Origin of the sequence: Paraburkholderia sp. SECH4 (assembly GCF_030511745.1) — a bacterium.
Lineage (GTDB): Bacteria > Pseudomonadota > Gammaproteobacteria > Burkholderiales > Burkholderiaceae > Paraburkholderia > Paraburkholderia madseniana.
The window spans coordinates 1-56,043 of sequence record NZ_JALOCP010000034.1 but is presented as its reverse complement, the minus strand read 5'-3'; the positions used below and the strand labels follow the sequence as shown (position 1 = coordinate 56,043).

At 61.7% G+C, this 56,043-nt stretch carries 53 protein-coding genes and 1 pseudogene (1 of these 54 only partly in view); 28 read left to right on the top strand and 26 right to left on the bottom strand.

Features of this window, described 5'->3' with window-relative positions:
- From alr to M0D67_RS32695, 4 genes are all read left to right on the top strand, one after another.
- A protein-coding gene (gene alr, locus M0D67_RS32710) for an alanine racemase (protein ID WP_171928684.1) crosses the window boundary here: on the top strand, positions 1-810 show its 3' portion. Its footprint begins 258 nt before the window's first position; the window shows 810 of its 1,068 coding nt (coding positions 259-1,068); the start codon falls outside the window, past its left edge; it ends in the stop codon at positions 808-810.
- A 232-nt stretch (positions 811-1,042) separates the two neighbouring features.
- Entirely contained in the window at positions 1,043-2,977 is a 1,935-nt protein-coding gene (locus M0D67_RS32705) for a bifunctional diguanylate cyclase/phosphodiesterase (protein WP_266241063.1), read from the top strand.
- A gap of 70 nt (positions 2,978-3,047) precedes the next feature.
- Positions 3,048-3,269, top strand: a complete 222-nt coding sequence (locus M0D67_RS32700) for a hypothetical protein (protein WP_154565753.1) — start codon at positions 3,048-3,050, stop codon at positions 3,267-3,269.
- 283 nt (positions 3,270-3,552) lie between these two features.
- Positions 3,553-4,593 carry a sigma-54-dependent Fis family transcriptional regulator gene (locus tag M0D67_RS32695; RefSeq protein ID WP_266241074.1) on the top strand — a complete coding sequence of 347 codons (1,041 nt, stop codon included), beginning with the start codon at positions 3,553-3,555 and terminating at the stop codon, positions 4,591-4,593.
- A gap of 139 nt (positions 4,594-4,732) precedes the next feature.
- On the opposite strand, the gene M0D67_RS32690 is transcribed toward M0D67_RS32695, so the two are convergent.
- The 3 genes from M0D67_RS32690 to M0D67_RS32680 form a co-directional block, all read right to left on the bottom strand.
- Positions 4,733-5,977, bottom strand: a complete 1,245-nt coding sequence (locus M0D67_RS32690; RefSeq protein WP_154565755.1) for an acyl-CoA dehydrogenase family protein — start codon at positions 5,975-5,977, stop codon at positions 4,733-4,735.
- Between the two features lie 239 nt (positions 5,978-6,216).
- Complete coding sequence (locus M0D67_RS32685; protein ID WP_171928682.1) at positions 6,217-6,837, bottom strand: hypothetical protein; 621 nt, start codon at positions 6,835-6,837, stop codon at positions 6,217-6,219.
- Between the two features lie 30 nt (positions 6,838-6,867).
- Positions 6,868-7,425: a hypothetical protein gene (locus tag M0D67_RS32680; RefSeq protein ID WP_154565757.1), complete on the bottom strand. Its 558-nt coding sequence runs from the start codon at positions 7,423-7,425 to the stop codon at positions 6,868-6,870.
- Positions 7,426-7,702: 277 nt separating this feature from the next.
- On the opposite strand from M0D67_RS32680, the gene M0D67_RS32675 reads away from it, so the two are divergent.
- The 4 genes from M0D67_RS32675 (at position 7,703) to M0D67_RS32660 (ending at position 10,938) form a co-directional block, all read left to right on the top strand.
- Positions 7,703-8,122: a hypothetical protein gene (locus M0D67_RS32675; protein ID WP_154565758.1), complete on the top strand. Its 420-nt coding sequence runs from the start codon at positions 7,703-7,705 to the stop codon at positions 8,120-8,122.
- Between the two features lie 141 nt (positions 8,123-8,263).
- Positions 8,264-8,440 (top strand): hypothetical protein, encoded by a 177-nt coding sequence (locus tag M0D67_RS32670; RefSeq protein WP_166618301.1) that lies wholly within the window; start codon positions 8,264-8,266, stop codon positions 8,438-8,440.
- A 27-nt stretch (positions 8,441-8,467) separates the two neighbouring features.
- Complete coding sequence (locus M0D67_RS32665; protein WP_171928681.1) at positions 8,468-10,582, top strand: phosphocholine-specific phospholipase C; 2,115 nt, start codon at positions 8,468-8,470, stop codon at positions 10,580-10,582.
- A gap of 131 nt (positions 10,583-10,713) precedes the next feature.
- Positions 10,714-10,938 (top strand): hypothetical protein, encoded by a 225-nt coding sequence (locus M0D67_RS32660; protein WP_154565760.1) that lies wholly within the window; start codon positions 10,714-10,716, stop codon positions 10,936-10,938.
- A 273-nt stretch (positions 10,939-11,211) separates the two neighbouring features.
- On the opposite strand, the gene M0D67_RS32655 is transcribed toward M0D67_RS32660, so the two are convergent.
- From M0D67_RS32655 to M0D67_RS32635, 5 genes are all read right to left on the bottom strand, one after another.
- Positions 11,212-11,505, bottom strand: coding sequence for a transposase (locus M0D67_RS32655; protein WP_154565761.1), 294 nt, complete (start codon positions 11,503-11,505; stop codon positions 11,212-11,214).
- Positions 11,506-11,655: 150 nt separating this feature from the next.
- Positions 11,656-12,357 (bottom strand): DUF2894 domain-containing protein, encoded by a 702-nt coding sequence (locus M0D67_RS32650; RefSeq protein ID WP_233465056.1) that lies wholly within the window; start codon positions 12,355-12,357, stop codon positions 11,656-11,658.
- Positions 12,350-12,997: an OmpA family protein gene (locus M0D67_RS32645; protein WP_266241062.1), complete on the bottom strand. Its 648-nt coding sequence runs from the start codon at positions 12,995-12,997 to the stop codon at positions 12,350-12,352. The genes M0D67_RS32650 and M0D67_RS32645 overlap by 8 nt, the downstream gene beginning before the upstream one ends.
- Entirely contained in the window at positions 12,994-15,609 is a 2,616-nt protein-coding gene (locus M0D67_RS32640; protein WP_154565763.1) for a DUF802 domain-containing protein, read from the bottom strand. Before M0D67_RS32640 ends, M0D67_RS32645 begins: the two co-directional genes overlap by 4 nt.
- Before the next feature lie 10 nt (positions 15,610-15,619).
- The gene (locus M0D67_RS32635; RefSeq protein WP_266241061.1) at positions 15,620-16,384 is read right to left on the bottom strand and encodes a DUF3348 domain-containing protein; all 765 of its coding nucleotides are present in this window, start codon (positions 16,382-16,384) and stop codon (positions 15,620-15,622) included.
- Positions 16,385-16,810: 426 nt separating this feature from the next.
- Between M0D67_RS32635 and M0D67_RS32630 the strand changes: the two genes are divergently transcribed.
- Positions 16,811-18,502: a metallophosphoesterase family protein gene (locus M0D67_RS32630; protein WP_266241060.1), complete on the top strand. Its 1,692-nt coding sequence runs from the start codon at positions 16,811-16,813 to the stop codon at positions 18,500-18,502.
- A gap of 83 nt (positions 18,503-18,585) precedes the next feature.
- On the opposite strand, the gene M0D67_RS32625 is transcribed toward M0D67_RS32630, so the two are convergent.
- Positions 18,586-19,191 carry a ParB-like protein gene (locus M0D67_RS32625; RefSeq protein WP_154567002.1) on the bottom strand — a complete coding sequence of 202 codons (606 nt, stop codon included), beginning with the start codon at positions 19,189-19,191 and terminating at the stop codon, positions 18,586-18,588.
- 134 nt (positions 19,192-19,325) lie between these two features.
- On the opposite strand from M0D67_RS32625, the gene M0D67_RS32620 reads away from it, so the two are divergent.
- Positions 19,326-19,637: a hypothetical protein gene (locus tag M0D67_RS32620; protein WP_154567003.1), complete on the top strand. Its 312-nt coding sequence runs from the start codon at positions 19,326-19,328 to the stop codon at positions 19,635-19,637.
- 65 nt (positions 19,638-19,702) lie between these two features.
- On the opposite strand, the gene gcvA is transcribed toward M0D67_RS32620, so the two are convergent.
- Positions 19,703-20,593, bottom strand: a complete 891-nt coding sequence (gene gcvA / locus M0D67_RS32615; RefSeq protein WP_154567014.1) for a transcriptional regulator GcvA — start codon at positions 20,591-20,593, stop codon at positions 19,703-19,705.
- A gap of 138 nt (positions 20,594-20,731) precedes the next feature.
- On the opposite strand from gcvA, the gene M0D67_RS32610 reads away from it, so the two are divergent.
- The 8 genes from M0D67_RS32610 (at position 20,732) to M0D67_RS32575 (ending at position 30,739) form a co-directional block, all read left to right on the top strand.
- Positions 20,732-21,577: a transketolase gene (locus tag M0D67_RS32610; RefSeq protein ID WP_266241059.1), complete on the top strand. Its 846-nt coding sequence runs from the start codon at positions 20,732-20,734 to the stop codon at positions 21,575-21,577.
- Positions 21,574-22,572: a transketolase family protein gene (locus tag M0D67_RS32605; RefSeq protein WP_266241058.1), complete on the top strand. Its 999-nt coding sequence runs from the start codon at positions 21,574-21,576 to the stop codon at positions 22,570-22,572. Before M0D67_RS32610 ends, M0D67_RS32605 begins: the two co-directional genes overlap by 4 nt.
- Positions 22,573-22,668: 96 nt before the next feature.
- Positions 22,669-23,433, top strand: a complete 765-nt coding sequence (locus tag M0D67_RS32600; protein WP_266241057.1) for an SDR family NAD(P)-dependent oxidoreductase — start codon at positions 22,669-22,671, stop codon at positions 23,431-23,433.
- A gap of 158 nt (positions 23,434-23,591) precedes the next feature.
- Positions 23,592-24,635, top strand: a complete 1,044-nt coding sequence (locus tag M0D67_RS32595; RefSeq protein WP_266241056.1) for a TRAP transporter substrate-binding protein — start codon at positions 23,592-23,594, stop codon at positions 24,633-24,635.
- Between the two features lie 4 nt (positions 24,636-24,639).
- On the top strand, positions 24,640-26,499 hold the full coding sequence (locus M0D67_RS32590) for a TRAP transporter large permease subunit (protein WP_266241055.1): 1,860 nt from the start codon (positions 24,640-24,642) through the stop codon (positions 26,497-26,499).
- 121 nt (positions 26,500-26,620) lie between these two features.
- A complete protein-coding gene (gene tkt, locus M0D67_RS32585; RefSeq protein WP_266241054.1) occupies positions 26,621-28,690 on the top strand; it encodes a transketolase in 2,070 nt (689 codons plus the stop codon).
- Between the two features lie 18 nt (positions 28,691-28,708).
- Positions 28,709-29,674, top strand: coding sequence for a D-2-hydroxyacid dehydrogenase (locus tag M0D67_RS32580; protein WP_266241053.1), 966 nt, complete (start codon positions 28,709-28,711; stop codon positions 29,672-29,674).
- A 435-nt stretch (positions 29,675-30,109) separates the two neighbouring features.
- Positions 30,110-30,739: a hypothetical protein gene (locus M0D67_RS32575; RefSeq protein ID WP_266241052.1), complete on the top strand. Its 630-nt coding sequence runs from the start codon at positions 30,110-30,112 to the stop codon at positions 30,737-30,739.
- A 24-nt stretch (positions 30,740-30,763) separates the two neighbouring features.
- Here the strand turns inward: M0D67_RS32575 and M0D67_RS32570 are convergent, their stop codons facing one another.
- Complete coding sequence (locus M0D67_RS32570; protein ID WP_233465187.1) at positions 30,764-31,228, bottom strand: DUF3455 domain-containing protein; 465 nt, start codon at positions 31,226-31,228, stop codon at positions 30,764-30,766.
- Here M0D67_RS32570 and M0D67_RS32565 point away from each other — a divergent pair.
- The gene (locus M0D67_RS32565) at positions 31,179-31,337 is read left to right on the top strand and encodes a hypothetical protein (protein ID WP_233465188.1); all 159 of its coding nucleotides are present in this window, start codon (positions 31,179-31,181) and stop codon (positions 31,335-31,337) included. The genes M0D67_RS32570 and M0D67_RS32565 overlap by 50 nt on opposite strands.
- 68 nt (positions 31,338-31,405) lie before the next feature.
- Here M0D67_RS32565 and M0D67_RS32560 read toward each other — a convergent pair whose 3' ends face one another.
- Entirely contained in the window at positions 31,406-32,713 is a 1,308-nt protein-coding gene (locus M0D67_RS32560; protein WP_171929157.1) for a TAXI family TRAP transporter solute-binding subunit, read from the bottom strand.
- A 158-nt stretch (positions 32,714-32,871) separates the two neighbouring features.
- Positions 32,872-33,594 (bottom strand): response regulator, encoded by a 723-nt coding sequence (locus M0D67_RS32555; protein ID WP_266241051.1) that lies wholly within the window; start codon positions 33,592-33,594, stop codon positions 32,872-32,874.
- A gap of 334 nt (positions 33,595-33,928) precedes the next feature.
- On the opposite strand from M0D67_RS32555, the gene M0D67_RS32550 reads away from it, so the two are divergent.
- Together M0D67_RS32550 and bfr are read left to right on the top strand one after the other, a co-directional pair.
- Positions 33,929-35,128, top strand: a complete 1,200-nt coding sequence (locus M0D67_RS32550) for an aminotransferase class V-fold PLP-dependent enzyme (RefSeq protein WP_171929148.1) — start codon at positions 33,929-33,931, stop codon at positions 35,126-35,128.
- A gap of 184 nt (positions 35,129-35,312) precedes the next feature.
- Entirely contained in the window at positions 35,313-35,789 is a 477-nt protein-coding gene (bfr, locus tag M0D67_RS32545) for a bacterioferritin (RefSeq protein ID WP_154567013.1), read from the top strand.
- A 98-nt stretch (positions 35,790-35,887) separates the two neighbouring features.
- Here bfr and M0D67_RS32540 read toward each other — a convergent pair whose 3' ends face one another.
- Entirely contained in the window at positions 35,888-36,805 is a 918-nt protein-coding gene (locus M0D67_RS32540; protein ID WP_266241050.1) for a LysR family transcriptional regulator, read from the bottom strand.
- 106 nt (positions 36,806-36,911) lie between these two features.
- On the opposite strand from M0D67_RS32540, the gene metE reads away from it, so the two are divergent.
- Complete coding sequence (gene metE / locus M0D67_RS32535; protein WP_266241049.1) at positions 36,912-39,191, top strand: 5-methyltetrahydropteroyltriglutamate--homocysteine S-methyltransferase; 2,280 nt, start codon at positions 36,912-36,914, stop codon at positions 39,189-39,191.
- A gap of 39 nt (positions 39,192-39,230) precedes the next feature.
- Here the strand turns inward: metE and M0D67_RS32530 are convergent, their stop codons facing one another.
- Entirely contained in the window at positions 39,231-40,364 is a 1,134-nt protein-coding gene (locus M0D67_RS32530; RefSeq protein ID WP_266241048.1) for an MBL fold metallo-hydrolase, read from the bottom strand.
- A gap of 83 nt (positions 40,365-40,447) precedes the next feature.
- On the opposite strand from M0D67_RS32530, the gene M0D67_RS32525 reads away from it, so the two are divergent.
- A complete protein-coding gene (locus M0D67_RS32525; RefSeq protein WP_154567758.1) occupies positions 40,448-41,062 on the top strand; it encodes a TetR/AcrR family transcriptional regulator in 615 nt (204 codons plus the stop codon).
- Between the two features lie 3 nt (positions 41,063-41,065).
- Here the strand turns inward: M0D67_RS32525 and M0D67_RS32520 are convergent, their stop codons facing one another.
- The 4 genes from M0D67_RS32520 to oxlT all read right to left on the bottom strand — a co-directional run bounded on the left by M0D67_RS32520 (position 41,066) and on the right by oxlT (position 46,021).
- The gene (locus M0D67_RS32520; RefSeq protein WP_266241047.1) at positions 41,066-41,497 is read right to left on the bottom strand and encodes a PAS domain-containing protein; all 432 of its coding nucleotides are present in this window, start codon (positions 41,495-41,497) and stop codon (positions 41,066-41,068) included.
- A 109-nt stretch (positions 41,498-41,606) separates the two neighbouring features.
- The gene (frc, locus tag M0D67_RS32515) at positions 41,607-42,857 is read right to left on the bottom strand and encodes a formyl-CoA transferase (RefSeq protein ID WP_093637087.1); all 1,251 of its coding nucleotides are present in this window, start codon (positions 42,855-42,857) and stop codon (positions 41,607-41,609) included.
- A gap of 26 nt (positions 42,858-42,883) precedes the next feature.
- Positions 42,884-44,626, bottom strand: a complete 1,743-nt coding sequence (oxc, locus tag M0D67_RS32510) for an oxalyl-CoA decarboxylase (protein WP_266241046.1) — start codon at positions 44,624-44,626, stop codon at positions 42,884-42,886.
- A gap of 63 nt (positions 44,627-44,689) precedes the next feature.
- Complete coding sequence (gene oxlT, locus M0D67_RS32505; protein ID WP_266241045.1) at positions 44,690-46,021, bottom strand: oxalate/formate MFS antiporter; 1,332 nt, start codon at positions 46,019-46,021, stop codon at positions 44,690-44,692.
- Positions 46,022-46,470: 449 nt separating this feature from the next.
- Here oxlT and M0D67_RS32500 point away from each other — a divergent pair, with 449 nt between their 5' ends.
- The gene (locus M0D67_RS32500; protein WP_266241044.1) at positions 46,471-46,860 is read left to right on the top strand and encodes a hypothetical protein; all 390 of its coding nucleotides are present in this window, start codon (positions 46,471-46,473) and stop codon (positions 46,858-46,860) included.
- Between the two features lie 110 nt (positions 46,861-46,970).
- On the opposite strand, the gene M0D67_RS32495 is transcribed toward M0D67_RS32500, so the two are convergent.
- Positions 46,971-47,639 (bottom strand): glutamine cyclotransferase, encoded by a 669-nt coding sequence (locus tag M0D67_RS32495; RefSeq protein WP_266241043.1) that lies wholly within the window; start codon positions 47,637-47,639, stop codon positions 46,971-46,973.
- 13 nt (positions 47,640-47,652) lie between these two features.
- A complete protein-coding gene (locus M0D67_RS32490; RefSeq protein WP_266241042.1) occupies positions 47,653-48,870 on the bottom strand; it encodes a helix-turn-helix domain-containing protein in 1,218 nt (405 codons plus the stop codon).
- 130 nt (positions 48,871-49,000) lie between these two features.
- On the opposite strand from M0D67_RS32490, the gene M0D67_RS32485 reads away from it, so the two are divergent.
- Both M0D67_RS32485 and M0D67_RS32480 read left to right on the top strand, forming a co-directional pair.
- On the top strand, positions 49,001-49,774 hold the full coding sequence (locus tag M0D67_RS32485) for a DUF899 domain-containing protein (protein WP_266241041.1): 774 nt from the start codon (positions 49,001-49,003) through the stop codon (positions 49,772-49,774).
- Between the two features lie 41 nt (positions 49,775-49,815).
- The gene (locus tag M0D67_RS32480; protein WP_266241040.1) at positions 49,816-50,628 is read left to right on the top strand and encodes a DUF2182 domain-containing protein; all 813 of its coding nucleotides are present in this window, start codon (positions 49,816-49,818) and stop codon (positions 50,626-50,628) included.
- Between the two features lie 26 nt (positions 50,629-50,654).
- Here M0D67_RS32480 and M0D67_RS32475 read toward each other — a convergent pair whose 3' ends face one another.
- The 4 genes from M0D67_RS32475 to M0D67_RS32460 form a co-directional block, all read right to left on the bottom strand.
- Positions 50,655-51,659, bottom strand: coding sequence for a sterol desaturase family protein (locus tag M0D67_RS32475; RefSeq protein WP_266241039.1), 1,005 nt, complete (start codon positions 51,657-51,659; stop codon positions 50,655-50,657).
- A 48-nt stretch (positions 51,660-51,707) separates the two neighbouring features.
- Positions 51,708-52,718 (bottom strand): beta-propeller fold lactonase family protein, encoded by a 1,011-nt coding sequence (locus M0D67_RS32470; protein WP_323138192.1) that lies wholly within the window; start codon positions 52,716-52,718, stop codon positions 51,708-51,710.
- A 291-nt stretch (positions 52,719-53,009) separates the two neighbouring features.
- The gene (locus M0D67_RS32465) at positions 53,010-53,327 is read right to left on the bottom strand and encodes a zf-TFIIB domain-containing protein (protein WP_266241038.1); all 318 of its coding nucleotides are present in this window, start codon (positions 53,325-53,327) and stop codon (positions 53,010-53,012) included.
- Between the two features lie 38 nt (positions 53,328-53,365).
- Positions 53,366-54,118, bottom strand: coding sequence for a TerC family protein (locus M0D67_RS32460; RefSeq protein WP_266241037.1), 753 nt, complete (start codon positions 54,116-54,118; stop codon positions 53,366-53,368).
- A gap of 121 nt (positions 54,119-54,239) precedes the next feature.
- On the opposite strand from M0D67_RS32460, the gene M0D67_RS32455 reads away from it, so the two are divergent.
- Positions 54,240-55,121, top strand: a complete 882-nt coding sequence (locus M0D67_RS32455) for a LysR family transcriptional regulator (RefSeq protein ID WP_266241036.1) — start codon at positions 54,240-54,242, stop codon at positions 55,119-55,121.
- Here the strand turns inward: M0D67_RS32455 and M0D67_RS32450 are convergent.
- Entirely contained in the window at positions 55,094-55,555 is a 462-nt protein-coding gene (locus tag M0D67_RS32450; RefSeq protein WP_266241035.1) for a TerB family tellurite resistance protein, read from the bottom strand. The two genes, M0D67_RS32455 and M0D67_RS32450, sit on opposite strands and share 28 nt — an antisense overlap.
- Positions 55,556-55,774: 219 nt before the next feature.
- Between M0D67_RS32450 and M0D67_RS32445 the strand changes: the two are divergent.
- Positions 55,775-55,987: pseudogene (locus tag M0D67_RS32445) on the top strand (DUF2322 family protein); the annotation flags it as partial.
- Between the last annotated feature and the right edge of the window lie 56 nt (positions 55,988-56,043).

Genomic DNA, 56,043 nt, shown 5'->3' with positions numbered 1-56,043 from the left:
GACGTGCAAATCGCCCAGCAGTTCGATCTTTCCATGACCGTGCATTGCCGTGAGCAACTCGATCTGTTGCGCCTGTCGTCGTCGCATGAGCGCGTCAACGTGCATCTGAAGATGAACTCCGGGATGAATCGCCTCGGATTCCGGCCCGACGCGTACCGCACCGCGTGGGAGCAGGCCAGATCGATTCCGGGTATTGCGGACATCACGTTGATGAGCCATTTCGCGAATGCTGACGATGGCGACGTGGCGTGGCAGATGGATCGCTTCGATGCGGTGACTCAAGATATACCGGGTCAACGAAGCCTCGCGAATTCAGCGGCCGTTTTGTGGCATCCCCAGGCGCATCGTGACTGGGTGCGACCAGGTGTCGTGCTGTATGGCGGTTCGCCCACCGGCCAGTCGCGTCACATTGACGACGTGGGCTTGCGCGCTTCGATGACGCTCAGGAGCGAAGTGATCGGTGTGCAGTCATTGTCGGCGGAGGAAACGGTTGGGTACGGCCGTGCCTTCGCTGCGAACCGCGAGATGCGCATTGGTGTGGTCGCATGCGGGTATGCGGACGGATATCCACGGCACGCATCGACGGGTACGCCAATCGCAATCGACGGCGTCATGACGCAGGTGGTGGGCCGTGTTTCGATGGACATGCTCACTGTCGATTTGACACCGTGCCCGCGTGCGCAGATCGGCTCAAAGGTCGAACTGTGGGGGGAACAGGTCAAGATCGATGACGTCGCTCACGCTTCCGGGACGATCGGGTACGAACTGATGTGTGCGCTGGCAAAACGGGTGCCCGTAGAAATAGCCTGAATGACCGCCTCTCTCGCCGGAGCGTGAAGCAATCCGCAAGAGATACTCACGTCTTCGGACGAGAGGCGGTGCCGCATTGCCTGTTGCACAGGCGTAATGGTGTCTAATAAGGGTGTCTAATAAGGGTGTCTAATAAGCCAGCGCCATTGCGTTGTAACGGACGTTTTGTGTTTACGTAATAATTGCGAGGCGTGTCCGATTCGATCCACTAACCATTAAAAATGCGTAGGTCATGGCTTTCAGCGAACCAAGGTCTCCATTTTTCAAATGGGTGGTGTCCTCCGCTCAGAACCTGAGCGCCGACAATCGGCAAATATTGCTTGCCAACCTGTTCACGCGAACCGCATCGATTGTCTTTGCGTCGATCTGCGAAATCAGTGTCTGCGCAACCGCCTACTACCTTTATCCAAGAGCCCTTTACGCGTGGTGGGGCAGCGCCGTGGTCGCGCTGCTGATGACGCGTCTCGCGTTGATCTGGCTGTGCTGCGAGCGCAGTGCCCGCAACCTGCCCACCCCTACCTCGGCTTTTCTCTTTGCCAGTCTTCTCTGGGCGGCCCTGTTCGGCTTTGGCACTTTTTTGTGCAATACCAGCGGAAATCAGACACTTTTTCTGCTCGGCAACGTTTGCGCGGTGGGTGTGATCGGCGGATTGGCCGGACGCAACGCAGGCACACCCAGGCTGGTGCTTCTTCAGATATCGCTCATTCTCGGGCTGTTGGGTTGGGGGGCGACGCTGTCTCCCGGCTCCGGCAAACTTGTGCTGCTGTTTCAGGCGCCGTTTTGCGCGGCGGGTTTCTTTACGGTGGCATTGCGCAGCAATCGCGACACCGTTGCCTTACTGCTGGCGCGCGAAAGCAGTCATCGGCTGGCTCACCAGGACAGTCTCACTGGCCTGCCCAACCGCGCCCGCATTACGGAGCTTCTGCTGGAACGCACTGCGGCCGGCTCGTTACGACTGAATCATCGATTCGCGGTTCTACTGATCGACCTTGACGGCTTCAAGGCGATCAATGACAGCCTGGGTCACGCCGCCGGCGATCAGATTCTTCAGGAAGCGGCGATTCGATTGCGTGAAGTACTGCCGGCCGGCGATCTGGTCGGACGCCTGGCCGGCGATGAGTTTGTCGCCATTACCGACGGCACGGCGTTGACCCGCGACGTCCATTTGCTGGCAGACCGAATCGTCAAAACGCTGGCGCGTCCTTTCACACTCAGCGAAGCATTGGTGCATATCGGTGCGAGCGTGGGCGTCTCGCTCTATCCGGAGCACGCAAAGACAGGGCCGCAATTGCTGATCTGCGCGGACCGCGCGTTGTACGCCGTCAAACGCAGTGGCAAAAGTGCCTTCTCTATCTTCGATGCCGTCAGGCACGCCTCCGACGAAAGTTTGAGCCTTCTGCGAAGCGATCTGGAAGGGGCGATGCAGTCTTACAGCGATCTGCGCATGGAGTACCAGCCGATCGTCGATCTCGCCGACGATACGATTTCCGGCCGTGAGGCGCTGCTTCGCTGGACGCACCCGACTCGCGGTGAGCTTTCTCCTTCCGCATTTATTCCCACGGCCGAACGTACGGGCCTCATCCTCGCACTCGGCGAGTGGGCGCTGCTGCAATCCTGCACGGAAGCTGCCACGTGGCGTGATGCAGTGAGCGTCGCCGTGAATGTTTCGCCGGTGCAATTGCGGGAAGAATCGTTCGCGTCGGCGGTTGCGGCGATCCTCGGCAAGACGGGATTGCCGCCCGCGCGCCTGAATATCGAAGTCACGGAAACGGTGCTGTTGAGCGACGATATCGTCACCCGGCACAACGTCGAGAAGCTTCGCGCATTGGGAATCGGCCTCGCGCTCGACGATTTCGGCACCGGATTCTCGACCATGTCGACGCTTGTGCGCTTCTCATTCGACAAGCTCAAGATCGACAGTTCGTTCGTGAAGGAGTCCGTGCATCGGCGCGAATCCGCGGCCGTGGTTCGCGGGATTGTGGCTTTGGCACGGGAAATCGGCATGCCCACCACGGCGGAAGGCATTGAGACGCAGGAGCAGTTGAATTTCGTGCGCGTCTGCGGATGCACGCATGCGCAGGGTTTTCTTCTGGGAAAGCCGGTCCGGGGTGAAGAGATCCCGCACCTCGAAAAACGGCTCGCTGCGCATTCCGCGGATAAGGCTTGAGAGATCTTATCGACCGGCATGATGCCGATTTCCGCGGCGTTGGCCGGCTAGTTACGGGGCAGGGTGACGTATGAAGCTGGCGAAGCAAGATGGCCTCGGTGCTGCTGCCGGAGAAGCAGTGCCGGGTGTCAGCGATGGACGCGCGCGCTTTCAGTATTCCAACAGGCCTGCTGCCTGGGAGGCAGTAAGGGAAGGCGGTGCTGGTGCAGAGGCAGCATCCATACCGATGCTGCTGCGTAAGCAGCAATTCAACTTTGGATACCACAACAAAATGCATCGGAAGTCGCGGTAGATGTTCAGAATACGCTTTTGAGGAAGCAACCCTGATCGATGCCGTTCAACGCCCGTCAGCCGACAGAGGACGGTCCACGCCCGCACGTAGCGGAGTGAGTGTCCTTGACCATATGAATTCGACCTACGTACTGCCGGACGCGCCGGCTTCTCTGCCACCGAGCGCGGAGGCATCGGTCACTGAAACGCCGCTGCAGATCGCGCAACGGCTCGCGATCACATTTAATCACGTGTTGCCAGACCGGCCAGCCATCGCGCGAACGGAAGTGCCGCCTTTGTTGACGATGCCCGACAAGCGCACGCTGACCACCTCGATTCGCGCGACCGTCCAGGTCTTCTCGGACCCGCAATCGCTGGCGTTACTCGAACGTATTCGCATGGTGGCGCCGAGCGACGCTAACGTGCTCGTGATCGGCGAGACAGGGACGGGTAAGGAGTTGGTCGCGCGTCATGTGCATAACCTGAGTGCTCGCAAGGACGGCCCGTTTGTGGCGGTCAATTGCGGGGCTTTCTCCGAGTCGCTGGTGGAGAGCGAGTTGTTCGGCCACGAGAAGGGCGCGTTCACCGGCGCGTTCTGCGCCAAACCCGGCTGGTTCGAAGCGGCGAATGGCGGGACGCTGTTTCTGGACGAGATAGGCGATCTGCCGCTATCGATGCAGGTCAAGCTGCTGCGCGTGTTGCAGGAGCGTGAGATCGTGCGGCTCGGCTCGCGCCGGAGCATTCCCATCGACGTGCGGGTGCTGGCGGCCACCAATGTGCATTTGCAGGACGCGGTGGCGGCAGGCCATTTCCGCGAGGACCTGTTTTATCGCCTGAACGTCGTGCATCTGGCTGTACCGACGCTGCGCGATCGGCCTGGCGATATATTGCCGCTGGCCCGCTACTTCATTGAAGAGTATCGGAACCGGTTGGGCTACGGTCCCGTCGACATCGAGCCGCGCGCGGAGCGAAAGCTGCTGGAACATAGTTGGCCCGGCAATATTCGTGAACTTGAGAACGTCATTCACTACGCGTTGTTGGTGTGCCGCAGCAATTCGCTGGGCGAGGGCGATTTGCAGATGTCGTCGTTCGGGATTCACGCCGCGCGGCGAGCGGCCAGTGAACCTGTTGCGTCTACGCCGTTGGAAGGACTGGAGGGGGCATTGCGCCATCTCTTCGATCGCGCGGAAGGCAATCTGTTCGAACAGATCGAAGACACGGTGATGCGCGTGGCGTTCGACTTCTGCAACCGGAATCAGATTCAGGCGGCGAGGCTGCTGGGCATTAGTCGCAATGTGTTGCGGGCGCGCTTGATTCGGGCGAAGCAGATTTCCGCGCAGAAGTAAGCTCACATGCGTGATAGCGGATAGTGGGCGCAGTCCTGCCTTTTGCGTGCATTTAGAAGTCAAAGCAGACCGGCCGCGAGACCAGTCCGCATGTCGCTGCGTTGTTGCTGTGTATCGCCGCGTTCGCGGCGGTAGCGGACTATGCCGCGGTTCTGCTGTTGCCGATCTGCCAGACGAAGGGCGGCTCTTTGCGGTTGATTTCCCAGTCGCCCACAATCCGCTCCTTATAGATCAGCGGATTGTGCGACGCTGCAGTGCGCGCGTTTCGCCAGTGGCGGTCCAGTAGTTTGTTCTCGCTTGTGCCCGAAGCACCGAGTGCATTGAACAGGTCGGTGGTCGCCTGCAAAATCAAACTGGCCACGGCGACCTGGGCTTTTGCCGATTCGATTTCGGCCGCCACGTTCGCTGCGTGTTCAACATCGCGGTCCGCGCCGAAGCGCGTTTCGTACGCTCTTTGTGAGGGTTCCGCGGCTCGCACGGCCGCGGCCTCCGCCGCATACACGCGTGCCGCTATTTGCCCGACCACCTGCTGCACCTGGGCGTCTTCGCTGACGCGTGGCGCGTTGCCGTGACTGTACACCCGGGTGCGTTTGCGCACTTCATGCGAGATGTCACGCAATGCGGCGCGCCCAGTACCTGCGATAACCGCGATCAGCACGAGTTGATAGAACGCTGTCTGGTATTTGAAGCGCGTGGCGAAGTCGATGATGTTCTCTTCGTCGACCACGGCGTTTTCGAATACGGACGTCCCGCTTCCGGTGGTGCGCTGACCGAAGCCATCCCAGTCGTCGCTTTGTTTGACGCCTGGCTGGTGCGTGCTCACTGCGGCGATGACGTCGGCGCCGTTGTCGTCGCGCTGGGCGTAGACGTCGATCCAGTCGGCAAAAATGCTGCCCGTGCTGTAGTACTTGGTTCCGTTGACGACCCACTGATTGCCGTGGCGCGAGACACGCGTAATCACGTCGCCGATCTTGACCGCGCCGACTTCGGTCCACGCATTGCCGACGATTTCCCCCGCCACGAAGCGTTGCAGCCATTTTTCCTGTGCAGCGCCGGGTGCTGCGTTGATTCTGTCTTCGACGAAGGCGAAGTGGCCACGCAACGCTTGCGGCAAACTCGAATCGGCCTCGGCCAGTTCGATCAGGAGTTGCACGAGTTGCGGAAGCGACGCGCCGGCGCCCCCGTATTCGCGCGGCACTCTGACGGCGCCGAACCCGGCTTCCTTCAACCAGACAATCTGCTCGTACGGCAGCGCGCGAGTGCGTTCGCGTTCGAGCGCACCTTCCGCGATCCGATTGAAGATCGGCCTGAACCTGGCAGCCAACTGTTCATAGTCTGTGCCGTACGAAAGCGGAAGTTTTTCACGCGGGTTTTGTGATGTCATGCGCCTGCTCTAAAGTCGATAGGTGGGGTAAGGCAGAGCGACTGAGCTCTTGACCATATGGACTACAAAGCACGAGCTATGCCATCGAGGCGAGCGTCCTGCCGCGCTGCTCTATGGGTAGGGTCGGGGTTTCAAACTGCTGGATTGAGAGCAGTATGCTGATGGACTGCTTGTCTGACAGCAGCTTCAGGTCGATGCGCCCGCTGAATCCAGCGGGCGCCGATCATGGCGGCCTGCTCTTACTGACGCAGTTCCGGCGAATCCTGCATAGCTGCCTGCAACTTCTGCACGGCGTCAATCGTCGCGCGCTGTGCGGCGAGACCGAAGTTGCGCTTGAATTCGCCAAACTCTGCGTGGCCGTTGCCCGTCACTTCCTTTTTCGTCACGAGCTTGCCGGTCGGATCTGTCACGGTACACACGAGCGTCACCGAAAAGTCGGTCGGCGGCCAGGTCAGGAGGCTCGGCGACGAAGATGTCGTCGAGATGGTCGGCGTGACGACATAGCTCAGGCTTTTTGATTGGACGGTTGCCTCATCAGGCGCGGCATTCAGCTTCACAACATTGCTGAACACCTGGCTGAGTTCGACGTAGATCGGGAGTTCCAGATCACGATATGGTTTGTAGGCCACCTTGTCGCCACCACCGCCTGGCGAGACGACTTCCTTTGCGCGCAGTTCGTCGGTAATGACGAGCCCAACCGTCTTGTTGATCGGCTGCGTTTGAGCCGTCGACGTTGCTGCGGTAGTAGACGCTGTGAGCGCTGCCGGGTCGCCGGAGATGGTGATGTCGTGTGCGCAACCTGCGAGCGACGCAATGGCGCCGGTGACCGCGATACTGCGAATAAAGTGCATCAGCTTCATGATGATTTCTGCTCGTTGAGAAAAGAGGGATTAATGGATGGCTTGCATGAACGCGGGATCCGCATAGAGCGACGCGAGCAGTTTCTGGACGATGAGCGGATACTCCTGGGTCGCCCGCGGAATCGCGATCGCGGCTGCGAACGACGAATCCCATTGCGTCGTCGCGGTTTTCACGCTGTCGTATCGCACCTCGGCGCCACGCTTGACGATGAAGCGCGCGGAGATCGTGCCCGTGGCTGTTCCGATGTTGGCATCGACGTTATTCTTCAGCAGCACGCCGCTCAGTTCGACCTTGGCGTCGGGTGAAAGCGCACGGCCGATCGTCAGTTCCTGCTGTAGAGCACTCGAAAGGTATTGGGCAAACGAATCGCCAACCGGCGAGCGCATGCTATTCGCACGCAGTTGTACCGATGAGTGATTGCCATCGGTTGGGTCGTTAGTGAAAGCGCCGAGACGCGTTGCCACGGGAGATGCGTTCTTCAGCGTCTGGATATTGTCGACGGAAGCCGAATAGGGCGGCGCGACAACCGAGCAAGCGGCGAGCGCGGCAATGGGGACTAAAAGGAGAATCCTTCGCAGAGCAAACATGGGCTTCTAATGCCTCTTTGGTTATGGTCAAAATGAGGTGGCCGACCGCCTCGACGCTTACGTAAAGGCAGTTCACCTGTTATCGGCAAGTCCGGAGAAAAATTGACAGAAGAGTTATTCTCTTTTTGTAATTGAAAGCCGTCCGTAATACTATTATGCGAGATGTATAGGCGGAGTAATTCAGCATTAACCGGTCCATGCCAAGAAATTGGACTACTGCCAATAGCACTGACTCATCTCCGCTAGCGCGCGCTCATGATTCGACACCGAGGTCCACATGGAACCCACATGGCAATTCCAGCTAAGAATCACCGTCTCACCTGAACTTGCAAACGATCTGCGCACTGACCCGGCAGGTGCTTCGCATGCTGCGCTTCGCAATGTGCTGCGCCAGCACAACGCGACCTTGAAATGTCAGTTCGACGCTTTCGCTGACTACGTGAGTGAAGCGGAAAAGCAGGGCTTGGAAAACTATCCGCTTTATCAATGGACCCGGCAGACAATCGAGAACCCGGAGAAGAAAGCGAAGTACTTGCAATCGTTCACTGTCTACGTGAATGGCGACGAGATATACGGCAAGGAAATCGCCGACGTGATCGAAGCTGAATTGACGGCACTCCTCAGTGACGATGGCATTAAAAGCATCACCCGGTTCGATACTAATCCCGCGAATAACCCGCAGCCGCCCAAGCGCTAGCAATTACACGTAGTCCATCTGCTTTCCAGCACGACACTCGCATGTAATAAATCGAAACTATTGTCTCGGCACCGCTTGCGCCAGAGCGCGGCGGTTGCTGACGCGCGATCGCGTCCGTCGTTCATTTCCACGGAGACTTCCATGCCGACGTCGGCATTCCGGCTTTTTGCGCTCGTCTGTTCTATTGCTGCGGCAGCGCTGCTCAGCGCATGCGGCGACGGCGTATCGTCCACGCCGGTCAAGGCAGCATGCGGCAACGCCACCGTCGCGAATGCGCGCATGAGTTGCCCGCCGGGCTTCGTCCCGCCCGCCTCCTGAGTCCAGAATTCAAATTAGGTCCATCGCATGGTCACCAAAACTCGTCGAGATTTTCTGAAACTGTCCGCCGGACTGGCTGGCGCGACAGCCGCCACCACCCTGTTTCCCGAATCGATTCGCAAGGCGTTGGCAATCGAACCGAGTTCGGTCACGGGCACGATCCAGGACGTGCAGCACATTGTCGTGTTCATGCAGGAGAACCGCTCGTTCGATCACTATCTCGGTCACCTGAGCGGTGTGCGCGGTTATAACGACCGTTTCCCTGTGACGCTGCCGAATGGCCAGCCGGTGTGGTTCCAGCCGCGTCAGGAGGATCAGACGAAGGTGATCGCGCCGTTCCGCTACGACACGACCAATCCGAACGTCAACGCGCAGTGCATCGGCGGCTTGCCGCATACGTGGGCCACCACGCACGGCGCGATCGACAGCGGCCGTGCCGACAAGTGGGCCGTGCAGAAGACCAACATGACGATGGGCTATCACGTGCGCGAGGACATTCCGTTCCACTACGCGCTCGCCGACGCCTTCACTGTGTGCGACAACTACTTCTGTTCAATTCCGGGTAACACGCACCCGAACCGCATGTATCTAATGACGGGGATGGTCGACCCACTCGCCACGGGTGGCGGGCCGCTACTCGACAACACCGACTACATCGACAACCAGTTCGATACTATCAAGCTGCAGCCCTTCAACTGGACGACGTATCCCGAGCGGCTGGAAACGGCCGGCATCTCCTGGCAGATTTATCAGCAAGGCACCGGCTTCGACAATTTCAGCGGCAACTACGGCACGAACATGCTGGCCTCGTTCCAGAATTTCGTGAACGCGCCGGCGGGTTCGTCGCTGCAGAACCGTGGGATGAGCACACGCACGCTCACACAGTTGAAGGCCGACGTGCAGGCCGGCGCATTGCCGCAAGTGTCCTGGCTGTTGCCGCCCGCCGCGTATTCGGAGCATCCGAAATTCACGCCGCTCTATGGCGCCAATTACATTTCGACGATCCTCGACGCGCTGACGTCGAATCCCGACGTGTGGAGCAAGACCGTCCTGTTCATCATGTACGACGAGAACGACGGTTTCTTCGATCACGTGGTGCCGCCGCAGGCGCCTACGGTGCCCGGCTCCGGCATGAGCACCGTGGACATCTCGCTCGAACGGCACAACGTCGTGAGCGCGACGCAGACTGGCACGTATACCGCCGACAATCTGCCGTACGGCCTTGGCCCGCGCGTACCGATGACGGTCGTGTCGCCGTGGTCGAAGGGTGGTTTCGTTTGCTCGCAGGTGTTCGATCACACGTCGGTGCTGCAATTCATCGAAAAGCGTTTCGGCGTAGTCGAGACCAATATCTCGCCGTGGCGCCGTGCCGTTTGCGGCGACCTGACCACGGCGCTCGACTTTTCGAAATCGGATTCGACCGTGCCGTCGCTGCCGAGCACGCAAACCTACGTCGCGCAGGCCGATCTGCAATGCGCGCGTTCCACGGCGCAGGCTGCGCCGGCCAGCACTGCTCAGCAGCTGGTGACGGCGCAGGAGGCGGGCACGCGGCCCGCGCGGGCGCTGCCGTATGAGTTGCATGTGAACGGGCAGTTGCAGTCGCAAGGGTATGCGCTGACGTTTGCGAACACCGGCACGCAGGGCGCGCATTTCTGGGTGTACACGGGCGACCCGACTGCAATGCCGCGTCGCTACACCGTCGAAGCCGGCAAGCAGTTGACCGATACGTGGGCATTCGACGTGAACGGTAACTATATGGTGAACGTCTATGGCCCGAACGGCTACTTCCGGCGCTTCGCGGGTTCGTCCACGGCGGATGCCGCGGCAAAGCCGGATGTCGTGACCTGTTACGACGTGGCCAACGGCAATGTCTACGTGACGCTGTCAAACGCAGGGAGCGCGCCGCTCACGGTCACCGCGGCCGACGTCGCCTATGGACAGGCGCCGCGCACGCTGACCGTGCCCGCGGGGAGCAGTGTGGAGGCGCATTGGGACCTGTCATGCAGCAGCCAGTGGTATGACTTTCAATTGACGGTTGCAGGCAATGCGGGCTGGTTGCGGCGCATTGCAGGTCATGTGGAAACAGGCCACACCAGCATCACCGATCCGGCGGCCACCGCGCCGGTGACGAAGGCGATTTAGGCGTACGGAGTGGACATTTCTTTCAATGTCATTTCGGGGCGGTCGCAAACTGGTAAGTCAATTTTACATTTGGCGACAAGCCGCGGAGTTCGTGAGAGGATGGCACTTCACTTTTTCTCGCGGAGGGCGAAATGGGACTCTTGGACGAAGTAGGCAAGATCGCTGGAGCAGTAGCGGCCGTTGAAGCAGCAGAAAAAGTCGATCCGGAAGCAGGTTTGCTAACGAAAGGCATTGCAGCGATTGCCGGCTTTGAAGGCGCCGGTGCATTGGAGTCGCTGGTCGAGAAGAAAGACGGCGAGAAGCAGGACGACGCCGACAACGCCCAGGCTGCAGACGGTACGAATCCTCAGACGTGATTTTTGCGCTGTGAGCGGGCCAGTTCTACATAGGACTGGCCCGTTTTTTATGGTGAGCTGGAATCGAGGCCCGCGTGCAGCACACCGCTTTTGATCGCAGCCTGCTACGATGCGCCCGCGCTTGACATGCCCGGTCGGGAGGCTGTCTTGCGGGAGGTCGGTGCGGTATTCGTGAAGTGGACTTCGGCTCGAACATGACGAGCGTTGGCCAGCGCAACCTGCGGATAGATGTGATCCGCGGCGTTTCGATTCTTCTTGTCCTGTTTCACGACTTCAACATTGCGTACAGTCTGAACGCCCCAACTGCTCGGTCATGCCAAGTTCGGCGAAAACCTTCGACATCATGCCGGCGCGTCGCCACTCCAGCCATTTGATGTAGCAGGTTTGCGATGGCGGAAAGCTTGCGGGGAGACGCTGCCACTTTTCGTCATTGCGAACGATCCACAGTATGGCGTTCACGATCTCGCGCGGATCTCGCCGTGGCCGGCCGACTCTCGGTGTGGTGTCGTGATGGAACAGGTGGGCAATGCGTTGCCAATCTTCATCAGACAGCGGGGATTCGGGCATTTTCAGATTTTAACTAGCCAGTACAATCTGATTATCCCAAGTAGAGTCTTTCTGCTAAATCGCGATTTCGGACGTTAAAGCGGCGCAAACCGGGGGATTGCTTTTGGCCGGATTGTGGTGGCCCAGGGGCTCGACAGATCTGCCCTCGCGCTAACGCGATTTGCCCTTGGTATTCTTTTTGGAGCTTGTGGCGCGAGGCGCATCTTTAGCCGGCAAGGCACCGCCGCCGTTCATCTGCTCCATCCACGACAAGGCGTCGACGTACGACAGGAACTGCTGGAGATACCCCGGCGACAACTCGCTCATCAACGAGAGCGATCGATGTACGAGACTGCTTGAGTTGAGCGGACCGGCATTGCCCGGCGCTTTCTTCAGCGACTGCCGCAACTGTTTCTCGGACCGGACCTTGGACCAGGTCTCCCTGAAGTAGTCGAGCGCCTCCAGTTCCGGATAGGACGATGGCCGGGGCGTGACGCTACCCGCTGTGAGGCCGTCACCGCCTGCAGGCGCATGACTGGCGATGTAGTCGATCAGTCCGGCAAGCGTTCCGCGAGCGGGTTCATCGGATGATGCCTTGGTGCCGATGTCGGCGTCGGCATCAGCATCGACCGCCCTGGGCTCAGCGCGTTCAAGATCGAAGGCATACGCCTCGATCAGTTTGGCGAGCCTCTCATCCAGGAGACGCCGCGCCTCGCCGCTATAACCGGCTGCCCGCCTATCCAGCGCCTCGATGAAATGAAAGCGGATGGGATCCAGCCGATCGGCGCCGCGCTCGCGCCATGCGTCGAGCGTTGCCCGGGCGCCGCCTGTCACCTCGCCGGCGCCACGACTCGTATGACTCACACTACTCACGAGGCTTCACCGTTGCGCTCGAAGGCCTCGGGACCGGCGCTATTTCCACGCGCCGGTTTTTCGCCCGGCCCTGGTCGTCGGCATTCGAGCTGACGGGCTGCTGCGAGCCGAACGCGGCCGCAAATACGGACGAGGCGGGAACGCCTGCATCGATCAACGAACGAGTCACCGTCAGCGCGCGCTGGGCCGAGAGCTCCCAGTTGTCGGCAAAGCGACGGTTAGCCTCCCGCACCTGCCGGTCATCGGTAAAGCCGCTCACCATCAGGATCTGGTCATTGGCCCCGAGGTAGGCGGAGAGCGGCCCCGCCAGGCTCTTCAGGACGTCCCGGCCTTCGGGCTGCAATTGGTCGGAGTTCAGTGCGAACAGCACGCTGCCGTTGATGCCGATGCGTCCGTTGACCAGCGTGACCCGGCCCGCTGCCAGCGGTCCTGCCAGCGCCTGCTCCAGGGTCTTGCGGCGCTGCGTTTCCATCTGACGCTGCTTGACCTCTTGCGCAAGCCGGGTCGAGAGTTCCAGTTGCACGCCGATGACGCCCACCAGGATCAGCACGAACGCGCCCAGCAGCACCGACATCAGGTCGCCGAAGACGGGCCAGATGGGCGCCGTGGTCTCCACGCCGCCGTCGATTTCCTCGCTCATGCCGCTTCAGCTCCGACGGACGCCCGCTTGCCCGCGAGGTGCTGCAGGTCTTCGACGATCTGCTTCTGCGACATGATGCTCAGGTCGATGACTTCTCGTGCCTGGGCAACGTAATAGGCCAACTGTTCGTCGCTGCGCGCGAGGGACTTGTCCAACGCGGCTTCGATACGCTGCAGATGCGCGACCAGCGTGGTGTTCGACTCGCCGAACACCTGGACGGCCGCGCCGAATGCTTCACCGAGGCTCGCCACTTCGACGGCGCTGCCGGTGACCTGCGCGGCCACTGCGCCCAGCTTCCCGGTTTCGAGTTCGACCTTGTCGGTGAAACGGGCGCCGACACGATCCAGCAGATCCGCCGATGTGGCGACGAGCGCGTCGACGGCCGTGCGCTGTTCGGTGGACGCATGGTTGACGGCATCGAGCAGGGTTTCCAGCGTTGCCAGCAGGCGGCTACGCTCGTCCAGCATCGCGGTGTCGCGGACCATGCTGTCTGAGAGCTTCTGACGCAATTCGGCGACGACTTCGGCTGCAGCCTTCGGAGCTTCCGACGCGGCTTGCACAAGCTGGCCGATCTCGGCGATCGTGCTGCTCGCGTGCGCCTGTGTTTGGGCCGAGATGTCGCGTGCGGTTTGTGCGAGCGTGTCGCAGATCTCCTGCTGCCGGCTGGCGCTGTGCGTGCCAACCTGCTCCCATTCCTTGCTCAGCGTGGTGGCCATGGAGCCGAGCGTCTCGGTCCAGGCGGCCAGCCGCTGCTGGTCCCGTGCGGCGAGTTCTGCCTGCAGGTTTGCTGCGGCCTTGGGGGCGTCCGCAGCCACTTGCACGAGCCGGTCGATCTCAGCGATCGTGCTGCTCGCGTGTGCTTGTGTTTGGGCCGAGATGTCGCGTGCGGTTTGCGCCAGCGTCTCGCAGATCTCCTGCTGGCGGCTTGCGCTAAGCGTGCCCGCCTGCTCCCATTCCTTGTTCAACGTAGCGGCCATCGAACCAAGTGCCGCGGTCCAGGCCTCCAACCGCTGCTGATCTCGCGCGGCCAGTTCCACCTGCAAGTCCGCCGCGGCCTTAGGTGCTTCCGCGGCCGCTTGCACGAGCCGGTCAATCTCTGCGATCGTGCTGCTCGCGTGTGCCTGAGTTTGAGCGGAGATGTCGCGCGCGGTCTGTGCGAGTACATCGCAGATTTCCTGCTGGCGGCTCGCGCTAAGCGTGCCCGCCTGCTCCCATTCCTTGTTCAGCGTAGCGGCCATCGAACCGAGTGTCTCGGTCCAGATCGCCAATCGTTGCTGATCTCGCGCGGCCAATTCCGTCTGCAAGTCCGTATGCGATTGGCCCACTGCGGCGAACAGTGACGCCGAGTGCTGCTCGAAGGTTGCAGCGGCCGCCGCCAAAGCTTGCTGATTGTGTCCCGCCAGTTTCTCGCCGACCTGTTCTTGCCGTGCCAGCGCCTCGTTCCACGCTGCCGACACGTTGCCCGCAGTTGCGTCGAGGCGCGCGGAGACGCCTTCCAGCAGGCCAGCCGAGCGTTGCTCGAAAGTCTCGGTGAATCGATCCAGCGACGTGCCCAGACGCTGGGTGAGCGCCTCGTTCGATCGCTGCTGCCCCTCCAGTGCCTTGTTCCAGATGCCCGCGACGGTGGTGGTGGTTGCCTCGAAGCCAGTCGAGAGTCCATCCAACTGCCGCTGGACGGCATGCGTGACGGTGTCGTGCATCGCGGCCGTCTCGCGCGCGAGACCTGCCAGCGTGGCCGCCATGACCGGCTGCAGCGCCGCGCTGGCGGCGCGGGTGCTTTCGGCGACGCTCTCCTTCAACGACTGCTCCACGGACGCAGCAAGGCGCGTATAGGTGACCTCGGCCCTGCTGTGGAAAGCGTCCTGGCTGGCGAGCTGCCGCTCGTTCAAGGCGAGGCTCTGTTGCTCGATGGCCGTCATCATCGCCTGCAGACGATCGACCAGCGTGGGCATCACCTCGGCCTGCCGCTGCAGGAGCTTGAAGCTTTCCTCGCGCTGATGGGTCTGCGAGTAGATGCGCAAGGTCGTCGCGATCTTCACGTCGAGCAACTGCGCGGCATCGATCCGTTCGCGCCGGCACAACGCCGAAAGCAGTCCCAGCATCGCGGACGTGGCCACACCCGCAATCGACGTGCCGAACGCGAAGCCCAGTCCCTTGACCGGCGCGCCGAGCGAATCGCGGATAGCTTGCAGGTCCGTCGCGCTTTCCAGCGCCAGGCCGGTGCCCCGCAAGGTCGCCACCATGCCGAGGAGCGTGCCGAGCATGCCCAGCAAGACGAGCAAGCCGACCAGATACGGCGTCAGCGCCGGGCCCGGCAAGGCCACACGCTCGCCCTCGACGCGCAGGCGCACCGCGTTGCGCAGGCTGGGATGCAGGGGCTCAAGCCAGACGCCCAGGCTGGGCGGCGGCCCAGACAGGCCCGCAACCCCACGCGCCAGCGTGGACGTGGCCTGGCTGTAGCGCCGCAGCTCGAGCGCGCCTGCCAGGTAGCAGGCGCCAATCAACAGCGTGACCGCCAACGCCAGCACATTCGAGCCGACGTAGCCGCCACCGATCCAGCACACCGCGGCCAGACCTACCAGAAAAACAACGAGATTGAGATATCTGGACATAGTGTCCCAGTTAGCAGGTGCGAAGGGCGGCGAGCAGCCCCTCGACCGGTTGTAAACGAACATCCAGTTCGGCCAGCAACACGCTCTGCATATCTTTGCGGAACGTGTTCAGCCACGTGCCGGGTGTGGCGGGTGTGGCGGGCGGGACGGTTGCGGCGTCCCCCGAGGCTTCGGCGTCGGCCAGCGTCTGTTGCTCCGCCTCACGCAAACGCTCGAAGTGCCCCTTGAGCAAGCCGGGCACGGCGGCCAGCAGACTCCGCTCACGCTCGCTGAGCGCTCGCTCCATCACGGCGTCCACCACCGCGAGCCGGGCCATGGCGGGCGTTCTGGCGGCCAGCATGGCCCGCAGTCGGGCGCGCAGGGTGCCGATGCCCGTCTCCATCGACTGCTGCATGGAGAGGTAGCGCTGACGAAAAACCGCGTAATCGACTGGCGCATCCGCCGGGGCGCCTTGCGGGAGCGCCTGCGCCGCCGACCCGCGACGCCTCGCGACGGCAAACACGCTATCGCCGACGATGGCATCCGCCAACGACGCGCGCACGCGGGCGCACTCGCTCTCTTCAGCGTCGCTGAAGGCGCGTGCGCCGACGGCGACGGCGGGCGGAGCGTTGCTCAGCGCCGAGGACAACGCGATCGCGTCGGTCCAGCCGAGCCATTGGCTTAGCTGGTCCGAAAGCGACTGGCTGGATTCGGGAACGTCGACGTCCGTCAGGCGAGCAAGTAAACGAATGAGCGCCGGGCCACTGAAAGCTGTGCGCTGTGGGGCTTGCACCATACCACCAGAGTCAAAAAAGTCAGCAGTTTACACGGCGGCGGGGTGAGGGATGCAGCCCCTTAATGAGTGGGCGGGGTAAGCGAGGGGTTTCAGCGCGGCCAACGGGCCGATTGTGATGCAGTAATTTGGGCCGCCATGAGGGTTTTTACGAGGTTAATTGGGCGGCTTCTACACCGTCTATCGACTGAATGATCACGGCGGTCGGGCGGCGTGATGCACCGCGCCGACGCGGTGTAGTCTCTCCCGAAAGAGGCGGCACGGCACCGCCCACGTCCAGCCGTTTCATCTGCATGTCATAGCTTCGCGACTAGGATGCCCTGTCACTTCTGTCGCACCTTGGTCCGACACGGCACGCGCGGCTCACATAACACCGTGCGTTCGCCGTCCGCGTTGCCGACCTTCCACCCCCCTACAAAAACACCCGACATGACAAACAAGAAAATCGACAAGGATTTGCCGACCGATCAGGGCGCTACCATCGTCTCGCGCCGTGGCTTTCTGAAGTTTGCGGGCGCATCGAGCCTCGCGACGGCCGCGGGCGCGCTCGCGTCGGCGGCGCGGGCCGCGAACGGCGCGCCCGACGGTACGCCGGAGCAGATCCACCTGACCTGGGGCAACGATCCGACGAGCGAGGTCACCGTGTCATGGGCATCGCCGGCGCCGGCGGTCAATCCGCAAGTGCGGTTAAGCGGCGGGGGCGGGGCGAGAGTAACGGTGCACGGCGTGCAAAGCACCTATACCGATGGCCTCAACGGCGAAGTCGTGTTCACCTATCACGCGCGTCTGCGTGGCCTGAAGGCCGACACGAGCTACGAGTACGAGGTGAGCGCCGACAACGACAGCAACGCGGCCCAGCCCTTCACCGCGAGCTTCCGCACTGCGCCCCGCGGCCGCGCGTCGTTTCGCTGGACGAGCTACGGCGATCTCGCCACGCCCAACACCGGCTGGGTCCTGTCGTCGCCGCAAAGCCGTTTCGCGGTTCAGGCCGTCGAGCGATTTCAGCCGCTGTTCCACCTGCTCAACGGCGATCTCTGCTACGCCAACCTGAACCCGACGCACCAGCCCGACGTGTGGCGCGATTTCGGCAACAACTGCCAGACCTCGGCGTCGAACCGGCCGTGGATGCCCTGTCCGGGCAATCACGAGCTCGAATTCCACAACGGCGAACAGGGCCTCGCCTCGTATCTCTCGCGCTACACGCTGCCGGAGAATCACACGCGCTTCCAGGGACGCTGGTACAGCTTCCGCGTGAGTTCGGTGCTCTTCATCTCGCTCGATGCTGATGACGTGGTCTATCAGGATGCGGCTGCGTTCGTGGCCGGCCCGAATCCTCTCGTGCCGGTGGCGAGTACCGGCAATCCGCCGATTCAACCAGGCACGTCGCTCTATGTGCGTGGCTATAGCGAGGGCGAGCAGACCCGCTGGCTCGAGAAGACATTGCACCGGGCGGCGGAAGACGACGAAGTCGACTGGATCGTCGTGCAGATGCATCAGGACGCGCTGAGTTCATCGAAGACCGGCAACGGTTCCGACAAGGGCATCCGCGAAGCCTGGCTGCCGCTGTTCGACCGCTACGGCGTCGATCTGGTGCTGTGCGGGCATGACCATGATTACGAGCGCAGCTATCCCGTGCGCGGCTGCAATCACAACAAGGGCACCGATATCGCCACAGGACGCGTGGTCGATACATTGCAGCCGCGGCCGGTGATGTCGGCCGTGTCGTCGGGGGCATCGACGTTCGATACGAGTCACGGCACGATTCACCTGATTCTCGGCGGTGGCGGGACGAGTGCGCCGCTCGATGTGTACGGGGTGGATATCGGCACCGGCTTGCCGCAGGCGCGTATTTTTACGCGGCCGAATCGTCCGGTTGCCGGGACGACCGCGAGTACGTTTGTGCGTGCCAGCGCGGATGCCGTTGAAGATGCAGTGTGGTCGGCGCAACGGGATACGGGCACGGGCTACGGTATCGCGGTGTTCGATCATGATCCGGGCCATCCGGGTGGCGAGACCACGATCACGATGAACTACTACCACGCGCCGGGTGCGGATCAAACACCGACGCAGAACTATGAGTTATTCGAAACGATCGAGTTGAAGAAGAAGCGACACGGATAAGTTGCTCTTCGCTGCGGTTCGACGCTCCAGCGACTTACTTTTCGGGGCGTCGAACGGTTTCTTTGCCGGCGACTATCTCGACGCTATTTCGCGCGGCGGGACTTGAAACCCGGCAGTGTCCGGGCGTCGGGGCTCCACGCAAGGTGGACTGCCTGCTCCACTGCTGCCTTGAACTGCGACTCGCTCGTCCAGACCGGCATACGTGTGCGATAAAAGTCCGCCCACTGAAATTCGGCGAAGGGTTCCGGTGTCTTCAGATAGCCGCCCGCGTCGCGCACGAATGCGGCGAGGCTGCGGTACGGATCGTCCGTGAGGGCGGAAACCTCATCGGGGATCGAGGAAATGGCTCGCAGGATGCCGCGTTCATCGTAGGGATGCACCCAGCGCCTTTCAATCACGGTGTCCCAGAACTTCGCGTCCGGCAGCCGCGACAGGTCCGCTACGACCTCGGCGAACGCTTTCGCGATACCGCCATCCCACAGCGCACGCGCGAGATGGTGGTGGTCGATGACATAGTGCCTGTCATGCTTGCCGATGACGGTGGGAATCGGTGCGCTTTTCAGAAAGTCTTTCAAAGACTTTGCATCCATGGCCAGCAGGCGCTTTCGTTTTGCATCGACTTCCAGCATGCCGACCGTTGCCTGCAGCGGCCGCAGTTGTTCAATGCCGACACTCGTTATTCTTGCCATGGCGTGCCCCTCCGTATCCGGAGCATTCTACTGCTCTGCTCAAGCTGGACTCCCTTAAATAGAAACGGTAGGCTGTCAGTGCTGGTGACTCTGTTTGGCTATGCTGGTCTTGAACGACAACGTGGAGCCTGCACATGGACGTGAGCACTGAAACGCTGGTGGAACTGCTGCGGGAAGTAGAAGCCGACGACCCGATCGACTACGCGGACCTTCCATTTGGAGAACAGGAACTCAGGCGGCTCGTCATGAGTTCACTTGTCGAGCGTCACCACCAGGTCGAAGCAGGCAACATGTCGATCTCCGATATCCACGCGCTGTATCTGCTGAGCACCGCTAAGCTCGTTCTTGAGAACACGGTGCTTCACGCGAGGCTGCTTCTGCTTCAGGGGCAGCAGGTCGACGTGCGGTCACTGCTTGCGCCGTTCACCCTCAAAGGCAAACCTTAAAGGCCGGTAGTCGGCACTGTCACCGGCAGCGCATTGCGCATCACCGGATCAGTCCCGCACGCGCATCACTTCTCAAGTTCCGCAAACAGCCAATCCTGGAAGCTATGCAGCTTCGGCAATTCGGCGCGAGACTTCAGCAGGTTCAGCGTATAGCCATGTACTGGAAGTCCTTCCAGGCCGAACGGCGCCACCAGTCGCCCCGTTTCCAGTTCACGCTGCGCCAGAAGCAGGCTTTCGAGGCAGACGCCCAAGCCGTCCACTGCCGCGCTGATCGCCATGAACGATCGATCGAAACGCGGACCGCGTCCGATATCGAGCCGCGTCTTGCGATAAAGACGCATCCAGTCTCGCCATCCGACCAGACACCCCTCGCTATGAATCAGCGCATGGTGCGGTAAATCCGCGACGCTGCGCAGCGGATGCTCTCCAGCCATCAGCGCGGGCGAGCACAACGGCACGATCGTCTCGGGTGGCAATTCGAGCACCATTGTGCCGGCCGGCTGCAACTTTCTCGGACCGTAGCGGATGTCGATATCCACCGCTTCCGAGATCAGATCCACCGCCTCTGACGAGGCATTCAACCGTACGTCGATATCCGGATGCGCCGCACTGAAACGCGCGATGCGCGGCATCAGCCATTGAGTCGCAAAACTGGGCGTGCAATGGATCGTGAGGATGTCGCTCTTGGCGGCGCGCCCGATCTCGCGGGTGGCTGAGTCGATCCGCGCGAACGCCGCGGTGATTTCCTCAGCGTATTGCCGCCCATAGTCCGTCAGGATCACCGTACGGTGCAGCCGATGGAACAGACGAATGCTCAATTGCTCTTCCAGCAGCTTGATCTGATGGCTGACGGCTGAGGGCGTGACAAACAGTTCGTCTGCTGCGAGCGCAAACGACGAGAGCCGCGCGGCGGCCTCGAATGCCTGTATCGACTTGAAGGTGACGCGATTGTGCATGGCAGCATCAAGGTGAATTGAATTCATCCATTGGCCCATCTTAATTCGTTTGAGCGCGTGTGAGCGCGAGATTACGCTTGAGTCACTGGGATCGGCATCACAGCGGCCCCTGCAAAGCGATCCATAAGGAGACAAACAGTGACCACTAGCGAAACCGCGCCGTACGCCCAACTCGCGGAGCACGCCTATCAGATTCGCCGCAACGCGCTGCGCATGGGCGAAGTGCAGGGGCAGGGTTATATCGGCCAGGCGCTCGATATCGCCGATGTCCTGGCCGTCGCCTACTTCCGCGCCATGCGCTATCGCGCCGACGACCCCGAATGGGAAGGCCGCGACCGCTTTCTGCTATCGAACGGTCACTACGCCATCGCGCTGTACGCCGCGCTGATCGAAGCCCGCATCATCGCCGACGAAGAACTGGAAACCTATGGCAGCGACGACAGCCGTCTGCCGATGTCCGGTATGGCGAGCTATACGCCCGGCATGGAGATGTCCGGCGGCTCGCTCGGGCAGGGACTGACGATCGCGGTGGGCCGCTGCCTGGGTCTGAAGCGCAAAGGCTCGGATGCCCGCGTCTACACGCTGTTCTCCGACGGCGAACTCGATGAAGGCGCGATCTGGGAAGGGCTGATGTCGGCCGCGCACTGGAAGCTCGACAACCTGATCGCGATGGTCGACGTCAACAACCAGCAGGCCGACGGACCGTCGTCGAGCGTCATGGCGTTCGAGCCGCTGGTCGACAAACTGCAGGCGTTCGGCTGGTTCGTGCAACGCGTGGACGGTAACGATCTCGCCGCCGTCGTCGCCGCGTTCGATGCGGCACACGCGCATCCGGAAGCGCAACCGCGAATCATCGTCTGCGATACGCGGATGGGGTGTGGCGTGCCGTTCCTCGAAGCGCGCGAGAAAAATCACTTTATTCGCGTCGATGCGCACGAGTGGCAACTCGCGCTGCAGGCGCTGGAAGCCGGGAGAACCGTATGAGCGCCGCCGTACCGAAACCGCGTCTGAAAACATCGGCGATGATCGCCTCGATTGCAGGTGAAGGGCAGATCACCCGTTCGGCCCCGTTCGGCCACGCCCTGGTCGAACTGGCGCGCAACCGGCCTGAAGTGATCGGCATGACCGCCGATCTCGGCAAGTACACGGACCTGCATCTGTTCGCGAAGGAATACCCGGAACGCTATTACCAGATGGGCATGGCCGAACAACTGCTGATGGGCGCCGCGGCCGGCATGGCGCACGAAGGCGCGCAGCCGTTCGTCACTACCTACGCTGTGTTCGCCGCGCGCCGTGCTTATGACTTCATCCATCAGGCGATTGCCGAGGACAACCTCGACGTCAAGATCGTCTGCGCCTTGCCCGGCCTCACCACCGGCTACGGCCCGAGCCACCAGGCGGCGGAAGACCTCGCCCTGTTCCGCGCGATGCCGAACCTCACGGTGATCGACCCGTGCGATGCCATCGAAATCGAGCAGATGGTGCCGGCCATTGCCGACCATCGCGGGCCGGTGTATGCGCGACTGTTGCGCGGCAACGTGCCGGTCGTGCTCGACGAATACGACTACCAGTTCGAACTTGGCAAAGCGAAGCTGCTGCGCGACGGCGCCGAGGTGCTGATCATCTCGTCCGGGATCATGACGATGCGTGCGCTGGAAACGGCGAAGGCGCTGGCCGCCGATCGCGTCGACGTAGGTGTGCTGCACGTGCCGACCATCAAGCCGCTCGACACCGCCACGCTGCTGCGCGAAGCGCGCCGTTCCGGCCGCCTTGTCGTGGTGGCGGAGAACCATACGGTGATCGGCGGGCTGGGCGAAGCGGTGGCCGCCGTGCTGCTGACCAATGGCGTCACGCCACCGTTCCGTCAGATCGGCTTGCCCGACGCGTTTCTCGACGCGGGTGCGCTGCCGACCTTGCACGACCGCTACGGCATTTCCACCGAGGCGATGTGCGACACGATCAAAGGCTGGCTGCGGTAAAGGTTCATAAGTGCCGGTAAGTGCCGCACACACGCGTACTCGCCGATAGCAAACAATTCAGCAAACCATAAGCTTCATATTCAGGAGATCCGCATCATGTCAGAGTCACGTCTACTCGACGGCAAGGTCGCCGTCATTTCCGGCGGCGCGTCGCCGCGCGGCATCGGTATGGCGACCGCCCGCATGTTCGCGGCGCACGGCGCCCGCATCGCCATCTTTGATCTCGACGAAAATGCCGCGGTCGAAGCCGCTGCGTCGATTGGGCCCGAACATCGCGGCTATGTGTGCAATGTGACCGACCGTGGCGCCTGCCAGGCCGCTGTCAACCGCACCGTCGCCGATTTTGGTTCGATCGATATCCTGATCAACAACGCCGGCATTACCCAGGCTGCCAAGCTGCTCGAGATCGACCCGGAAAGTTGGGACCGCATTCTCGACGTCAATCTGCGCGGCGTGTTGTATCTGTCGCAAGCGGTCGTCCCGCAGATGAAGAAGCAGAGGAGCGGTTCGATCGGCTGCATGTCGTCGGTCTCGGCGCAGCGCGGCGGCGGCATTCTCGGCGGCCCGCATTACTCGGCGGCGAAGGCCGGCGTGCTGGGCCTCGCCAAAGCGATGGCGCGCGAACTCGGCAACGACGGCATTCGCGTGAACTGCGTGACGCCGGGTCTGATCCAGACCGACATCAACGCAGGCAAGATCAGCGGCGACAAGCGCGGCGAAATTCTCGCGGGCATTCCGCTTAATCGTTTGGGCGTACCTGACGATGTGGCCGGCGCCTTCCTGTTCCTCGCGTCGAACCTGTCGTCGTATATCACCGGCGCGGTGATCGATGTGAACGGTGGCATGCTGATTCACGGCTGACGCCCAACGGCAGGACGGGCCGTTGGGCGGGAGGCCGGCGGCGGCGATGGAGACCACGTAGTAGAGAACAGACGACCGCGGCGAGCAACACGTGCAGCCGCCGCGGTTCAGATTCCAAAACCATAACGACGCGCGATCCAGCATTGGAGGAAGACACCATGACAACCCGTTCGAACGCCCCGCAGGGCATCAGCCGCCGCACCTTTCTGAAGGCCGGTGCGACCTTATCCGCCGCCGCGCCGTTATGGAGCATCTCGCGAAGCGCGATGGCGGCCCCCGAGTTTTCGTACAAACTCGCCACCGGCCAGGACCCGACACATCCGGTCAACATCCGGGCGCAGGAGGCGATCAATCGCATTCGCGAAGCGACCAAGGGTCGCCTCGACATCAAACTCTTTCCGCAGAATCAGCTCGGCTCCGACACCGATCTGCTGTCGCAGGTGCGCAATGGCGGCGTCGAGTTCTTCAACCAGGCGTCGTCGATTCTGGCGACGCTGACGCCCGCCGCGGGCATCGTCAACATCGGCTTCGCGTTCAAGGACTACGACGCGGTCTGGAAGGCGATGGATGGCGATCTCGGCAACTACATCCGCGCGCAGATCGGCAAGTCGGGCCTCGTGTCGGTGAGCAAGGTGTGGGACAACGGCTTCCGGCAGATCAGTTCATCGACCCGGGCGTTACGTGCGCCCGCTGATCTGAAAGGCTTCAAGATTCGCGTGCCGCAAGCGCCGATGCTGACCTCGCTCTTCAAAGCACTCGACGCCGGCCCCGCGCCGATCAATTTCAACGAGCTGTATTCAGCGTTGCAAACCGGCGTGGTGGAAGGTCAGGAAAACCCGCTGCCGATCATCGCGACGGCGAAGCTCTATGAAGTGCAGAAGTACATCAGCCTCACGTCGCACGTGTGGGACGGTTACTGGATTCTCGGCAATCGCGCTGCTTGGGAGCGTCTGCCTGCGGACATCCGCGCGATCGTCACGCGTGAATTCGAAAGCGCCGCGATGCTGCAACGCGCGGATATCGCCAGGCTCAGCCTCTCGTTGCGCGACGACCTGAAAAAGAAGGGCATTACCTTTATCGATGTCGACCGGGACGCTTTCCGTAGCGCGCTGGCCAAGACGAGCTTCTATCACGACTGGAAAGCCAAGTACGGCGACGAGGCGTGGGGACTGATGGAGAAGTCCGTCGGAAAACTGGGGTAATGCGATGATCTCGATCTCCTATTCGCACGAGCGGCAGCATCGGTTCGCCTGCGCGCTCGACTCCGCTCTCGGCCATCTGGTGGAGATTCCCGCTGCGTTGCTGGTGCTTGCGGAAATCGTCGTGCTGCTGGCTGGTGTGACGAGCCGCTATCTGCTGCACGCGCCGCTCGTGTGGTCCGATGAACTCGCGTCGATGCTGTTCCTGTGGCTCGCCATGCTTGGCGCCGTGATCGCGTTGCGGCGCGGCGAGCATATGCGGATGACGGCGCTGGTCGGCATGGCGCCGCCAGGTGTGCGCGCCTTTCTCGACGTGGTCGCGATCGCCGCGCCGATCGCGTTCCTCGCGATGGTGATCGGTCCGGCGATCAGCTTCGCGCAGGACGAATCGTTCATCACCACGCCGGCTCTCGAATTGTCGAACTCGTGGCGCGCGGCGGCATTGCCGGTCGGTTCGGCGCTGATGCTGCTGGTGGCAGTGGTACGGCTCGCGCGCATGGGCAACTGGCGCCTGACGCTCGCCGCGATTGCAACAGTCGGCGCGCTGGCCGGCCTCTTCATTGCACTGGGACCGCTGCTGCACGATCTCGGCAATATCAACCTGCTGATCTTCTTTGTCGGCCTGGTCGCGCTCGGTGTGCTGAGCGGCGTGCCGATTGCCTTCTCGTTTGGACTCGCCACCTTTGGCTACCTTGCGTTGACCACGAATACGCCGATGCCGGTGGTGGTCGGCCGGATGGACGAGGGCATGTCGCATCTGATCCTGCTTTCGGTGCCGCTTTTCGTGTTTCTCGGCCAGTTGATCGAGATGACCGGCATGGCCGCGGCGATGATCGCGTTTCTCGCGAGCTTGCTGGGTCACGTGCGTGGCGGCCTGTCATACGTGCTGGTCGGCGCGATGTACCTGGTGTCGGGCATATCGGGCTCGAAAGCCGCGGACATGGCGGCAGTCGCGCCCGTGTTGTTTCCCGAGATGAAAGCACGCGGTGCGAAGCCGGGCGATCTGGTCGCACTGCTGGCCGCGACCGGCGCGCAGACCGAGACGATTCCGCCGAGCCTCGTGCTGATTACGCTCGGTTCCGTGACTGGCGTGTCGATCTCGGCGCTCTTCACAGGCGGCATGCTGCCGGGCATCGTGTTGGCTATCACGTTGTGCATCGTGGTGCAGTGGCGTTATCGACGCGAAGACATGTCCGGCGTCAAGCGTGCGACGGGTGTGGAGATTCTGCGCAAGTTCGTCATCGCGTTTCCTGCGATCGCCTTGCCGTTCGTGATTCGCGCAGCGGTGGTCGAAGGTATTGCAACGGCGACAGAAGTCTCGACCATCGGCATTGCGTATGCGGTGCTGGCGGGCTTGCTGATCTATCGCCGTTTCGAGTGGACGCGGCTCAAGCCGATGTTGATCGATACAGCAACGTTGTCGGGCGCGATTCTGCTGATCATCGGCGCGGCGACGAGCATGGCATGGGCGTTGACTCAATCGGGCTTCTCAGGGCAGCTCGCGCAGACGCTCGGTGCACTGCCTGGCGGCGCGGCGATGTTCATGGCGGCATCCATCTGCGTATTCGTTATTCTCGGCAGCGTGCTCGAAGGCATTCCGGCGATCGTGCTGTTCGGCCCGCTGATGTTTCCGATCGCGCGGGCGATGCACATCCATGACGTGCACTACGCAATGGTGGTGATCCTGTCGATGGGTGTGGGTCTGTTCGCACCGCCGTTTGGTGTGGGCTATTACTCGGCCTGCGCGGTGAGCCGCATTCATCCCGACGAAGGCATGAAGCCGATTCTTGGCTATATCGCCGCGTTGATGGTCGGGTTAATCATCGTTGCCGCGGTGCCGTGGATTTCAACAGGTTTCCTGCATTGATCCGCTGACGTATGAGGCTGCGCGGTGCCGTCTCATGCGAAGTTCTTCCGCCTGATTCGATTCGATTCGTTTTGATTGCCGCCGCCCTGGATTCCGGGGCGGCGTAGAGGAGCCTTTTGTCATGTCCACCACTGAAGCTCAGTCTGCTGCACCGGTTGCTTCGCTTACGCCATCGACTTCGCTGTTGGCCGCAGCGACGCAAACGCAATCTCGTGAGCAAACGCCCCAATCGCCGTTGGCCGACGCGATCCGCTTCCTCTCCATCGATTCAATTCTGCGCGCGGGTGAAGGCCATCAGGGCGTGCCGCTTGGCATGGCCGAAATCGCAACCGCGTTGTTCACCCGGCACCTGAAATTCAATCCCGCCGATCCAACCTGGCCCGACCGCGACCGCTTCGTGCTGTCCAACGGCCACGGTTCGCTGTTGCTGTATTCGCTGCTGTATCTGACTGGCTATGCGGCGATCGGGCTTGACCAGCTCAAGACTTTCCGCGAACTGGGTTCGCATTGCGCGGGACATCCCGAGTACGAGCCGGCGCATGGTATCGAGGCGACCACCGGTCCGTTGGGGCAAGGCATTGCCAACGCGTTCGGCATGGCCATCGCCGAAGCGTATCTCGCGGCGAATTTCGGCCGCGAGCTCGTCGATCACTACACGTATGCGTTCGTCGGCGACGGCTGTCTGCAGGAGGGCATCGGTCAGGAAATGATCTCGCTGGCCGGCCATCTGCGGCTCGGCAAACTGATCCTGTGCTGGGATGACAACCAGATCACCGACGACGGCAGCACCTCACTCTCGATCAGCGAGGATGTCTGCGCGCGATTTCGCGTTGCCGGTTGGCAGGTGATCGAAGTCGACGGTCACGATCTCGAAGCGGTCAGCGCGGCGTTGACGATTGCGCGCGCCGACCCGCGGCCCTCGATGATCGCGTGCAAGACGGTCATCGGCCGCGGCATTGCGCGCTTGCAAGGACAGCGCGGCGGCCATAGTGGCAAGTTGTTCCAGGCGGATGCCGACGCGGCGCGCGCACAACTCGGCTGGCCGCACGCACCGTTCGACGTGCCGGCCGATATCCTGAGCGCATGGCGCGAAGCGGGCCGGCGCAGTAGTGACGAATACAACGCGTGGCATGCGCGTCTCGCCGCGTTGCCGGACGCGCAGTGCGCCGAGTTCGAACGGGTCATGGCGGGTGGCTTGCCGGAAGGTTGGTGTGACGTGCTCGACGCTTACCGCAAGCGTGCGGTGGAACGCGACGAGCCGCAGCCTGGCATCACCGTGTCCGGCGAGATCAGCGATCTGTTCGCGCCGCTGCTGCCTGAACGCATGGTGGGTTGCGCCGATCTCGAAGCGCCTACGGGCCACAAACGCCAGTTGCACGCCTTCACCGCCGACGACCACAGCGGCGCGTACGTCCACTGCGGTGTGCGCGAGCATCTGATGGGTGCGATGGCCAACGGCATGGCCGCGCACGGCGGCATCGTCGCGACCAGCGTCACGTATCTGGCGTTCTCCGACTATCAGCGCCCGGCGATGCGCATGGCCGCGCTGATGGGCCTGCCGGTGCACTACGTGTTCAGCCACGACTCGATCGGCGTCGGCAAAAACGGGCCGACGCATCAGCCCGTGGAGATACTCGCCTCGTTACGCGCCATGCCGAATATGCGCGTGCTGCGTCCCGCGGATGCGGTGGAGGCCGCCGAGTGCTGGGCCCTCGCGCTCGAACATCGGCGCGGGCCGAGTACGTTGATTTTTGCAAGGCAGGCGTTGCCGCTGGTGCGCCGCGAATATAGCGCCGAGTCGTTGTCGCGTCGCGGCGCCTATGTGCTGGCCGAAGCGGACGGCGGCGCGCGTGTCGTGACGTTGCTGGCCACCGGCTCCGAGGTCGCGTTGGCGTTGCAGGCACGCCTTCGGTTACAGGAAGAGGGCATTGCGACCGCGGTGGTGTCGATGCCGTGTTGGGAAATCTTCGATGAACAGGACGCTGACTATCGCGCCGCGGTTTTGGGTCCGAACACGGTGCGCGTCGGTATCGAGGCGGCACTGCGTTTCGGCTGGGATCGCTATCTGGGCGAGCGTGGCGGTTTTGTCGGGATGACGGGCTTCGGTGCCTCGGCTTCCGCGGAGACGTTGTACGAGCACTTCGGTATCACCGCGCAGCATGTCGTGGCCGAAGCAAAGCGGCATCTGTAAATCAACAAGGACATGAGCATGCATAAGATCGCCTTTCTCGACCGCGCCACGCTTGCGCCGCAAATCGTGTTGCGCGAGCCGCGCTTCGATCATCAGTTGATCGAGTATGAAAACACGTCTCCTGAGCAGGTGTTGCAGCGGCTCGCCGGTGTGTCGATCGCGATCATCAACAAGGTGGCGCTAACGCAGGACGTGCTCGCTCAATTGCCCGATCTGAAACTTGTCGCCATCGCCGCTACGGGCACCGATTGCGTCGACAAAGCGGCTTGCCAGCGGCTCGGCATCGCCGTGTGCAATATTCGCGGCTATGCGATTAACACGGTGCCCGAGCACACGTTCGCACTGATACTCGCGCTGCGGCGCAATCTGATCGCGTATCGCGATGACGTGCTCGCCGGCGAGTGGCAGAAGTCCGGACAATTCTGTTTCTTTACGCACGCGATTCACGATCTGGCCGGCGCGCGTCTTGGCATCATCGGTGAAGGCGTGCTCGGCCAGCGTGTCGCGGAAATCGCCAAAGCCTTCGGCATGCAACCGATGTTCGCCGCGCACAAAGGGCGTGACGGTCTGGGTCCGCTTTACACGCCGTGGGACGAGGTGCTCGCGACCAGCGACATCATCACCGTGCACAGTCCGCTCACACCGAACACACGGAATATGCTGGCCATGCCCGAGTTCCGCGCGATGAAAAGAAAGCCCTTGATCATCAACACGGCGCGCGGCGGCCTGGTCGATGAAGGTGCATTGGTGCAGGCGCTCGACGAAGGTTTGATCAGCGGTGCAGGTTTCGATGTGACCGCATGCGAACCGCCTCCTGAGGACAATCCGCTGATGCGTGCGGCCGGTCGCCCGAACGTTATTCTGACGCCGCATGTTGCATGGGCGTCGGACGAGGCGCAACAGCGTCTTGCCGATCAATTAATGGACAACATTGAAAACTTCGTCAACGGTGTGCCGACCAATCTGGTGCAAGGGGCATATTGATTGCCAGCGCACGCGGCGTCACGCTGCGTGCGGATCGTCGGACAAATCGCATGCGCCTCGATCGCGAACAGAACTAGTTCGTTGCCGACAAAAATCTGACCGCACCGGACGAGAAAATCGCCTCTCGCCAACCGAACGGTCCATCAAATCGAGCTGAAGTCCCCCGTGGCCGCGGGCGCAGAGAATGCCCGCGCGTTTCTGACGATCTTGCCCCGATCTCGCGACTGTTCAGCACAGGTTATTTTTTCGCATTAGCATACGAGCGATGTCCCGTGCCGTTCGGTGGAGTGAATCACCGGACCATTGCCACCGGACAATCAACGTGTGCGGGTCGCGCAAATCATCCCCACATCAACCCATCGCAGGCTCACGCTGCGAACTTGCCGTTTGACGTGCTCTTCGAGCAGACGGTCGTCATCAATCCAATCGTATCGATTGAACGGATCGTTGGTTAATATGAGGAATGTTCGTACATCATTGATAGTCGGAGTGCTTCTCCTCGAGTTGGTGTTCGGCGCTTTTTTACTGCTACAAAAAAGCCATCGCTCGGAGGTCGACACCGACGTGACGGCGGGAACTGTGATCGGTGCGGCGCCTCTCTCCGGCAACACGGTGACTGACCCCAAGCAGTCTACGAGCGGGACCGTGGTCACCGTATCCGGCTCGCCAGTGGACGATGCCGTGCCATTGCCGCGAGCGAACACGCGACCACGCGAATCGGTTGCCGTTCGTGCTTATGCCGAGTCGAAGACCGCCCCCGTGTTGCGAACCGAAGGCCGGCGTGACAGTCTGCATCGTCATGGCTCGAATCCGGTCGCGGCCGCGATCACGGATGAGCTGGTCAAACAGTCCGCGAAACTCGATCCGGCTTTGCCGCCGCCGGCCCAAGCCCAAGCCCAAGCCCAAGCCCAAGCCCAAGCCCAAGCCCAAGCCCAAGCCAGTCATGACGACTCGTATCGTCGTGGCTCGAACCCGGTTGCGGCCGCAATGACTGACCAACTGGTGAGAGAGTCCGCGAAACTCGATCCGTCACTGCCGCCGCCGAATCAGTCCGACATGAAGTAAGCGCGCGATGCGATGCCTCGCCGGCTACCGGTAGAACACGTAGTCCGCGAGATAGGGCGAGCTTCCGGTTTCATGTTCCGTTGAACACGGTGCCGTCGGCGCTAACCCGCCGACGGTATGCAAGCGCTGCACATACCGCACCGCTGACAGCGTGCCGCTACCGGCCGTGCTATGTGTTTCGAGGAGTAGCTGGGGAATGCTCGTCCGTGTTTCGCTGGGCTGCTGTGCCAGCACGTGGCCGACGATCCGGCTGCCATCTTCCGTTTCCCAGGAAGGACCCGCACCGTGCCGGACCGTAGCGTGGCCGCTCGCATCGTACAGCGTTGCCAGTGGGCTCTTGAACACCCATCCCAGTCGATGCTGCGCGTCGAATTCACACGAATAGTTCTGTACGCCGGACGCAGCGAGTGTCATCACGCGCTCAGCTTGAGGTGGGTCGATGGATGCACTCGGGGGACTTGCGGGCGGCATTGCGCATGCGGCGAGCATGGATACGGCGATGGTTGCGAAGCTTGCTTGCGAAACTTTCCTGAGCATGGATATCACCTCGAATGAAACGCGGCGCATGGCGGTTGCGGCCGCTAATGACGGCCGGTGAACCGGATAGTCGGGATAGTATGCGCGATCTTGTATGCGCCCGCGCGACGTCGGTGCGAGTCCATAAGCTCATGCTGCGCCCGTCGTAGCCTGGTCCGCGACGCGGGAAATTCGGTTCCGGACTACGGCAATCGCCTGCTTGAGTGCATAAACGTCCTGGAAATAGCGCTGCGGCATCCGGATCTGGTTGGCATGTGCATCGATATGCTCGATCTCGTTCCGCCATTGCGCAATCTGGTCCGGCGTTGGCTGGCTGGTTTTCCATATTTCGTCTTCGAGCGCCTTGATCTCGCGATACCAGACAACCAGGCGTTTTTTTATGCGAGCCTCCGCCATGCGCGGCAACGCCTGCAGCAGACCGAGCAATAAAGCCATGAAGGGAAGCAGGATCAGCAGACGTCGTTCGATAAAGCTGGCCAGCCAGAATGGCAGGTAGCGCTGCAGGAAGGGGCGACCCGTTTTGAAGTAACGCTCGCTTTCTTCGGAAACAGGAAAATCCTCGGTATTCAGATTGGGAAACACGCCAAGCGGCGTGAAGTAATCTTCGCCGCCGTGGACGGTTTTAGCCGCGTCCAGCAACAGGTAGACCAGCGCAGGGTGCAGCGTGTCTTTGGAGACGAGCAAGGCGGTGGCGGCGAGCAGCGTGACGTCGGCTTGCGGCAGATCGTTGACGACGCTGGTCGCGGCGCGCGGAAAAATAACCTTGGATAGCGACGGGAATTTCTGCACGAGCGCATCGGCCTGCACAAAACTCATCAGCTTGAGATCGCTGTTCAGCAGCGTGGTCTGCATGGGGGCATCGGGTCTGCCGATAAAGAAAGCCGCATCCAGTTGACCGTTTTCGAGAGCCTGGTAGGCTTTGACGGCGTCCATTTGGAGCAGCGTCGTATTGTCCCGTGTGATGCCGCTGTACCCGAGCAATACCTGGGAGACGTTCAGCAGGCCACTGCCGGGAACACCGATTGAAACTCTCTTGCCACGCAGTTCTGCCAGCCGGTTGATGGTGGACTCGCCACGGTAGAACACCCAGATCGGTTCATAGGAGACGGCGGCGATCGTCTGCAGATGGTCGGTTTCTTTCGGGCTGGTGGTGCCGGACTGGATGAAGCCCACCTCGTATGCGCTGTCGGGGTCTTTCAGCCGCTGATAGTTTTCACTCGACCCCGACGAACTGCGGATATCGAGCTTGATACCGTCACGCTTCAGGAGAGGTGCATAGCGATCTGCAAAGCCGCGATAGATCCCGTTGTCTGCGCCGGTTGTGATGACGATGGTGTGCCGGAAGGCGGGCTCGAGTATGACCCGAAGTCCCCAACCAAGCGTGGCGATCAGCACGATCACGCCGGCGATGAGAAGCCGCCGGCGACCCGGTGTCATGGGGCGTTTTTCATTGCGATGAAGCGCTGGGTTGTGCCTGGGCATTGTTCGCCTCTCTCGCGCTGGTGGTGTCTGACAGCCAGCATGGATAATGCAGCGCCGTGGACGCCTTGTCCATATCCGCACTCGAGCTTGCGATCGCCGCGACGCGTGAAGATTCAGTGCGTCGAGGACGGTTGCGCGCCGTCCGGCACAAATACATAACCATGACTGCGGACGGTCTGGATGAACCTCGGCGCGGAGGGGTCTGCTTCGAGAATCCTGCGCAGCCGCCACACCTGGACATCGACCCCGCGGCCGGTATGATCGTCTTCCGGCCCATGCGGCAATTCAAGCAGGCGCGCACGGGTAAGCGTGCGCATGGGGTGACTGACGAAGACCTTAAGCAGCGCGAATTCTCCCGCCGATAGCGTGAGCCGGTTGGTCTCCGTGTTGAGCGTGCGCAACTGAAGGTCCAGCGTGAATGGGCCGAATCCAACGACTTCGTGTTTTTCCCGCGTGGCGGCCGACGCAGACAGGGTTCGTCGTCGCAATACGGCCCGCATGCGGGCAAGGAGTTCGCGAGGATTGAAGGGTTTGCCGATGCAGTCGTCCGCGCCCATTTCGAGCCCCACGATCCGGTCCATGTCGTCGGGTCCCGAGGCCAGAATCACGGGGACGGTGTTGCCCGCGGCGCGTAGCGTGCTCAGCGCTGCGAGGCCATTCACACCGTGCATGATCTGGTCGAGGACAATCAGATCGGGTGGGTTCCGTTCGATGTGTTCCCCGAGCGACTTCACCTCGTGCAATACGGAAACCGCCATACCCTCTCGTCCGAGAAAGTCGGCAAGCGACCCAAGTAGTTCGACATCGTCGTCAACGACCAGTATTTGAGTTGTCATAGTAGGGAAATCGAACGCATAGGCCGGCAAACAGGGGTGCAATAACGTTGGCCGCCACGTCACGACTGCTGGTTTGCCGCGCCAGCTTTCAGTGCCGTCAGGCTGCTCGTGACCCGCGAACGTTGTGCTCCAGCTTCTTTAACGGAGCAACCTGCGGGAATCCGTCGCCGAATGCGGGCTTTTTTTAAAGGTCGTGGCGCCGATCGAGGGCGGCAGGCCAGTGCCTTCGCAGGCCAGGTGGCGTAGCATGGCAAACTCTTCGCGCCTATCGCCTATCGCCTATCGCCTATCGCCCATGCCCAATGCATCCCACACGCCCGTTATTGGACCGACCATGCCTTCTCCTCTTTCGCCTGCTGCCGTGGACGCGTTGCGCGCCCGCACACCCGGTGCTCAAAGCACCACGCATTTCAATCACGCGGGGGCCTCGCTGCCGTCGTCCGCCACGTTGGAGGCGATACGCGCTCACCTTTGGCTCGAAGCCACGACGGGGCCGATGGAAGCCGGCGTAGCCGGACGTGAGCAGACCGAGCGCGCTCGCTTGCTGGCTGCGCGACTGCTGAACGCCCGTCCGGCGGAGATCGCCCTGACCACCGGCAATTCGGCAGGGTGGGGCCCCGCATTCGCCGCGCTAGGACCAGGGCGACCCGGCGAGCGGATTCTGGTCGGGCGTCACGAGTGGGGCGGGAATCTGGCCGCCATGCGCCTGTCGGCGCAACGCGCGGGGGCGACGATCGAAGTCATTCCGTCCGATTCCAGCGGCGCCGTTGATCCGCAGGCGCTGGAGGCTATGCTCGATGACCGTGTGCGCCTGATTGCGCTGACCTGGTTGCCGGCGAACGGCGGGCTGATCAATCCGGCTGCGGCGATCGGCAAGGTCGCACGCCGCCACGGCATCCCCTACTTCGTCGATGCTGCCCAGGCGGTTGGACAACTTCCCGTCGACGTCGCCGAGGTGGGTTGCGATGTCCTGACCGGTCCGTGCCGCAAGGCGCTGCGTGGTCCGAGAGGCACAGGCCTTTTGTATGTGCGGGAGGACTTTCTGTCCCGCTTGACGCCGGCCTTCGTCGACATGCGATCCGCGCCGCTGGGTGCTGACGGCGAACCTGTCTTACGGGACGACGCGGTGCGTTTCGAGTCGGCGGAAGCATCGCTGGCGCTGCATTGCGGCCTGGCTAACGCGTTGGAAGAGGCGTTGGAGATCGGCGTTGAAAATATTCGCGCGCGGATCGACAGCATTGCACGAGCGTTGCGCGGGCAACTCACGGAGATCCCCGGTGTGACCGTGCTGGACCAGGGCCGGGAGCAATCCGGGCTGGTGGCGTTCAACATAGCGGGTCTGGAGGCTGCGTCGGTGCAGCGCAGTCTGGCGGATCAGGGTGTCGCGATCGGCAGTAACGGTGTCCCGTACACGCCTCTTGATATGGAATCCAGAGGACTTAAGCAGATCGCGCGAGCGTCGGTCAGCTATCTGACTACCGAGCCGGAAATTGGCAGGCTGCTGGATGGAATACGAAAGTTGGCAATCCAGTGACCCTCTGCGCGTTTGGTTTGGTTAGATCTGAAGCGATACCAATTCTCATTCGTACGGTCGACCGGACCATGCACTATGCTGCGCTAACGGGTGCGGCATATTAACCGCGTGATGCTATGCACCAAACAGCATCACGCGAAGTGCGTTGCCTGAGAGGCGTGGTGTAGCGAATAGAGGAGGCAGTATGCAAGGAGATGCCAAGGTACTCGAATACTTGAACGCGCAATTGAAGAACGAGCTGAGCGCGATCAACCAGTACTTTCTGCACGCCAGAATGTATGGTCATTGGGGCCTGAAAAGTCTCGCCAAACACGAGTACGACGAATCGATCGGCGAGATGAAGCATGCCGATCTGCTGATCGAGCGCATCTTCGTGCTGGACGGCTTACCGAATTTGCAGGACCTGCACAAATTGCTTATCGGCGAGGAAACGCAGGAAATCCTTGAGTGCGACCTCAAGCTCGAGCGGATGTCGCAGGCAACGTGCAAGGAAGCTATTGCCTACTGCGAGACGGTTAGCGATTACGTCTCACGCGCGATCCTTACCCATATTCTCGACGATACCGAGGAACATATCGACTGGCTCGAGACCAACCTGGCGTTGATCGACAAGGTGGGGATTCAGAACTATCAGCAATCGGCAATGGAGTCACCGGAATGAGTCCGTCGAGACCCCGGGCGGCGAAGTGAACCGGCCATCAGCGATGTGCCGTCACGCACTCCGGCCGCCCATCAACGCATCGAATTCTCCAGATACGCTTAGCGTTTAGCCGGCTTTTTCTTAGTCGCATTCCAGTCCGATTGGCGCGCGAGTTCGACGAACGCTTTCAGATAATCGATCGCCGCGTCTGTCTCGCGCACGCCGAGAAAAATCTGCTTGGCGATGCCTCGCCTGCCTAGTCTGACCGGAGTCACGGCGACCTTGCCGGCGTACTCTTCCACCAGCCAGCGAGGCAGCGCGGCGACGCCGCGCCCACTGGCTACCATTTGCAACATGATGTCGGTTGTTTCAATGACCTTGTGGCGCTTCGGCATGACGTTCGCCGGCATCAGAAACTGGTTATAGATATCCAGCCGATCGATTTCCACCGGATACGTAATGAGGACCTCATCCGCCAGTTCCTCGGGCGGAATAAAGGGCAACTGCGCGAGTCGATGCCCGAGGCCGACCACCAGCACCTGCTCGTAATCGAACACCGGTTCGAAGCGTAGACCGGGTTTTCGCAACGGGTCCGGCGTGACCAGAATGTCGATGTCGTAACCGAACAGCGCACCGATGCCGCCAAACTGGAATTTCTGTTTGACGTCGACATCCACGTCCGGCCAGCGCGCGAGATACGGCGAGACCACCTTGAGCAGCCACTGATAGCAGGGGTGGCACTCCATACCGATACGAAGCGTGCCGCGCTGCCCCTGGGCGTATTGCTTCATCCGTTCTTCCGCGTGTTCCATTTGCGGCAGCACCCGGTTGGCAAGCGCCAGCAGATATTGACCTGCCTGGGTCAAACGCAGGTTTCGGCCCTCGCGATCCCACACCGCGGTGCCCAGTTGTTGTTCCATCTTCTTGACGGTGTGACTCAGCGCCGATTGCGTCAGGCACAGAACGTTGGCCGCCGCGGTCAGGGACCCTTGGCGGTCCACTTCCCGAATGATTGTCAGATGGGTTCGTTCGAGCATGGTGAGTCCATGAATAAAACTAATCGATCAATGAAATAATGCCATTATATTTCATGAGCCATCCACCCTATGATCGAGCCGTTCATTTTCGGAACAGCTCATCACCATGGTTACGACACACAATCTGGGTTTCCCCCGCATCGGCGCAAAGCGTGAGCTGAAGTTCGCTCAAGAGCATTACTGGAAAGGCCAGTCGTCGCGCGACGAATTGAAAAGCCTGGGCGCGCAACTGCGTCAGCGGCACTGGGAGAACCAGTCCGGCCTCGATCAGGTTCCGGTTGGCGACTTCTCGTTTTATGACCAGGTGCTCGATACGAGCTTCATGCTGGGCAATATCCCGGAACGGGTCCGGGGCTTTGAGGGCGACGCGCTCGACAATTACTTTCGCGTTGCACGTGGCCGCTCCGCGCATGATTCGGCCTGCAGTTGCGGCGTGCAGGCAGGCGAGATGACCAAATGGTTCGATACGAACTACCACTACATCGTGCCGGAATTCGGCGCGGCGACCGAGTTTTCGCTCGACGTGTCGCGCCTCCTCGATCAACTGGCCCAGGCTCGCGCGCTTGGTGTCAAAGCCAAGCCGGTCATCATCGGGCCGGTGACGTATCTATGGCTCGGCAAGGCGAAGGACGATTCGGACAAGCTCGCGCTGTTGCCGCGTCTGTTGCCTGTGTACGCGGCACTGCTCGAGCAACTGGCGGCGCAAGGGGTGGAATGGGTGCAGATCGATGAGCCGGCGCTGGTCACCGAGCTTGAGCCGGCATGGCAACACGCATTCGTCACGGCGTACGACGCATTAAAGACCACCAGCGTGAAGCTTCTGCTGGCAACCTATTTCGGTGAGCTGCGCGACAACCTCGCGCTCGCCTGCGGATTGCCGGTTCAAGGTCTGCATGTCGATGCGGTCAACGGCCGTGGCGAGGTCGAGCAGGTCGTCGCACGGATGCCCGCCGACAAGATTCTGTCGCTTGGCGTAATCAATGGCCGCAACATCTGGAAGACCGATCTGAGCGCGGTGCTGGAATGGCTGACGCCGATTCATCAAACATTGCAGGCTCGCCTGTGGATCGCGCCGTCGTGTTCATTGCTGCATGTTCCGGTAGACCTGAACAGCGAACAGAGGCTCGATCACGAAATCCGTTCTTGGCTCGCGTTTGCCCTGCAAAAGCTCGATGAACTGAAGATCATCGCGAAGGCGCTGAACGATGGACGCGAGTCGGTACTAGCCGCGCTTGCCGAAAATCAGGCCGCCATCCAAAGCCGTCGCACGTCGCCGCGCGTGCACAACCCGGCGGTCAAGGACGCGATCGTGAAGATCGATGCCGCGTTGGGACGTCGCACCAGCGCCTATCCGCAACGTGCCGCCCGGCAGTCTGCGCTGTTGAACCTGCCGGCTTACCCGACCACCACCATCGGCTCATTCCCGCAAACCGCCGAAATTCGCCAGGCGCGCAGCCAGTTCAAGCGTGGTGAACTGGACGAAGCCGGCTACAAGACGGTGATGCAGCACGAAATTGCGCGCAGCGTGCAGGAACAGGAAGCGCTGGGTCTCGACGTGCTCGTGCATGGCGAAGCAGAGCGTAACGATATGGTCGAATACTTCGGCGAACAACTCGACGGTTATGCGTTCAGCCAGTTCGGCTGGGTGCAGTCCTATGGCTCGCGATGCGTGAAGCCGCCCATCCTGTTCGGCGACATCAGCCGTCCGAAGGCGATGACGGTCGAGTGGATCAGGTATGCGCAATCGCAGACCGCCAAGCCGATGAAGGGCATGTTGACCGGCCCGGTCACGATCCTGAACTGGTCGTTCGTGCGTGACGACCAGCCGCGTTCGGTTTCCTGCTATCAGTTGGCGCTGGCGATCCGCGAGGAAGTGCTGGACCTGGAGAAGGCGGGGGTACGGGTGATCCAGATTGACGAAGCGGCGCTGCGTGAAGGCCTGCCGTTGCGCAAGTCGCAGTGGAGCGACTATTTGCAATGGGCGGTGGAGTCCTTCCGTATCACGGCAAATGGCGTGCAGGACGAGACGCAGATCCACACGCACATGTGCTACTCGGAGTTCAATGACATCATCGCTTCGATCGCCGATATGGACGCTGACGTCATCACGATCGAGACGTCGCGCTCGGACATGGAATTGCTGGACGCCTTCGACAACTTCAATTATCCGAACGAGATCGGACCGGGCGTCTACGACATCCACTCGCCGAATATTCCTAGCCAGGAGCACATCGTGAATCTGATGCGCAAGGCGGCCGAGCGGATTCCGGCTGAGCGCTTGTGGGTGAACCCCGACTGCGGCCTGAAGACCCGTGCGTGGGAGGAAGTCATTCCCGCGTTGAAGAACATGGTTGCGGCAGCCAGAACGTTGCGCGAGGGCATCTGATCAAGCTGGCTGAGACTACGTTGCGTGAGGTCGTTGACCTCACGAATTCGTTTGCCGGGTCTGGCGGCAGACGAACCGGCGCAGCGGTGTCACGGACTCTCGCGCACTCTCGGCCTCAGCGACCTCGCGCCACCACTTCTCGCCGCGGTGCGGCGCGGCCAGATCCAGCCGCTCGCCCATGCGGGGCGTCGACAGCGGAATGCCGCGCGCGGCGGTGAGCCCGATCACGCGCTCGTACGGTTCCTGCCAACGATGCATCGCCAGATCGAACGTGCCGTTGTGAACGGGCACCAGCCAGCGGCCGCGCAGATCGACATGGGCCTGGACGGTCTCGTCGGGCTGCATGTGGACGTATGGCCATTGAGCGTCGTAGGCGCCGGTTTCGAGCAGCGTCACGTCGAAGGGACCCAGCCGCTCGCCAATGGCCTTGAATCCGTCGAAGTAGCCCGTGTCGCCGCTGAAGAACACGCGCAGCGCGTCATCGACGATGACCCACGAAGCCCACAAGGTGCTGTTGCCGTCGAACAGACTGCGGCCGGAGAAATGCTGCGCCGGGGTTGCCGTGAACGCCAGGCCGTCGATTTCGACGCCCTGCCACCAGTCGAACTGGCGGACCTTCGACGCCTCGATACCCCACTCGATCAGACGGTCACCGACGCCCAGCGGCGTCAGAAATACGCTTGTCTTCGCAGCGAGTGCCAGCACGGTCTCGCGGTCCAGATGGTCGTAGTGGTCGTGCGACAGAATCACACCGCGCAACTGCGGCAAGTCTTCGAGGGCAATGGGCGGCGCATGAAAGCGCTTTGGACCGAAGCGCCGGAACGGTGATGCCCGTTCAGCGAAGACCGGGTCGGTCAACCAGAACTGACCCCGCAGCTTGAGCAGCATGGTGGAATGCCCGAGGCGGTACAGGCTCCGGTCCGGCGCGGCCTGGAGTTGTTCGGGCGACAGGGCATCGACGGGCAGGGCGCCCGCCGGCGTCGTGCCGGCCGGCTTGTTGAGCAAAATATTCCAGACGATGCTCAAGGTCTTGCCGAGTCCTTCGACAGGACGCGGTCTGACGTTACGAAAGCGCTTGCCGTCGTGCTGAGCCGACATATCGAACAATTCACGCCCGCGTCGCGCTGCCGTCAGGCCCAAGGCGCGGCGAATAGAACTGGTGAACGATGTCATGCGAGCAGCCTCGAGGCATAAAGTAGACTGCTCAGTGTAGTTTATTTTCGAGAAAAGTAAACTGCCCGGTGTAAAATTTATTGATGAGCACCAGTGAACCCACCCTCCGCCTGACCGACCGCAAGCGCGCCGCCGTCATTGGGGCGGCAATCGAAGAGTTTCTGGCGGCCGGCTTCGACGCGACCAGCATGGACCGTATCGCGGCACGCGCGGGCGTTTCGAAGCGGACGGTCTACAACCATTTTCCAAGCAAGGAAGCGCTGTTCGCTGCGATCCTGGGGCAGTTGTGGGAGTCGAGCGATACGGGAGAGGTGACGGCTTATTCGGCCGCGCATCCGTTGCGTGCGCAGTTGCTCCAGCTTCTGTTTAAAAAGCTGGCCCTTCTGAATAACGAGGCGTTTCTGTCGCTGGCGCGCGTTGCGATCGCGGCGGGCATTCATTCGCAGGAACGCGCGCGCGATATGGTGGCGCGCATGGGCGAGCGCGAAGAGGACCTAACAGTGTGGATTCGCGCAGCCGCTGCTGATGGCCGCCTCAAGACGTCGGACCCGATGTTTGCCTCACAGCAGTTGCAGGCCCTGGTGAAAGCGTTCGCGTTCTGGCCGCAGGTGACGATGGGTCAGCCACCCCTCAGCGCCGATGAACAAAAGCATGTCGCGGAATCTGCTGCCGATATGTTTCTTGCGCGCTATGCATGACGCTCACGCGCCCGCGGACGCTTCCAGTTCCGCGAGACGCTTGCGCAGCAGGCGATCCTCCTGGAAGCGGCTGGTTTCGTCGCGGATCACGGCGACGATGCCGGTGAGCTCGTTCTGCGGCGAATGCAGCAACGCGACCGTAAAGGCGATCGACAGTGACCGCCCGTCCTTATGGACGGCAGGGACACGCAGCACGTCGTTGCCATAGCGGGTTTCGCCCGTTGCCATGGTCTTGTGATAGCCGTCCCAATGGCGGCCGCGCAAACGTTCCGGAATGATCAGGTCCAGCGACTTTCCCAGTGCCTCGCTCTGCGCAAAGCCGAACATGCGCTCAGCGCCGGGGTTCCATAATGTGATGCTGCCGGTGGCATCGGAAATGATGATCGCGTCGCCGATTACGTTGACGAGTTGCTCGAAGTCGATAGCGCTTTGCATGGCGCTCCCCGGAAGTAAAACCGCAGATCCTTGAATTGGATACGGCGCCCGCTGAGGGGCGCCGTATCCACAGGCCCGAGCCTGCACATAGGCCCGCAGCGTAACACCATTAAACCGCTTTGATTTCGTGCAGGTTGAAGATGTCCTGCCGGCTGTAGCCGAGGCTCGCCAGCACTTCATCCGTGTGTTCACCGAGCAGCGGCGACGCGGTCACTTCCGGCTTCATGTCCGAGAACTTGATCGGACTGCCGACCGTCAGATACGTGCCACGCTTCTTGTGCGGGACTTCCACGATCGTGCCGCTTGCGCGCAACGACGGGTCGTTGGCCAGCTCCTTCATTGTCAGCACCGGCGCGCACGGAATGTCGAACTTGCGCAGGATGTCGACCGCTTCGAACTTGGTCTTGTCGGCGAGCCACGCTTCAATCGTGCCGAAGATCTCGAAGATATGCGGTTGACGTGCTTCGGCAGTCTTGTAGGCGGGATCGTCAATCCATTCGGGTTTGCCGAGTGCCTTGCAGATCGGCTCCCATGCATGGCCCTGGATCGTGAAGTAGATGTACGCGTTCGGATCCGTTTCCCAGCCCTTGCACTTGAGCACCCAGCCCGGCTGACCACCGCCGCCCGCATTGCCGCCGCGCGGCACCACGTCGCTGAATTCGCCGTGCGGATATTGCGGATATTCCTCGAGATAGCCCACGCGCTCTAGCCGCTGCTGGTCGCGCAGCTTCACGCGGCACAGGTTCAGCACGCTATCCTGCATCGACACCGCGACCTTTTGGCCCTTGCCGGTTTTGTCGCGTCCAATCAGTGCGGTCAGAATGCCGATCGCCAGATGCATGCCGGTGTTGCTGTCGCCGAGCGCCGCGGCGCTGATGGTCGGCGGGCCGTCCCAGAAGCCGGTGGTGGACGCCGCGCCGCCCGCGCATTGCGCGACGTTTTCGTAGACCTTCAGGTCGTCGTAGTGATGGCCGTCGCTGAAGCCCTTCACCGAAGCGACGATCATCTTCGGATTGAGTTCGTTCAGGCGTTCCCATGAAAAGCCCATCCGGTCCAGCGCGCCCGGGCCAAAATTTTCGACCAGCACGTCGGATTCTCGAATCAGCTTTTCGAGTACTTCCTTGCCTTCGGGCTTTTTCGTGTCCAACGTGAGCGACTTCTTGTTGCTGTTGAGCATCGTGAAGTAAAGCGCGTCGGCGTCAGGGATGTCGCGCAACTGGTTACGCGTCACGTCGCCCGAACCCGGTCTTTCAACCTTGATCACATCGGCGCCGAACCAGGCGAGCAACTGGGTGCACGCAGGACCGGCCTGAACGTGGGTGAAGTCGATGATCTTGATGCCTTCGAGTGGTTTGGTCACTTTGCTATCTCCGTGGTTACGCTGGATCACTTTTTCATTGCCGCGCTTTGCGGATTCAGATTGGTCAGGCGGCCGCTTTCGGTGCCCGCCGCTTCGTCGATGACGGCATTGATCAAGGTCGGCTTGCCTGATGCGATCGCTTCAAGCAGAGCCTTCGTCAGTTCTTCCGGTGTGGTCGCGTTGTAGCCGACACCGCCGAATGCCTCGATCATCTTGTCGTAGCGCGCGCCCTTCACGAACACGGTCGGCGCGACGTCCTTGCCGCCTGTCGGGTTCACGTCGGTGCCGCGATACACGCCGTTGTTGTTGAAGACGATGGTGCAAACCGGCAAGTCGTAACGGCAGATCGTTTCGAGTTCCATGCCGCTGAAACCGAACGCGCTGTCACCTTCGATCGCGACAACCGGTTTGCCGCTCGTCACCGCCGCGCCGATCGCGAAGCCCATGCCGATGCCCATGATTCCCCACGTGCCCGAGTCGAAGCGTTTGCGCGGCTCGTACATGTCGATGATGCTGCGCGCGTAGTCGAGCGTGTTCGCGCCTTCGTTGACGACGTTGATGTCCGGGCGCGTCTTCAGCACATCGCGGATTGCGCGCAACGCACTGTGGAAATTCATCGGCGACGGGTTCTTGTCGAGTGTCGCAGCCATCTTTGCGAGGTTCTTGCTCTTGCGCTCGGCGATCGCGCCGGTCCACTCAGCGCTCGGCTTCGCGACTCCCGCATCGAGGCCGGCACGCAATGCCGCCACGCACGAGCCGATATCGCCGATCACCGGCGCGGCAATCGCGACGTTGCTGTCGATCTCGGTCGGCGAAATATCGACCTGGACGAACTTCTTCGGCTCCGCGCCCCACGTCTTGCCCTTGCCATGCGAGAGCAGCCAGTTCAGACGCGCGCCGATCAGCACGACAACGTCGGCTTCCTGCAGCACGAACGAGCGTGCCGCCGACGCCGATTGCTCGTGCGTATCGGGCAACAGGCCCTTGGCCATCGACATCGGCAGATACGGAATGCCGCTTTGTTCGACGAACGCCCGGATCTCCGCGTCAGCCTGCGCGTAAGCCGCCCCCTTGCCGAGCAGGATCAGCGGACACTTGGCGCTCTTCAGCACATCGATTGCGCGCTTGACCGATTCCGGCGCCGGCAACTGACGCGGTGCGGCATCGACCACTTTGACCAGCGATTGCTGCGCCTTCACGGCGTCCAGCGTTTGCGCGAGCAGCTTGGCCGGCAAATCCAGATAAACGCCACCCGGGCGGCCCGACACCGCGGCGCGAATCGCACGCGCCACGCCGATGCCGATGTCTTCCGCATGCAGCACGCGATACGCGGCCTTCGCATACGGCTTGGCCGCATTCAACTGATCCATTTCTTCGTAATCGCCCTGCTGCAGATCGACGATTTCACGCTCGCTCGAACCGCTGATCAGGATCATCGGGAAGCAGTTGGTGGTCGCGTTGGCGAGGGCGGTCAGGCCGTTCAGAAAGCCGGGCGCCGACACGGTCAGGCAGATACCCGGCTTCTGCGTCATGAAACCGCTAATGGCCGCTGCATTGCCCGCGTGCTGTTCATGGCGAAAACCGATGAAACGCATCCCTTCCGCCTGGGCAAGCCGCGCGAGGTCGGTGATCGGGATGCCGACCAGTCCAAAGATGGTGCTGATGTCGTTCAGTTTCAGCGCGTCGATGACGAGATGAAACCCGTCGGTCGTCTCGACCGCTTGTTGTGTCGAAGTCTCTTCTACTGTTTGCCGGTCGGCTTCTGCCATGATGCTGCTCCTTGGTCGCGGGACGTTATGGATTCGTCGTGAGTGGCGAGCTCACGTTGTTGTTCATTCAGGTGAGCCGCCTGGCGACGGCTGCAGGCGCGCTTCAGCGATCACTACGCCAGCCGGCGCGCCTGAGTTTTCGATCCAGCGTTTTCTCATGGGGGCGAGGATGAATTTCGCGGATACGGCTGCCGCGATCGACACCACCGCCGCCGAGATGAACACGGTGCTCCACCCGCCGCTGGCCGACAGCACCGAGGCGAGCGGCACCAGCATCGACGCTGTGCCCTTCGCGGTATAAAGCGTGCCGGCATTGGCCGCGGCGTATTTGCTGCCGAACGTGTCCGCGCAGGTCGCCGGGAAGATCGAGAAGATCTCGCCCCAGCACAGGAACACAGCGGCGGCGAAGAACATGAAGGCGTACGGGTTGTGGCCGAACTGCATGAGCCCCAGCAGTGCGACGCCCTCGCCGAGAAAGATCATGAACATCGTGTTTTCGCGGCCGATGCGGTCCGACAGGAAACCGCACAACGGACGCGTAAAACCGTTGCAGAAATTGTCGATTGACAGCGTCATCGTGAGCAGCGGCAGCGTGATGCCCATCAGGTTCACCGGCAGTTTGGCAAAGCCGAATTCCTTCGCGATCGGCCCAAGCTGGGCGGTGGCGATAATGCCGCCGGCTGCGACGAACACGAACATCAGATACAGCACCCAGAAGAGCGGCGAACGGATCATCTCGCCGGGCGTGTAGTCGATCTTGCTTGCGACCACGCGTTTGGCCGCGACCGCGAATGCGGGAGGTTTCGGCCGTACCAGCATGGTGGCGAGCAGCAGAATGCAGACGCCCTGGAAAATGCCGAAGAACATGAACGTGTGCTCGTAACCCGAGCGCTGGATCATGTTGGCGATTGGAATCACGGTGAGGGCCGCGCCGGCGCCGAAACCTGCCGCAGTCAAACCGGCCGCGAGACCGCGCTTGTCCGGAAACCATTTGAGTGCCGTGCCGACGCAGGTGCCATATACGCAACCCGCGCCGATACCGGCGATCACGGCTGCGATGTATAGCTCGACGAGACTGCTCGCATGCGCGTCGATGATCCAGCCGAGCGCCGCGCACACCGAACCGCCGATCACAACCGGGCGCGGCCCGAACTTGTCGACGAGCCAGCCTTCGATAGGCACGAGCCAGGTTTCAGTGACGATGAAGACCGTGAATGCGGTCTGAATGGCTGCCTGGCCCCAGTGGTGGGCGTTGTCCATCGGAACGACGAACAGCGTCCAGGCATATTGCAAATTCGCGACGAGCCCCATGCATACGATGCCGATCGCTAGCTGGACCCAGCGGTTTTGCCGGAACGGCGTACGGCCTGTCCCGGATACGTTGGAATGTCCCATGTCCTTCGTCTCCTGTATATTCCGTCGCGCTCGAGCGGCGCGTTGGACTTACGTGATCGAATCGCTTCATCGCCGGTTTGTCTGTTGGCAATCAAGCGCCATTGGTCGGCCAGAGGAAATTGCACTGACGAAAACCTTTGCCCGTCGATCTCACAACAACTGGGTAAAAGGCGTTTCGCGTGGAGCGCTTCTGAAGGATGCTGCGCGCGAACAGCGATAAGTAAAAGTTAAAACATTTTATGGTTTGCATTAGGCATACCTAATGGATGGGTATGCCTGTTCTGACAACGGGGTCATGAGATGTCCGGGCATTCTGACTTCGTCGATGCCGTCGGCAGGGGAATTGATATATAAACAAAGCTTTATGGTTCTTCGAAATAACTTTAACTGTTGTTTATCTTTTCGCGCTCCTATTCTTGGTCATGTCAATTTGCCTGAAGGAGACGACCATGAACCCGTCCCAGTTCGACGCCCGCGAGAGCGCGCACGACGCGGAAGTAGAGGCGCAACTGTGCGCCTATAACAGCGCTTTCGAAGAACTCGGCCTGCGCTTCCGTTGGGATGCGCGCACGCTGGCGTTGCTAGCCATGATCGACGATGAAGAGGCGCAGATTGCCGCGTACATCGAAGCACATCACGCGCACTTGCTGAAAGCGTATAGCGCCGGGTTTCTGAGCCGGGCCATCCTCGAGAAGAAAAAAGCGCGCTATCCAGCGTGTGTATCGATGCGCGTCGAAAGCGCGCCGCATGTGACCCAGGCGGTAGGTCAGCCGCAGACCAGCAGTTGGCGCGAGCGCTTGTCGTACGAGGTGGAGCTGCCGGCGCTGGTTGGCGTTTAGCCGCGGCAGACGAATTTCTGCTGGCGGGAGCCCTGGATCGACGACGTTTGTTGTTGGTTGTTTGTTGAGTCGATCCGGGCGTTGCATCAAATCCGTCGTCAGGCGGTAAATTACTCGCTCGCAGACTCGACGGGGACCGCGGCGTCTCGTGCGGGCCGGCGTACGGCTCGCACCTTCCCGCTGTTTCCGCCGCCGCAGAAGAACAGATCGCCGCCATCGGCTTCCAGCCCCGACACGATCAGGCCGGGCGGCATCTCCAGGCTCTCCAGCACTTCTCCCGTACCAGGATCGACTCGCCTCAACTCGCTCGCTTCATCTTCCCAGGTGCCGTGCCAGAGCTCTCCGTTGCTCCAGGTGACGCCGGTGACGAAGCGGTTGGACTGGATAGTGCGCAGAATCGCCCCGGTTTGGGGATCGACCTGGTGGATCTTCCGGTCCTTATACCGCCCCACCCAGAGCATTCCTTCGGCCCACGCGAGCCCCGAGTTGCCCCCGCCGCCGGGTGCGGGAATGGTGGCGAGCACGCGGCCGGTATCCGGATCGATCTTCTGGATGAGGTCGTCGGCGATCTGAAACAGGTGCTGGCCGTCGAAGGCCGTGCCTGCCTGCGCGGCGACGTCGAACGAGCGCAGCGTTTCTCCGCTCACCGGATCGAAGGCATTCAGCTTGTCTCCGGCCGCAATCCAGACACGCTGACCGTCATAGGTGACGCCCCCCACCTGGTTGACACCCGGAAAGGGCCCATATTCACGAACGATTTTGGCGGCTGATTTGTTCATGTTTCGATCCTAATCACTCGGTAGGGGGAGCGGGGAGTAACAAAGTCGTCGTGAATCCGGGCATGGGCGGCGTCATCCAGCGTCGCGCGCGCCCGCGGCCGAACGACTGCACCTTGCCGGCTGCCGCCAGCGAATCGAGTGCCCGCTGCATGGTGCGCTGACTGGCATCCAGTGCAATCGCGAGCGCCGAGCTCGACCACGACTCACCGTCGGCGAGGAAGGCGAGCACCATCGCATGCGGTTCTTCGACCGGCCGCGCGAGCACGACGACCTCGCGCGCGCCGTGCGGCACCAGCGCAAAACCGCGCTTCGTCGCGCTCACGCCGGCCAGCGGCCCAAGCAACGCGCGAAGCCGCCCGACTTCGACGCGCAGCCGTGCGCGATGCGATTCATCGGCATGCTTCGTCCGGAATGCGCGCGCGATGAGGGTGTCCCTCGATACGTCTTCGGGCCACGCTTCGGCCAGTGCGCGTGCGAGCGCGAACAACACCGGACGCCTCGCGAGCGGGACCACGATGTTTGCTTCACGCACGACATAACGGCACGCGTCCACCACGAGCGCCTTCGACGCCAGTAACGCCTCAATCTCCTCGAGCACGAGCAAACGCTCTTCGCCGTGTGCAATCAGACGAGCCGCGGGCGTGTCCAGCAGTAGGCGTGCGCTGTCGACCTCCGCCGTCAGCGATGGGATACCTGCGTGACGCGCGGCTTGCTCAGCTTTCCCGAGCGCAGCGCGCGCGGTTTTCGTCTGGAGGCGGCGCATCGCGATTCCCGCGACGACCAGCTCGTGGGCGGCACGCAGCGCGGGCGGGAAGGGTGCTGGATCGAGGTGGGCGAGCAGGCGCTCGGCCTCGTCGAGGCGCCCGATCAGGAGGAGGCGCCGGACTTCGAGATACCGCGCATGCGCGGCGTTCAGCCGGTCACCGTGGGCTTCGAGCGTCGCCCGAGCGGCGTCGAGCGCCTTCGCGGGCCAGCCCAGATCGCGCGAGGCGAGCGCGATTTCAGCCTCGGCGACCACGCATCGCGCGCGGGCCACTGGCGCTTTCGGGCCGAAGGCGCGCGCCGCACTGCGCACCAGCGCTTTTGCCCGAACAAGATCACCGAGCTGCGCCATCGCTATGCCTCGCAGCGCGAGCGCAGCTGCGTCGTCGCGCAAGGCGACCCGGTTCAGTGCGCCGAGCGGGTCGCCCGCCGCGAGCGCACGCGCCGCGGCCGTCACTAGCGAGTCCATGGTCTATTCGAATCCCGCCACACTTGTCACTCCCACCGTTCGGGTGCCCGTGACTAATCTAGCACGACCACCAACCAGTTCGTCGTCTCGACAACTGAACGAACGACGAAGGACTCCCAAGGAGAGAATCATGACCACGACACATACAACCGGGACGCGTGACCAGTGGCTGGCGGCGCGGCTCGATCTGCTCAAGGCAGAGAAGGCGCTCACGCGGCAGAGCGACGCGCTGGTGCAGCAACGGCAGGCACTGCCCTGGGTGCGAATCGACAAGGCGTACACATTCGAAACCGCTGCCGGAAGGGCATCGTTGGCGGACCTCTTCAAAGGACGCTCGCAGCTTCTCGTGTACCACTTCATGTTTGGACCCGACTACAAGGCCGGCTGCCCGTCGTGTTCGTCGATCGCCGATGGGTTCAACGGCGTCGTCGTTCATCTGGCAAATCACGACGTCACGCTGACGGCGGTGTCGCGGGCGCCGTTCGCGAAGCTGCAGACGTACCAGCGCCGGATGGGCTGGACATTCCCGTGGGCGTCGTCCGCTGGCAGCGACTTCAACTTCGACTTCAACATCGCGTTCACCGAGGCGCAGCAGCGTGAAGGAAGCATCGAATACAACTACGAGCGCGGCGGCCACGCGATGGACGAAACGCAGGTCGTCCCGGAGCCCGTCGTCCAGTTCGCGGCCACGTGCGGAACCGACGCGGCGACGTACACGCGCGACAGGCCGGGCTTGAGCGCGTTCGTACTCGAGGACGGCGTCGTCTACCACACGTACTCCACCTATGCGCGCGGCGTGGACGGCATCTGGGGCATGTACCAGTTGCTCGACCGCGCGCCCAAGGGGCGCAACGAGACGGGCGTCTGGTGGAAGCGTCACGACGAGTACGAGACGACGCGCTGAGCCGGGCGATGGGACACGTTGGCGCAACCAGGGGCTGCGAAATGTCGGGACGTGCGATCGAAGCGCGAGTTTCGCAGCGGGCTTTCTTCGGCGTCTCGGCGTTACTCTTCACCGTCAGCACGGCGGTGACGATCGCCGGCGCCGCGTCCATGTCAGCGATGGGCGAGATGCCGATGCCCGGCGGCTGGACGATGTCGGCGGCGTGGATGCGGATGTGCGGACAGACGTGGCCAGGCCTCGCGGCGTCGTTCCTCGGTATGTGGATCGTGATGATGGTCGCGATGATGCTGCCATCTCTCGTTCCCATGCTGTGGCGCTACCGCGAGGCCGTCGGCGGGGCAGGCGTAACGGGCCTGGGCTGGCTGACGGTGATGGTGGGCGTGGGGTACTTCTTCGTGTGGACCGCGTTCGGCATAGCCGCATTTCCGCTCGGCGCCGCGCTGGCGGCGCTCGAGATGCAACAGCCGGCGCTGGCGCGCGCCGTTCCGTTCGCAGTCGGTGTGATTGTGCTGATCGCCGGGGCGCTGCAGTTCACTGCGTGGAAGACCCGGCGCCTTGCCTGCTGTCGCGAGACACCAAGGCGCTGCCTCATGTTGCCCGCATTGCCCGCCGACGCCGCCACGGCATGGCGCCACGGTCTGCGCCTCGGCCTCCACTGCAGCTACTGCTGTGCCGGCCTGACGACGGTCCTGCTCGTTGCCGGGGTCATGGATTTGCGTGTGATGGCTGCTGTGACGGCGGCCATCACCGTTGAACGTCTTGCACCGCGTGGTGAGCGCGTGGCGCGCGTGATTGGAGCCGGTATCGTCGCCGCAGGCGTGTTGCTGATTGCACGAGCCGTGGTGTTGGGATAAGTCACCCGCCCCCATGCCAATGACAATCAGTCCGTCACGCCGCCGTAGTTGCGTTGTCCCCGCAGACGCATCGCGATACGGCCAAACGCGCGCCATTGCTGTGCGATTAACCCGTCGCCATAGGAACGCGCTGCGCCGTGCGGCACGGGCAACTGGTCACGAATGCCGGTCGGCTCAACAGTGCGGTCCCACGACGCGGTCCTGAACATCATGTCCCACCACGGAAACAGCACGCCGAAGTTACAGCCGTAGCGCGTGCCTTCATGGCCGTAGCCAATTGCGTGATGACGCCGATGAAAAATCGGGCTCACGATCGTGCGTTCGAGCAGCCATCCATACGGCAGGCGCGCGTTCACGTGCTGCACGCTCTGCATGAAGTTGCCGACCGCGACCAGTACGACGAACTGGCTCGGCTGCACGCCGATGAACAGCGAAATCGCGGCGAAGAACGCGGCCTGAATGATGTCGTCGAGAAAGTGATTGCGGTCGTCGGACCACAACGACATCTGCTGCTGGCTGTGGTGCACCGCGTGCAGCTCCCACCACACGCCGAAGCGATGCTGCCAGCGGTGATACCAGTACCCGAAGAAATCGAGCACGATCAGGTAGATGAGGAACGACACGACCGGCTGATCGGTGACGCCCGGCCACAGTCCGTCGATATCGATGTTCGGCACGTTGTAGATCGCGATCAAGCTCTGCCAGTGATTGAACACCGGCTGCAGCATGAAGAAGAACGCGATATTGATGATGCCGAGTTTGGCGATCCACGTGTAGATCACGTCGGCGCGCAGCGCTTTCCGATCGGACCACGCCTCGACGGGCCGCAGCGCTTCGAGCGGCCGCAAGGCGATATACGTGACGAGGATTTCCAGCACGCCGACGATGACCCAATAGAGTGCATCGTAGGTGTCCTCGTCGTATCCCATCAGGCCGAAGCGATAGAAAAACGGCTGCACCACGTCGACGTACAGGAGTGTCTGCAACGTCGAGATGCCATTGTCGAGTAGCGTGAGGATTTCGTGGATCATCAAAAACCTCTTGAAATTGCGGGTGCTGTCATCAAAACGAAAGCCTGTTCAGTCTGGATTGGGCGCATACACGGGTGCACGGTTGGCGAAATACAAACCATGCGGTGAACGTCCGACCGCGATCGTATCGATAAGTTTATGCGTTGTCAGATCAATGATGCCCACATGCCGTGAAAAACGGAATGTGACCCACAGGTAGCGGTGATCCGCGGACAGTTCCATGTCGTCAGGACCGGGCATGAGTCCGGTAATGTCAGCGGTCTTCGTCAGCGTGTTGTAATCGAGAATGCTGATCGTGCTTTCCACGCGGTTCGTGAGCGCTATGTGCTGGCCGTCGTCGAGATTGCGGAAATTGTGCGCGCCGCGGCCGGTCTGGATTCTTTTCACGACTTGCTGTTTGTGCCAGTCGACTACGGCTACGTCGTCTTCGCCCGTCATGCCGATCAACAGATAGCGGTCGCCCGGCGTCATCCAGAGGCCGGCGGGCGTATTGCCCACGTGCAGTTTCCACAGCACCGTCTGCGTCGCCAGATCGATCGCGGCCACTTCGCCGGTGTCTTGCAGCGTGACGAATACCGTCTTGCTATCGGACGAGAACGTCATGTGACTCGGCGTCTTCGAGAGCGGGACGCGTTTGGCGAGCGTCATGTTCTGGCCGTCGTAGTGATACACGTCGACGCGATCCAGCCGCAGACCTGCCGTCACGAACCATTTGTGATCGGGCGAGAAACCGAGCTGATAGGGATCTTCGATATCGTCGACCTTGCGCTGCACACGGCCGGTGTGTGGATCGAGAAACATCAGATCGTTCGAGATCGAATCCGCGACGATGAGCGAGTGACCGTCGGGCGTGATCATCAGATGGTGCGGTTCCTTACCCGTCGGCTCCGTGCCGATCACCTTATGCGTGGCGGGATCGATCAGCGTCAGTTTGGCTTCACCGGAGTCGAGCACGATCACGTTGTCGGCTGCCTGCGCCGGCATCGCCATGGTTAGCGTGCAATACGTCAGCGCAGCAAGCGCGCCGGTCTTTGTAATCGAAACGATAGAAAGTGGCATCTGAACGATAGACGGGCAGGAAAACAATTTGGGGGAACATCATGGCGGCGGGCGCAGGGGATTCAGCGCGGGTGGATTGCGCCTAACCCGCGCGCTCAAACCCGCAGTCAAACAGTTAACGGCTTAACGCGCCACTTCGCTCTGTCGATGACACGCGGCGCGTTGTTATTTGTATGAAGGGTTCGACGCTGGCTGAGGCAACGTCAGAGGGAAAATGAAAAGGCGCGGCTGACAACAGCGCGCGCCTCCGATCTGATAACTGCTGCCTGGTTCTTCTGCTCGCGGACACTTTCAATCGAAATCGAACATGTCGAAAAGCGAGCGCTTCTTCTTGTGTCCCCGATAATCCGTCCGGTGATTGTCATACGTGCGGTTGTTGTCGTACGCATGGTCGCGATGCCGTTCCCGATCTCGATCCGAATGGTTGTCCCGACTCGTGCGTGCGGTAGCGTTAGTCTGCGCGTCATCGCTCCCGGCGTCCTGCGCAATCAGCTTGTCGAGTTCGCCGCGATCAAGCCAGATGCCCCGGCAGACCGGGCAGTAGTCGATTTCGATCGAGCGTCGCTCGGTCATCAGCAAGTCAGTGGTCTTGCAAACGGGACATTTCATTTCGTTGCTCCTCAACGGTAAAAAAGTTCATCGAGCGCTCATTGCTCCGTGCTAGGCGCCCGCTTCGAATTCGCCCGGCGCACGAGCATGTTCAGTGCCTCGACAAACGCGGAGAACGCCATAGCCGCATAGATGTAAGCCTTCGGCACGTGTGAACCAAAACCTTCTGCGATGAGCGTCATGCCGATCACGAGCAGGAAACCGAGCGCGAGCATGACGATGGTCGGATTGCGATCAATGAAGCGCGACAGCGGGTTGGCGGCGAACAGCATCACGGCGACGGCAGCAATCACCGCAACGAACATGATCGGCATGTGCTCGGTCATCCCCACCGCAGTGATGATGCTGTCGACCGAAAACACGATATCGAGCACCAGGATCTGTCCAATCGCAGCCATGGCGGTCAACTGCACGGTTGTGCTCGCCTTGTCGCGTACTTCTTCCGCATGAACGACGTGGTGGCGAATTTCGCTTGTCGCCTTCCAGACGAGGAACAGGCCGCCGCCGAGCAGGATCAGATCGCGCCATGAAAACGCGTGGCCGAACAGCGTCACGGCGGGCGCGGTCAGTTGCGCAATCCACGCGACGGTGCCGAGCAGGGCGAGCCGCAGCACGAGCGCAAGCATGATGCCCATGCGCTGCACGCGAGCGCGCTGGGCTTCCGGCAGCTTGTTGCTGAGGATCGAGATGAAGATCAGATTGTCGATGCCGAGCACGATTTCCATCACGACCAGCGTGAGAAGCGCAGCCCATGCGGCGGGGTCGGCAGCGAGTATGAGTAAAGAGTCCATGGGGTCCGTAAGCAAAGGGTGACAGGCAACGTCGGTATGCCGTTATCATCGCCGTCTTCATGGTTCGGATAAATCAGTGATAATCTGAGCGACATATCGTTTTATTCGAAGTGTCGCCAGCATGCTCAACTATCGCCATCTCTACTATTTCTGGATCGTCGTGAAGGAGGGCGGCTTCGCGCGTGCGGCCGAGCGTCTCGACATGGCGGTTCAGACGATCAGCGCGCAGGTGCGCGAGCTGGAAAAATCGATCGGGCGCCAGTTGCTCAAACCGGCAGGGCGCGGCGTCACGATGACCGAAGCCGGCGAAACGGCCTTCAATCACGCGGAACAGATTTTTCAGATCGGCGAAGCGCTGCTCGACGAGATGCGCGAGGCGGGCGGCGAGCGTGTTGCCCGGCTTGCCGTAGGTCTTTCCGACGGCATCTCAAAGCTGGCCGCGCACGCGCTGCTCGCGCCGGTGCTTGAAACGCCGTCGCTCAGGCTGCTCTGCCACGAAGGCGAGCATGCGCAGTTGCTGTCGGAGCTCGCGCTCCATCGGCTCGATCTCGTGCTGGCGTGCCAGCCTGCGCCGCACAATGCGGACTTGCGCGTCGTGAGCCAGCGCCTTGTCGGTTCGCCAGTTGATTGGTATGGCCCCGCGGAGATCATCCGCAAGTCTGCCCGCACTGGCTTTCCGCAGTGCCTGGCCGAGCTGCCTGTGCTTCTGCCCACCGGGCACGGCGCGTTGCGTGCCCGGATTGACCGATGGTTCGAAACCGAAGGAATCCGGCCGCGGATCGTCGGGGAGTTCGAAGACAGTGCGCTGATGGCGGTGTTCGCCGCGCGTGGCCTCGGCGTGTTTCCGCTCGCGGAACTTGGCGCGGGGGACGTGGCGCTGCTGCGGGGGCTGCGCTGGCTCGGTCGAGCGGAAGGCGTAGTCGAAGAAATCCACGCGATCCGCTCGCGGCGCGGGCAGCATCATGCGCTCGCTTCTCAGGTGGTCGCTGCCGGGCGTGCGTGAGTGTACGGCGCGTCCGGCAACCGGATGTGCCGGCTCGCCACCTGGATTGGCTTAGGCCCCCAAGCGTTGAACACAGCAGCCAGTAAGGCAATTTCGCCATCCGCCAGATAGTTGTCCGCGATCGTGACGGCGATACACAGGCGCATCACCTTGCGCCGCAACGCGGGGTCGTCGATCTCATCTAACAACGTGGTGAGCAGGGCCGCGCCGAGCTGGCCGACCGGCGGCGCGAACGGTGTGTTCGCGACCGACTGGTCCTCACACAGCGTCTGCACGGTCTGCGCGAATTGCTCTGGTGCGAGACCGAGTTGGCCCGCTATATCCAGGTTTTCGAGGGCGAGCTCTTCCGAACTGCTGACGTGGCCGTCGGAAGTAAGGGCCAGCGCGACGATACGTGCGGCGGCTTGAGGACTGTTGCGCGGATAGGTTCGCATGTTTGGGCTCCTGGCGCGGACAATGTCCGCAGTGGTGATGAGCCTCAGTCTGCGTCAGGTTGGGGAACGGATAAATCTGCTAATCCGGAAGCGAAGGTTCGGAAAAACCGAAGCTTCCGCGGCGGACTGCGCGAAGCCTCATGGTTCAGCACGATGCAAAACACCCTATCGGATAAGATACGGCTCGCCGTATTTTTCCGAATAGAAGGAGTGTTTTCAGTGATTCAACCGAGCAACGTGTTCAAGGACAACCTCGCCCAACTGCCGGCCATCGACGGTATCGAACGTATCGATCTGCTCGACGGCAAGGGCGCCGTGGTGGCCAGCATCGAAAACAAGCCGGGCAAGCAGGGTTCGCTGGCGGTATACAACTATCTGCAGCAGGCCTTCGGCACGCTGGACGCCAAGGCGGCCGAACACGGCCTCGCGGTGTTGTTGCCGGTGGTGTAAAACCGCTTAAAGATGGCGTCGCAAAGTTGAGCAAAGCG

Excerpts from the sequence above, each read along its gene's own strand:
- M0D67_RS32705 (WP_266241063.1), top strand. The coding sequence starts at position 1,043 with ATGGCTTTCAGCGAACCAAGGTCTCCATTTTTCAAATGGGTGGTGTCC.
- M0D67_RS32590 (WP_266241055.1), top strand. The coding sequence starts at position 24,640 with ATGATCTCGATCTCCTATTCGCACGAGCGGCAGCATCGGTTCGCCTGC.
- M0D67_RS32460 (WP_266241037.1), bottom strand. The coding sequence starts at position 54,118 with ATGGACTCTTTACTCATACTCGCTGCCGACCCCGCCGCATGGGCTGCG.
- M0D67_RS32700 (WP_154565753.1), top strand. The coding sequence starts at position 3,048 with ATGAAGCTGGCGAAGCAAGATGGCCTCGGTGCTGCTGCCGGAGAAGCA.
- M0D67_RS32670 (WP_166618301.1), top strand. The coding sequence starts at position 8,264 with ATGCCGACGTCGGCATTCCGGCTTTTTGCGCTCGTCTGTTCTATTGCT.
- bfr (WP_154567013.1), top strand. The coding sequence starts at position 35,313 with ATGCAAGGAGATGCCAAGGTACTCGAATACTTGAACGCGCAATTGAAG.
- M0D67_RS32625 (WP_154567002.1), bottom strand. The coding sequence starts at position 19,191 with ATGGCAAGAATAACGAGTGTCGGCATTGAACAACTGCGGCCGCTGCAG.
- M0D67_RS32580 (WP_266241053.1), top strand. The coding sequence starts at position 28,709 with ATGCATAAGATCGCCTTTCTCGACCGCGCCACGCTTGCGCCGCAAATC.
- M0D67_RS32525 (WP_154567758.1), top strand. The coding sequence starts at position 40,448 with ATGAGCACCAGTGAACCCACCCTCCGCCTGACCGACCGCAAGCGCGCC.
- M0D67_RS32660 (WP_154565760.1), top strand. The coding sequence starts at position 10,714 with ATGGGACTCTTGGACGAAGTAGGCAAGATCGCTGGAGCAGTAGCGGCC.
- M0D67_RS32690 (WP_154565755.1), bottom strand. The coding sequence starts at position 5,977 with ATGACATCACAAAACCCGCGTGAAAAACTTCCGCTTTCGTACGGCACA.
- M0D67_RS32640 (WP_154565763.1), bottom strand. The coding sequence starts at position 15,609 with ATGTCCAGATATCTCAATCTCGTTGTTTTTCTGGTAGGTCTGGCCGCG.
- M0D67_RS32600 (WP_266241057.1), top strand. The coding sequence starts at position 22,669 with ATGTCAGAGTCACGTCTACTCGACGGCAAGGTCGCCGTCATTTCCGGC.
- oxlT (WP_266241045.1), bottom strand. The coding sequence starts at position 46,021 with ATGGGACATTCCAACGTATCCGGGACAGGCCGTACGCCGTTCCGGCAA.
- metE (WP_266241049.1), top strand. The coding sequence starts at position 36,912 with ATGGTTACGACACACAATCTGGGTTTCCCCCGCATCGGCGCAAAGCGT.
- tkt (WP_266241054.1), top strand. The coding sequence starts at position 26,621 with ATGTCCACCACTGAAGCTCAGTCTGCTGCACCGGTTGCTTCGCTTACG.
- M0D67_RS32680 (WP_154565757.1), bottom strand. The coding sequence starts at position 7,425 with ATGTTTGCTCTGCGAAGGATTCTCCTTTTAGTCCCCATTGCCGCGCTC.
- M0D67_RS32635 (WP_266241061.1), bottom strand. The coding sequence starts at position 16,384 with ATGGTGCAAGCCCCACAGCGCACAGCTTTCAGTGGCCCGGCGCTCATT.
- M0D67_RS32570 (WP_233465187.1), bottom strand. The coding sequence starts at position 31,228 with ATGCTCGCCGCATGCGCAATGCCGCCCGCAAGTCCCCCGAGTGCATCC.
- M0D67_RS32450 (WP_266241035.1), bottom strand. The coding sequence starts at position 55,555 with ATGCGAACCTATCCGCGCAACAGTCCTCAAGCCGCCGCACGTATCGTC.
- M0D67_RS32470 (WP_323138192.1), bottom strand. The coding sequence starts at position 52,718 with ATGCCACTTTCTATCGTTTCGATTACAAAGACCGGCGCGCTTGCTGCG.
- M0D67_RS32490 (WP_266241042.1), bottom strand. The coding sequence starts at position 48,870 with ATGGACTCGCTAGTGACGGCCGCGGCGCGTGCGCTCGCGGCGGGCGAC.
- M0D67_RS32540 (WP_266241050.1), bottom strand. The coding sequence starts at position 36,805 with ATGCTCGAACGAACCCATCTGACAATCATTCGGGAAGTGGACCGCCAA.
- M0D67_RS32675 (WP_154565758.1), top strand. The coding sequence starts at position 7,703 with ATGGAACCCACATGGCAATTCCAGCTAAGAATCACCGTCTCACCTGAA.
- M0D67_RS32630 (WP_266241060.1), top strand. The coding sequence starts at position 16,811 with ATGACAAACAAGAAAATCGACAAGGATTTGCCGACCGATCAGGGCGCT.
- M0D67_RS32455 (WP_266241036.1), top strand. The coding sequence starts at position 54,240 with ATGCTCAACTATCGCCATCTCTACTATTTCTGGATCGTCGTGAAGGAG.
- M0D67_RS32500 (WP_266241044.1), top strand. The coding sequence starts at position 46,471 with ATGAACCCGTCCCAGTTCGACGCCCGCGAGAGCGCGCACGACGCGGAA.
- M0D67_RS32485 (WP_266241041.1), top strand. The coding sequence starts at position 49,001 with ATGACCACGACACATACAACCGGGACGCGTGACCAGTGGCTGGCGGCG.
- M0D67_RS32475 (WP_266241039.1), bottom strand. The coding sequence starts at position 51,659 with ATGATCCACGAAATCCTCACGCTACTCGACAATGGCATCTCGACGTTG.
- M0D67_RS32665 (WP_171928681.1), top strand. The coding sequence starts at position 8,468 with ATGGTCACCAAAACTCGTCGAGATTTTCTGAAACTGTCCGCCGGACTG.
- M0D67_RS32530 (WP_266241048.1), bottom strand. The coding sequence starts at position 40,364 with ATGACATCGTTCACCAGTTCTATTCGCCGCGCCTTGGGCCTGACGGCA.
- M0D67_RS32555 (WP_266241051.1), bottom strand. The coding sequence starts at position 33,594 with ATGACAACTCAAATACTGGTCGTTGACGACGATGTCGAACTACTTGGG.
- M0D67_RS32695 (WP_266241074.1), top strand. The coding sequence starts at position 3,553 with ATGCCCGACAAGCGCACGCTGACCACCTCGATTCGCGCGACCGTCCAG.
- M0D67_RS32520 (WP_266241047.1), bottom strand. The coding sequence starts at position 41,497 with ATGCAAAGCGCTATCGACTTCGAGCAACTCGTCAACGTAATCGGCGAC.
- M0D67_RS32550 (WP_171929148.1), top strand. The coding sequence starts at position 33,929 with ATGCCTTCTCCTCTTTCGCCTGCTGCCGTGGACGCGTTGCGCGCCCGC.
- oxc (WP_266241046.1), bottom strand. The coding sequence starts at position 44,626 with ATGGCAGAAGCCGACCGGCAAACAGTAGAAGAGACTTCGACACAACAA.
- gcvA (WP_154567014.1), bottom strand. The coding sequence starts at position 20,593 with ATGCACAATCGCGTCACCTTCAAGTCGATACAGGCATTCGAGGCCGCC.
- M0D67_RS32685 (WP_171928682.1), bottom strand. The coding sequence starts at position 6,837 with ATGAAGCTGATGCACTTTATTCGCAGTATCGCGGTCACCGGCGCCATT.
- M0D67_RS32655 (WP_154565761.1), bottom strand. The coding sequence starts at position 11,505 with ATGCCCGAATCCCCGCTGTCTGATGAAGATTGGCAACGCATTGCCCAC.
- M0D67_RS32480 (WP_266241040.1), top strand. The coding sequence starts at position 49,816 with ATGTCGGGACGTGCGATCGAAGCGCGAGTTTCGCAGCGGGCTTTCTTC.
- M0D67_RS32495 (WP_266241043.1), bottom strand. The coding sequence starts at position 47,639 with ATGAACAAATCAGCCGCCAAAATCGTTCGTGAATATGGGCCCTTTCCG.
- M0D67_RS32645 (WP_266241062.1), bottom strand. The coding sequence starts at position 12,997 with ATGAGCGAGGAAATCGACGGCGGCGTGGAGACCACGGCGCCCATCTGG.
- M0D67_RS32565 (WP_233465188.1), top strand. The coding sequence starts at position 31,179 with ATGGATGCACTCGGGGGACTTGCGGGCGGCATTGCGCATGCGGCGAGC.
- M0D67_RS32465 (WP_266241038.1), bottom strand. The coding sequence starts at position 53,327 with ATGAAATGTCCCGTTTGCAAGACCACTGACTTGCTGATGACCGAGCGA.
- M0D67_RS32605 (WP_266241058.1), top strand. The coding sequence starts at position 21,574 with ATGAGCGCCGCCGTACCGAAACCGCGTCTGAAAACATCGGCGATGATC.
- M0D67_RS32560 (WP_171929157.1), bottom strand. The coding sequence starts at position 32,713 with ATGACACCGGGTCGCCGGCGGCTTCTCATCGCCGGCGTGATCGTGCTG.
- M0D67_RS32595 (WP_266241056.1), top strand. The coding sequence starts at position 23,592 with ATGACAACCCGTTCGAACGCCCCGCAGGGCATCAGCCGCCGCACCTTT.
- M0D67_RS32620 (WP_154567003.1), top strand. The coding sequence starts at position 19,326 with ATGGACGTGAGCACTGAAACGCTGGTGGAACTGCTGCGGGAAGTAGAA.